Origin of the sequence: Leuconostoc gelidum subsp. gelidum KCTC 3527 (genome assembly GCF_000166715.1) — a bacterium.
Taxonomy (GTDB): Bacteria; Bacillota; Bacilli; order Lactobacillales; family Lactobacillaceae; genus Leuconostoc; species Leuconostoc gelidum.
Genome location: NZ_AEMI01000003.1, coordinates 1 through 57,671, shown reverse-complemented (window position 1 = coordinate 57,671; position 57,671 = coordinate 1). Strand labels below are relative to the sequence as shown.

62 protein-coding genes, 1 pseudogene and 1 other annotated feature are annotated in these 57,671 nt (G+C 36.5%); of the genes and pseudogenes, 37 read left to right on the top strand and 26 right to left on the bottom strand.

Translation table 11 applies throughout. The features are described 5' to 3' along the window. Positions 1 to 131: 131 nt before the first annotated feature. Complete coding sequence (locus tag EUI_RS0101230) at positions 132 to 575, top strand: CPBP family glutamic-type intramembrane protease (RefSeq protein ID WP_010015518.1); 444 nt, start codon at positions 132 to 134, stop codon at positions 573 to 575. A gap of 608 nt (positions 576 to 1,183) precedes the next feature. On the opposite strand, the gene EUI_RS10290 is transcribed toward EUI_RS0101230, so the two are convergent. From EUI_RS10290 to EUI_RS0101205, 5 genes are all read right to left on the bottom strand, one after another. After that, entirely contained in the window at positions 1,184 to 1,339 is a 156-nt protein-coding gene (locus EUI_RS10290) for a class IIb bacteriocin, lactobin A/cerein 7B family (RefSeq protein ID WP_010015517.1), read from the bottom strand. 18 nt (positions 1,340 to 1,357) lie between these two features. Further along, entirely contained in the window at positions 1,358 to 1,540 is a 183-nt protein-coding gene (locus tag EUI_RS0101220; protein ID WP_010015516.1) for a class IIb bacteriocin, lactobin A/cerein 7B family, read from the bottom strand. A gap of 67 nt (positions 1,541 to 1,607) precedes the next feature. Next, positions 1,608 to 1,871 (bottom strand): helix-turn-helix domain-containing protein, encoded by a 264-nt coding sequence (locus tag EUI_RS0101215; RefSeq protein ID WP_010015515.1) that lies wholly within the window; start codon positions 1,869 to 1,871, stop codon positions 1,608 to 1,610. Continuing rightward, a complete protein-coding gene (locus tag EUI_RS0101210; protein WP_010015513.1) occupies positions 1,864 to 3,240 on the bottom strand; it encodes a bacteriocin secretion accessory protein in 1,377 nt (458 codons plus the stop codon). The genes EUI_RS0101215 and EUI_RS0101210 overlap by 8 nt, the downstream gene beginning before the upstream one ends. Positions 3,241 to 3,254: 14 nt before the next feature. Then, a complete protein-coding gene (locus EUI_RS0101205) occupies positions 3,255 to 5,408 on the bottom strand; it encodes a peptide cleavage/export ABC transporter (protein WP_010015511.1) in 2,154 nt (717 codons plus the stop codon). 323 nt (positions 5,409 to 5,731) lie between these two features. On the opposite strand from EUI_RS0101205, the gene EUI_RS09965 reads away from it, so the two are divergent. Continuing rightward, complete coding sequence (locus tag EUI_RS09965; RefSeq protein WP_010015510.1) at positions 5,732 to 5,983, top strand: transposase; 252 nt, start codon at positions 5,732 to 5,734, stop codon at positions 5,981 to 5,983. A gap of 57 nt (positions 5,984 to 6,040) precedes the next feature. Next, the gene (locus EUI_RS0101195) at positions 6,041 to 6,418 is read left to right on the top strand and encodes an IS3 family transposase (protein ID WP_010015509.1); all 378 of its coding nucleotides are present in this window, start codon (positions 6,041 to 6,043) and stop codon (positions 6,416 to 6,418) included. 425 nt (positions 6,419 to 6,843) lie between these two features. On the opposite strand, the gene EUI_RS10535 is transcribed toward EUI_RS0101195, so the two are convergent. From EUI_RS10535 to EUI_RS0101175, 3 genes are all read right to left on the bottom strand, one after another. Beyond that, positions 6,844 to 7,008, bottom strand: coding sequence for a hypothetical protein (locus EUI_RS10535; protein WP_010015508.1), 165 nt, complete (start codon positions 7,006 to 7,008; stop codon positions 6,844 to 6,846). A gap of 161 nt (positions 7,009 to 7,169) precedes the next feature. Next, the gene (locus tag EUI_RS10285; RefSeq protein ID WP_010015506.1) at positions 7,170 to 7,316 is read right to left on the bottom strand and encodes a class IIb bacteriocin, lactobin A/cerein 7B family; all 147 of its coding nucleotides are present in this window, start codon (positions 7,314 to 7,316) and stop codon (positions 7,170 to 7,172) included. A gap of 159 nt (positions 7,317 to 7,475) precedes the next feature. Then, positions 7,476 to 7,736, bottom strand: coding sequence for a helix-turn-helix domain-containing protein (locus EUI_RS0101175; protein ID WP_010015505.1), 261 nt, complete (start codon positions 7,734 to 7,736; stop codon positions 7,476 to 7,478). A gap of 612 nt (positions 7,737 to 8,348) precedes the next feature. Between EUI_RS0101175 and EUI_RS09960 the strand changes: the two genes are divergently transcribed. From EUI_RS09960 to lepB, 4 genes and pseudogenes are all read left to right on the top strand, one after another. Beyond that, positions 8,349 to 8,846: a cyclase family protein gene (locus tag EUI_RS09960; RefSeq protein ID WP_238524879.1), complete on the top strand. Its 498-nt coding sequence runs from the start codon at positions 8,349 to 8,351 to the stop codon at positions 8,844 to 8,846. Beyond that, positions 8,788 to 9,108, top strand: a complete 321-nt coding sequence (locus EUI_RS10705; protein WP_224156800.1) for a cyclase family protein — start codon at positions 8,788 to 8,790, stop codon at positions 9,106 to 9,108. Before EUI_RS09960 ends, EUI_RS10705 begins: the two co-directional genes overlap by 59 nt. A 152-nt stretch (positions 9,109 to 9,260) precedes the next feature. Continuing rightward, positions 9,261 to 10,001 (top strand): helix-turn-helix domain-containing protein, encoded by a 741-nt coding sequence (locus EUI_RS0101160; protein WP_010015502.1) that lies wholly within the window; start codon positions 9,261 to 9,263, stop codon positions 9,999 to 10,001. 230 nt (positions 10,002 to 10,231) lie between these two features. Beyond that, positions 10,232 to 10,477, top strand: a pseudogene (gene lepB / locus EUI_RS10280) (signal peptidase I); the annotation flags it as partial. On the opposite strand, the gene EUI_RS0101155 reads toward lepB, so the two are convergent. The 5 genes from EUI_RS0101155 to rbsR form a co-directional block, all read right to left on the bottom strand. Further along, positions 10,478 to 11,338: a MetQ/NlpA family ABC transporter substrate-binding protein gene (locus tag EUI_RS0101155; protein WP_010015501.1), complete on the bottom strand. Its 861-nt coding sequence runs from the start codon at positions 11,336 to 11,338 to the stop codon at positions 10,478 to 10,480. 250 nt (positions 11,339 to 11,588) lie between these two features. Next, positions 11,589 to 11,840, bottom strand: a binding site (T-box leader). A gap of 106 nt (positions 11,841 to 11,946) precedes the next feature. After that, a complete protein-coding gene (locus EUI_RS0101145) occupies positions 11,947 to 12,870 on the bottom strand; it encodes a DMT family transporter (RefSeq protein WP_010015500.1) in 924 nt (307 codons plus the stop codon). Beyond that, positions 12,870 to 13,565 (bottom strand): ribose-5-phosphate isomerase RpiA, encoded by a 696-nt coding sequence (gene rpiA / locus EUI_RS0101140; RefSeq protein WP_010015498.1) that lies wholly within the window; start codon positions 13,563 to 13,565, stop codon positions 12,870 to 12,872. Before rpiA ends, EUI_RS0101145 begins: the two co-directional genes overlap by 1 nt. 8 nt (positions 13,566 to 13,573) lie before the next feature. Next, entirely contained in the window at positions 13,574 to 14,512 is a 939-nt protein-coding gene (gene rbsK / locus EUI_RS0101135; RefSeq protein ID WP_010015497.1) for a ribokinase, read from the bottom strand. A 122-nt stretch (positions 14,513 to 14,634) separates the two neighbouring features. Further along, complete coding sequence (gene rbsR / locus EUI_RS0101130; RefSeq protein WP_010015496.1) at positions 14,635 to 15,630, bottom strand: ribose utilization transcriptional repressor RbsR; 996 nt, start codon at positions 15,628 to 15,630, stop codon at positions 14,635 to 14,637. A gap of 155 nt (positions 15,631 to 15,785) precedes the next feature. On the opposite strand from rbsR, the gene EUI_RS0101125 reads away from it, so the two are divergent. From EUI_RS0101125 to EUI_RS0101115, 3 genes are read left to right on the top strand one after another with little or no spacing between them, the layout of a single operon-like run. Continuing rightward, a complete protein-coding gene (locus EUI_RS0101125; RefSeq protein WP_010015494.1) occupies positions 15,786 to 17,009 on the top strand; it encodes a NupC/NupG family nucleoside CNT transporter in 1,224 nt (407 codons plus the stop codon). Between the two features lie 29 nt (positions 17,010 to 17,038). Beyond that, positions 17,039 to 17,971, top strand: coding sequence for a ribonucleoside hydrolase RihC (gene rihC, locus EUI_RS0101120; protein ID WP_010015492.1), 933 nt, complete (start codon positions 17,039 to 17,041; stop codon positions 17,969 to 17,971). 1 nt (position 17,972) lies between these two features. Continuing rightward, positions 17,973 to 18,932 (top strand): nucleoside hydrolase, encoded by a 960-nt coding sequence (locus EUI_RS0101115; protein ID WP_010015491.1) that lies wholly within the window; start codon positions 17,973 to 17,975, stop codon positions 18,930 to 18,932. A gap of 375 nt (positions 18,933 to 19,307) precedes the next feature. On the opposite strand, the gene EUI_RS0101110 is transcribed toward EUI_RS0101115, so the two are convergent. After that, the gene (locus EUI_RS0101110; protein ID WP_010015490.1) at positions 19,308 to 20,552 is read right to left on the bottom strand and encodes an MFS transporter; all 1,245 of its coding nucleotides are present in this window, start codon (positions 20,550 to 20,552) and stop codon (positions 19,308 to 19,310) included. 138 nt (positions 20,553 to 20,690) lie between these two features. On the opposite strand from EUI_RS0101110, the gene EUI_RS0101105 reads away from it, so the two are divergent. The 4 genes from EUI_RS0101105 to EUI_RS0101095 all read left to right on the top strand — a co-directional run bounded on the left by EUI_RS0101105 (position 20,691) and on the right by EUI_RS0101095 (position 22,910). Further along, the gene (locus EUI_RS0101105) at positions 20,691 to 21,620 is read left to right on the top strand and encodes an Rgg/GadR/MutR family transcriptional regulator (RefSeq protein ID WP_010015489.1); all 930 of its coding nucleotides are present in this window, start codon (positions 20,691 to 20,693) and stop codon (positions 21,618 to 21,620) included. Between the two features lie 123 nt (positions 21,621 to 21,743). Further along, the gene (locus EUI_RS0101100; RefSeq protein ID WP_010015488.1) at positions 21,744 to 22,208 is read left to right on the top strand and encodes a GNAT family N-acetyltransferase; all 465 of its coding nucleotides are present in this window, start codon (positions 21,744 to 21,746) and stop codon (positions 22,206 to 22,208) included. Positions 22,209 to 22,239: 31 nt separating this feature from the next. Next, complete coding sequence (locus EUI_RS10500) at positions 22,240 to 22,497, top strand: hypothetical protein (protein ID WP_141557726.1); 258 nt, start codon at positions 22,240 to 22,242, stop codon at positions 22,495 to 22,497. A 14-nt stretch (positions 22,498 to 22,511) separates the two neighbouring features. Beyond that, a complete protein-coding gene (locus EUI_RS0101095) occupies positions 22,512 to 22,910 on the top strand; it encodes a hypothetical protein (protein ID WP_010015487.1) in 399 nt (132 codons plus the stop codon). Positions 22,911 to 23,076: 166 nt separating this feature from the next. On the opposite strand, the gene EUI_RS0101090 is transcribed toward EUI_RS0101095, so the two are convergent. The 4 genes from EUI_RS0101090 to EUI_RS0101075 are packed head-to-tail and all read right to left on the bottom strand — an operon-like array spanning position 23,077 to position 26,511. Next, positions 23,077 to 24,258, bottom strand: coding sequence for an ABC transporter permease (locus tag EUI_RS0101090; RefSeq protein WP_010015485.1), 1,182 nt, complete (start codon positions 24,256 to 24,258; stop codon positions 23,077 to 23,079). Beyond that, complete coding sequence (locus EUI_RS0101085; RefSeq protein ID WP_010015484.1) at positions 24,245 to 24,934, bottom strand: ABC transporter ATP-binding protein; 690 nt, start codon at positions 24,932 to 24,934, stop codon at positions 24,245 to 24,247. Before EUI_RS0101085 ends, EUI_RS0101090 begins: the two co-directional genes overlap by 14 nt. Beyond that, positions 24,927 to 25,970 (bottom strand): efflux RND transporter periplasmic adaptor subunit, encoded by a 1,044-nt coding sequence (locus tag EUI_RS0101080; RefSeq protein ID WP_010015483.1) that lies wholly within the window; start codon positions 25,968 to 25,970, stop codon positions 24,927 to 24,929. The genes EUI_RS0101085 and EUI_RS0101080 overlap by 8 nt, the downstream gene beginning before the upstream one ends. A 40-nt stretch (positions 25,971 to 26,010) precedes the next feature. Further along, the gene (locus tag EUI_RS0101075) at positions 26,011 to 26,511 is read right to left on the bottom strand and encodes an MFS transporter (RefSeq protein ID WP_010015481.1); all 501 of its coding nucleotides are present in this window, start codon (positions 26,509 to 26,511) and stop codon (positions 26,011 to 26,013) included. Between the two features lie 345 nt (positions 26,512 to 26,856). Between EUI_RS0101075 and EUI_RS0101070 the strand changes: the two genes are divergently transcribed. Genes EUI_RS0101070 through EUI_RS0101055 form a run of 4 tightly spaced genes read left to right on the top strand, consistent with a single transcriptional unit; the run spans position 26,857 to position 29,060 of the window. After that, positions 26,857 to 27,207, top strand: a complete 351-nt coding sequence (locus EUI_RS0101070) for a PadR family transcriptional regulator (RefSeq protein WP_010015480.1) — start codon at positions 26,857 to 26,859, stop codon at positions 27,205 to 27,207. Beyond that, positions 27,204 to 28,547, top strand: coding sequence for a DUF4097 family beta strand repeat-containing protein (locus EUI_RS0101065; protein ID WP_010015479.1), 1,344 nt, complete (start codon positions 27,204 to 27,206; stop codon positions 28,545 to 28,547). Before EUI_RS0101070 ends, EUI_RS0101065 begins: the two co-directional genes overlap by 4 nt. A gap of 42 nt (positions 28,548 to 28,589) precedes the next feature. Continuing rightward, positions 28,590 to 28,784, top strand: coding sequence for a hypothetical protein (locus EUI_RS0101060; RefSeq protein WP_010015478.1), 195 nt, complete (start codon positions 28,590 to 28,592; stop codon positions 28,782 to 28,784). A gap of 12 nt (positions 28,785 to 28,796) precedes the next feature. Then, positions 28,797 to 29,060: a PspC domain-containing protein gene (locus tag EUI_RS0101055; RefSeq protein ID WP_010015477.1), complete on the top strand. Its 264-nt coding sequence runs from the start codon at positions 28,797 to 28,799 to the stop codon at positions 29,058 to 29,060. 195 nt (positions 29,061 to 29,255) lie between these two features. On the opposite strand, the gene gyrA is transcribed toward EUI_RS0101055, so the two are convergent. The 6 genes from gyrA to dnaA form a co-directional block, all read right to left on the bottom strand. After that, the gene (gene gyrA / locus EUI_RS0101050) at positions 29,256 to 31,811 is read right to left on the bottom strand and encodes a DNA gyrase subunit A (protein ID WP_010015476.1); all 2,556 of its coding nucleotides are present in this window, start codon (positions 31,809 to 31,811) and stop codon (positions 29,256 to 29,258) included. A gap of 108 nt (positions 31,812 to 31,919) precedes the next feature. Further along, on the bottom strand, positions 31,920 to 33,929 hold the full coding sequence (gyrB, locus tag EUI_RS0101045; RefSeq protein WP_010015474.1) for a DNA topoisomerase (ATP-hydrolyzing) subunit B: 2,010 nt from the start codon (positions 33,927 to 33,929) through the stop codon (positions 31,920 to 31,922). Between the two features lie 25 nt (positions 33,930 to 33,954). Further along, positions 33,955 to 35,082: a DNA replication/repair protein RecF gene (gene recF / locus EUI_RS0101040; RefSeq protein WP_010015473.1), complete on the bottom strand. Its 1,128-nt coding sequence runs from the start codon at positions 35,080 to 35,082 to the stop codon at positions 33,955 to 33,957. Then, entirely contained in the window at positions 35,064 to 35,525 is a 462-nt protein-coding gene (yaaA, locus tag EUI_RS0101035; RefSeq protein WP_010015472.1) for a S4 domain-containing protein YaaA, read from the bottom strand. The genes recF and yaaA overlap by 19 nt, the downstream gene beginning before the upstream one ends. 140 nt (positions 35,526 to 35,665) lie before the next feature. Continuing rightward, the gene (gene dnaN / locus EUI_RS0101030; RefSeq protein ID WP_010015470.1) at positions 35,666 to 36,799 is read right to left on the bottom strand and encodes a DNA polymerase III subunit beta; all 1,134 of its coding nucleotides are present in this window, start codon (positions 36,797 to 36,799) and stop codon (positions 35,666 to 35,668) included. Between the two features lie 189 nt (positions 36,800 to 36,988). Then, complete coding sequence (gene dnaA, locus EUI_RS0101025) at positions 36,989 to 38,335, bottom strand: chromosomal replication initiator protein DnaA (RefSeq protein ID WP_010015468.1); 1,347 nt, start codon at positions 38,333 to 38,335, stop codon at positions 36,989 to 36,991. 491 nt (positions 38,336 to 38,826) lie between these two features. Between dnaA and EUI_RS0101020 the strand changes: the two genes are divergently transcribed. From EUI_RS0101020 to EUI_RS0100965, 12 genes are all read left to right on the top strand, one after another. After that, positions 38,827 to 39,360 carry an rRNA large subunit pseudouridine synthase E gene (locus tag EUI_RS0101020; RefSeq protein ID WP_010015467.1) on the top strand — a complete coding sequence of 178 codons (534 nt, stop codon included), beginning with the start codon at positions 38,827 to 38,829 and terminating at the stop codon, positions 39,358 to 39,360. A 75-nt stretch (positions 39,361 to 39,435) separates the two neighbouring features. Further along, a complete protein-coding gene (locus EUI_RS0101015) occupies positions 39,436 to 40,152 on the top strand; it encodes a YebC/PmpR family DNA-binding transcriptional regulator (RefSeq protein WP_010015466.1) in 717 nt (238 codons plus the stop codon). A gap of 94 nt (positions 40,153 to 40,246) precedes the next feature. Further along, positions 40,247 to 42,265 carry a DUF1430 domain-containing protein gene (locus tag EUI_RS0101010; protein WP_010015465.1) on the top strand — a complete coding sequence of 673 codons (2,019 nt, stop codon included), beginning with the start codon at positions 40,247 to 40,249 and terminating at the stop codon, positions 42,263 to 42,265. 1 nt (position 42,266) lies between these two features. Then, positions 42,267 to 42,890, top strand: a complete 624-nt coding sequence (locus EUI_RS0101005; protein WP_010015463.1) for a putative bacteriocin export ABC transporter — start codon at positions 42,267 to 42,269, stop codon at positions 42,888 to 42,890. Positions 42,891 to 42,901: 11 nt separating this feature from the next. Then, positions 42,902 to 43,084 (top strand): hypothetical protein, encoded by a 183-nt coding sequence (locus EUI_RS0101000; protein ID WP_224156799.1) that lies wholly within the window; start codon positions 42,902 to 42,904, stop codon positions 43,082 to 43,084. A 202-nt stretch (positions 43,085 to 43,286) separates the two neighbouring features. After that, positions 43,287 to 43,421 carry a 50S ribosomal protein L34 gene (rpmH, locus tag EUI_RS0100995; RefSeq protein WP_002816117.1) on the top strand — a complete coding sequence of 45 codons (135 nt, stop codon included), beginning with the start codon at positions 43,287 to 43,289 and terminating at the stop codon, positions 43,419 to 43,421. A 144-nt stretch (positions 43,422 to 43,565) separates the two neighbouring features. After that, complete coding sequence (gene rnpA, locus EUI_RS0100990) at positions 43,566 to 43,916, top strand: ribonuclease P protein component (protein WP_010015461.1); 351 nt, start codon at positions 43,566 to 43,568, stop codon at positions 43,914 to 43,916. After that, the gene (locus EUI_RS0100985; RefSeq protein WP_010015460.1) at positions 43,913 to 44,752 is read left to right on the top strand and encodes a YidC/Oxa1 family membrane protein insertase; all 840 of its coding nucleotides are present in this window, start codon (positions 43,913 to 43,915) and stop codon (positions 44,750 to 44,752) included. Before rnpA ends, EUI_RS0100985 begins: the two co-directional genes overlap by 4 nt. A gap of 172 nt (positions 44,753 to 44,924) precedes the next feature. Beyond that, a complete protein-coding gene (locus tag EUI_RS0100980; RefSeq protein WP_010015459.1) occupies positions 44,925 to 46,601 on the top strand; it encodes a glycerophosphodiester phosphodiesterase family protein in 1,677 nt (558 codons plus the stop codon). A gap of 134 nt (positions 46,602 to 46,735) precedes the next feature. Then, positions 46,736 to 47,194 (top strand): GNAT family N-acetyltransferase, encoded by a 459-nt coding sequence (locus tag EUI_RS0100975; protein ID WP_010015458.1) that lies wholly within the window; start codon positions 46,736 to 46,738, stop codon positions 47,192 to 47,194. Further along, positions 47,178 to 48,101, top strand: coding sequence for a magnesium transporter CorA family protein (locus EUI_RS0100970; RefSeq protein WP_010015456.1), 924 nt, complete (start codon positions 47,178 to 47,180; stop codon positions 48,099 to 48,101). Before EUI_RS0100975 ends, EUI_RS0100970 begins: the two co-directional genes overlap by 17 nt. 19 nt (positions 48,102 to 48,120) lie before the next feature. Continuing rightward, positions 48,121 to 48,693, top strand: coding sequence for a xanthine phosphoribosyltransferase (locus EUI_RS0100965; protein ID WP_010015455.1), 573 nt, complete (start codon positions 48,121 to 48,123; stop codon positions 48,691 to 48,693). A gap of 90 nt (positions 48,694 to 48,783) precedes the next feature. Here the strand turns inward: EUI_RS0100965 and EUI_RS0100960 are convergent, their stop codons facing one another. Then, the gene (locus tag EUI_RS0100960) at positions 48,784 to 49,329 is read right to left on the bottom strand and encodes a TetR/AcrR family transcriptional regulator (protein ID WP_010015453.1); all 546 of its coding nucleotides are present in this window, start codon (positions 49,327 to 49,329) and stop codon (positions 48,784 to 48,786) included. A gap of 137 nt (positions 49,330 to 49,466) precedes the next feature. Between EUI_RS0100960 and EUI_RS0100955 the strand changes: the two genes are divergently transcribed. From EUI_RS0100955 to asp3, 4 genes are all read left to right on the top strand, one after another. Next, positions 49,467 to 50,102: a GNAT family N-acetyltransferase gene (locus EUI_RS0100955; protein ID WP_010015452.1), complete on the top strand. Its 636-nt coding sequence runs from the start codon at positions 49,467 to 49,469 to the stop codon at positions 50,100 to 50,102. A gap of 157 nt (positions 50,103 to 50,259) precedes the next feature. Further along, entirely contained in the window at positions 50,260 to 51,738 is a 1,479-nt protein-coding gene (gene asp1, locus EUI_RS0100950) for an accessory Sec system protein Asp1 (protein ID WP_010015451.1), read from the top strand. After that, positions 51,739 to 53,265, top strand: coding sequence for an accessory Sec system protein Asp2 (gene asp2, locus EUI_RS0100945; RefSeq protein WP_010015449.1), 1,527 nt, complete (start codon positions 51,739 to 51,741; stop codon positions 53,263 to 53,265). It begins immediately after the preceding gene. 5 nt (positions 53,266 to 53,270) lie between these two features. Further along, on the top strand, positions 53,271 to 54,314 hold the full coding sequence (asp3, locus tag EUI_RS0100940) for an accessory Sec system protein Asp3 (RefSeq protein ID WP_010015448.1): 1,044 nt from the start codon (positions 53,271 to 53,273) through the stop codon (positions 54,312 to 54,314). A gap of 4 nt (positions 54,315 to 54,318) precedes the next feature. Here the strand turns inward: asp3 and EUI_RS0100935 are convergent, their stop codons facing one another. Continuing rightward, positions 54,319 to 54,693, bottom strand: coding sequence for a PaaI family thioesterase (locus tag EUI_RS0100935; RefSeq protein WP_010015447.1), 375 nt, complete (start codon positions 54,691 to 54,693; stop codon positions 54,319 to 54,321). A 36-nt stretch (positions 54,694 to 54,729) separates the two neighbouring features. On the opposite strand from EUI_RS0100935, the gene menB reads away from it, so the two are divergent. The 3 genes from menB to EUI_RS0100920 all read left to right on the top strand — a co-directional run bounded on the left by menB (position 54,730) and on the right by EUI_RS0100920 (position 57,661). Continuing rightward, positions 54,730 to 55,563, top strand: a complete 834-nt coding sequence (menB, locus tag EUI_RS0100930) for a 1,4-dihydroxy-2-naphthoyl-CoA synthase (RefSeq protein ID WP_010015446.1) — start codon at positions 54,730 to 54,732, stop codon at positions 55,561 to 55,563. Between the two features lie 104 nt (positions 55,564 to 55,667). Next, positions 55,668 to 56,468, top strand: coding sequence for a carbon-nitrogen family hydrolase (locus tag EUI_RS0100925; RefSeq protein ID WP_010015445.1), 801 nt, complete (start codon positions 55,668 to 55,670; stop codon positions 56,466 to 56,468). A gap of 8 nt (positions 56,469 to 56,476) precedes the next feature. Next, entirely contained in the window at positions 56,477 to 57,661 is a 1,185-nt protein-coding gene (locus EUI_RS0100920; protein WP_010015443.1) for a pyridoxal phosphate-dependent aminotransferase, read from the top strand. Positions 57,662 to 57,671: the final 10 nt, after the last annotated feature.

Below are 57,671 nucleotides of genomic sequence, written 5' to 3'. Positions count from 1 at the left end.
CACTATTGACTTTGAAAATATGTTATCCTATTGCAAAAATCTACCTGGTACTTCGATAATTATACTGAACCCTATATCGATTACTAGTATTTTATACTTAGTTAATCGCAAATACAAAGTAGTCCGAATTATTGACTTATGAGCATCCTGCTGATACTTGGTTAGATAAATTAGTCTATATTATGTCTATCATGTTCTATGTTATACGTGCACTGTTTCCTCTTATTTACGACCCTGACATTTTGAAAATAATTGTTAATCACTTGCCCAGTTCTCTTATGAGTTTACTAGCTATGGCTACAGGCGTATTTTTTGAGGAATATCTCAGCCGTGGGCTAATTTTTGGTGCATTACTTGTGTACTTTAAACATCATAAATGGCGTGTACAGCTCAGCATTTTATTATCTGCCTTACTGTTTTCATTATCGCACGTGATGAATTTGTTTAATCAAAGCGCTATGCAAACACTCAACCAGATGATTTATACTTTTGCTTTTGGCTGTTTAGCTTTAGCAAGTATACTGTATATCCGATCAGGTAGCTTATTAATGCCATTTTTAGCGTACTGTTTATGAGATTTGCCTCCATTCTTATATAGCTCATCACCTATTACCACAACGTCTATCACACTCGGAACATTTCTCGCGCAACTGCTCATGTTACTTATTTGCTTAACTTACACCTTTATTTTTATCAATCATGCTAAAACTCAACATTATCAATTCTAGTAACTATTTCTCTGCTTGTCATCATCATCCATTATTAAATTCCAGGAGACATTGTCTTTATGTTTACATTTTTAGTCAGCGTTCCATTTAAAGTCAAGGATTTAATCATGATAAAAGGTATTCAGCTTTAATCTTATTATTCTAAATATGAGGTAGCCTCCCGACACTTCTAAATTAAGATCAACCTACATCTATGTCGACTTAAATATACTTTCTTGAAAGAATATTTATTGGGCCAATTACTCCAAGAACCACACACCACAGCCAACTAACGTCAATAAATAAAACAATAAATAATTATCAATTCTATTTAATAATCCGACGTACATAAGTATTGTGACAACAGTCATTAATATGACTATCAAGATACTACTGAACTCTATTACTTTTTTCCCTGTTATAATCATAAATTTCCACCTAAATTAAAAAATATCGGCTTTCTTATCCAGAAAGTATTACCTTAACCCTTTTCCTACCATGTATCCCAACGTAAAGGCCCCTCCAACTACACCAGCGCCTTTAAGAACAAGGGCGCCACCTATAATAATAGGAACAACGCCACCGTTAATATCCGATAGTTCTTGTTCGTTTAAAACTTTAAAATTTGTCATATTTATCTTCTCCCCAATTTATCTTGACTTATATCCAGCGTAAACACCACCAGCAACCGCTCCACCAATGATTCCACCAGTAACAACTGCGCCCTTGGTAATGAGTACTCCACCAATAATAATTGGGAAAATCCCACCATCAATGTTAGCTAATTGTTGTTCATTAAGTTGCGTGAATTCTAAAAATTTGTTTTCTTGCATATTATTATCTCCTTTTCTTAAAATTATAATAACAAATATTTTTATTACAAGCGATACCACTTTGGTATCATTCATAAACAATATTTTCAATACTAGTTTTAAACAATTTGGATAGCTTAATGAGCGTATTAATATCTGGAATTCTAGTACCACTTTCATAACGTGTAATTGATACTGGATCAACATGTAATTCATCGGCTATTTCATATTTACTACGGCCGGAAGTAATTCGAAGAGTTAATAAATTTGGACCAATGTGTTCTGATTGTCCACCATATATGGCACTCAAATCTTCATTTTTCAATGCTATGCATTCTTTAAACTCAATCATTTTTGTCTCCCATCAAATTATCCTTATAGTAGTTAAACCAAGTCTTTTGTCCTTTAGTGATCGCTACTCGACCGTTCAGCCCATATTTCACATGTGCTTGAGCTCTCTCTGGTATATCAACCTTAGCCGTGCACTGATAATATGAGCCATCTTTATTACTAACTGGTGCCGTACTAATTTTAGTCACCCTCCCATTTAAAGCTAAGGGTTTAGTAACGTTCTGATTCGCGGTAAACTTTATCATTTGTCCTTGTTTTAAACCCACGCTTTGCTCAGTTGGTACATAATAAGTCACTTCTAAGTATGTTTGCTTAGTTAGTTTAGGATAAATGACCGCCAAATTTGTCCCTTTTGATACGTATTTATTTTTGAACTTATCGTTTTCTACATGCAAGATACCATCATCTGGTGCTTTAATAACTGTATCTTGATAATCTTCTATAGCTAGGTCTTTTTTGGCTTTTAGCGTGAGTAATTCTTGCTCCTGTGCGTTGCTTTCCTTTTGGACACTAGCCAACTGCTGTTGCTTTAAATCTATCAGCTTAGCTGTTGTGGCTGTTTGTGAGAGTGGCCCACTTTTTCGGATACTACTGATTTGATCATCATACGCTCTCGTGCCACTTTGTAACTGATCTATTTGTTGCTGAATATCAGTAATTGTCGCTGTCTTGAGTTGTTGTTTTTCGGCGTCTATGCTAACTTTTTTGAGTTGCTGTTGATAGCTATCGTAGACAGCTTGATAATGATTTTCTTTCACAGACTGTCCTGTTCGGATGCCATTCATGACCGTTTCATATTGCTGAACTTGCGTAGCCATTCGTCCCTGATTCTTTTTTAAACTAGCCAATTGTTGCTCTGCTTGACCATCGGCCGTATTTTTGTCACTAATTTGTTGCTGAAAATCACTAGTTAGTGTATCCACTTGTGCAAGATAACTTTGATATAAACTAGCATACCCAAACTTATCTGCTCCGTTGAATTGATTCTCGCCTTTGATCAAACTATCCTGATAAGTTTTAAGATTATCTAATCTCTCATTTACTTGATTAATCCGTTGCTCAACAACACTGGCAGATATCTTGGTTTCTTGCTGCTGGAATGTCATCAACACATCACCTTTTTTAACAACTTGATTATCGATGAGATTATTTTGGTCAATAGCTTGATTACTTGTGGATTGAACCGTTGCTAAAATTTTTTGAGGTACAATCTGTCCTGTCGTTTTCATAGTTATTTCGCGTTTAGCAAATAAACTAAAGACCAAAAAAAGCATAAGCACCACAGCTATGGGGATAATAATTAATGTCGAAAAATTTTTGTAACGCCGGTGATAAAACTCTCCACTCTCTAAATATCTATCATCAAACATCAGTACTATTCTCCTCAATCTTGATATAATGACGCGTAAAAACCATTTTGTGATAATAATGTGACATGACTACCATCTTCAATAACATGACCATTTTGCATAGTTATAATACGATCAACACGTTTAGAAATCGATAAGCGATGTGCCACAAAAATAATCGTTTTATCCGTTAACTTCATTAAATTATCAATAATTTTCTTTTCAGTTAACACATCTAAATTACTAGTCGATTCATCAAGAATTAAGACGGGTGAATCAACAAGCAGAGCCCGTGCTAAAGCAATCCGCTGCTTTTGACCACCTGAAATATTCCCACTCTCAGCTAATTCTGTACTAAATCCTTGTGACATGTTTTCAATATCAATTTTAATTTCAGCTAATTCAGTTGCGCGTATAATATCTGCTTGTGTTGTACTAGGCTTCGCACCTAACATCAAATTTTCAATAATTGAACCCGTAAAAATATATGGTTCTTGTGGGAGGTAATTAATATGCGCACGTAGTTCATGTTTATCAATATTTTCTAACGTACTGTTGCCTAGCATAATTGTGCCAGATTCTGGGTGAAAAAAATTAACTAACAACTTCACTAACGTCGATTTCCCCGAACCACTCACACCAACTAAAGCAATTTTTTCACCTTGCCCAATTTGAAGTGACACGTCATCAATCGCAGGTGCACCAAAGCCGTATTTATAAGTTACTTGTGTCATAATGATATCACTAGCATCTGCAATTCTTTCACTTAATGCTGACGATTCTTTATATTCTGACTCAACTAAATACACTTCGTTTAAACGATTATTAGCAACTGAAGCTTGTTGCAACTTAGTTTGTAAGTTGATAATGTTTTGTAGTGGATCTGTAAAAAATCCAAGCAAAGCATTATATGTGATCAACTGACCCATGCTTATTTTGTTAGCCATAACTAATTGTGCGCCAACCCAAAGTACTAAAACATTCAAAATCAAGTGCAATAAACTTTTGAGTGCATTTTGAACTGCTTCAGTTTTTGCATAGATAAATGATTTATCCAAATACGTGACAAATTCATGATCTACTTTTTTATACGCAACTTGTTCACTGTTCAACGCCTTAATTGTTTCGACACCATTAATGTCTTCGATGATTGAGGCGCTCAACATTGATCCGGCTTGCATTTGATCGTTGTTCATCTTAGAAAATGGCTTCATAAAGAGCCATATCACTAAAGAATAAGCTGGTACTGCTACTAATGAGATAAAAAACAACGTTGGATTTTGAATCACTAACACTGTTCCGACTATAACTAATATACCAACGTCTAAAAATAAGGACAGCATTGTACTGGCTAAAGCTTCGATAATAGAATTCGCATCAGTGAAACGGCTAATAATTTCGCCGGTCCGTCTTGTTGCAAAAAAAGACATTGGTAATTCAAAAATATGCCTAATATAGGACAGAATAATGTCAATTGATAATCGTTGACCCATGATAATTAATAAGTAATCTCTGGCATATGACAACATCTGCTGTATCACATAGGCTACAATTAAACCGACAGACACAATGCCCAGCGTGCTCTTCATATTATCTGGTATATAGGTATCAATAATTCCCTGCAAATAATATGATCCTAAAATACTGACCAAAGTCACCATAAGTGCTGCGATCACAATATTAATCACCAATCCACGTTGCTTACCGATAACCGGTATAAAAGAGCTTAACGAACGTTTCTTATCTTTGGTTGGTTTATAAGTTGGATTGGGAGCAATAAATATGGCTACACCAGTCCATTCATTAACAAAATAGGATTTTGCCATTTTAGTCCTACCAACGGTAATATCAGGATCAGCAATTAATAGATTTTTTCCTTTCATACCATAAACAACGTAATAATGTGGATACTTGCCATCTTTTTGAACATGTGCAATAAACGGATAAGGTAAGTCTTTCTTATCAAACATAGATAGATCTGCCTGAACTGGCATTGTATCGAAGTCAAGCGCTTGTGCTGCCTTAACAATTCCTAATGCTGTCGTTCCCTCCATGTCTGTCTTGGCCATTTCACGTAACTGTGCTAATGACATTCGTGTATTATAATGCGCCATGATCATGGCTAACGCTGCAACACCACAATCACGTTCATCAACTTGCGGAATATAATTAATTTTTTTGATAAACATTTATCAGCCCCCTAATTTATAGTTTACCAAATTGCAACCCCTAATTTTTCACATATTTACCCATTATTTGTGCTGAAATATGTTAGTGACTTTTGTTGTTTGTTGTGGTAGGTCCAGCTTTGATAACACGTTCATGAATACAAAAAAATATTTGTTAGCCTATTTCACACATCTACCTAATAATTCAATAATTATACTGAACTCTCTATTCATGATTAGCATACTATACTTAGTTATATAAATTAGTGCTCGTATACTGAAAATCCGGACTGTTTTATTTCTAGGGCATAATCCGAGATAATCAAGTATAGGAGTTTTTTATTATGAAAGCTAAGCGATACGCAACTGAATTTAAATCATTAATTGTTGCCCTGTATAACGAGGACCGTTCTGCTAATTCCCTAGCCAATGAATATCATTTGGCTGTACAAACTGTTACGGGTTGTATCAAAAAGGCCCAAATCGTTGGGACGGACGTTACTGGTGAGCCAGTGACTCGTGCCGAATTTAATGCAATGCAGAAAGCAGTCGCACGACTCAAAGAAGAAAACGACATTTTATCACGCACAGCCTGACAAGCAATTGCCGGCCGTTTTGCTGGGCGAACATCGCAAGTAACACGTAAGACCCATTTGCCAATTGTTCACTCATTACTGAAACAAAATTTTAAACTTGGTATCATGCTGAGTCTACTTAAAATACCAAAAAGTACTTATTTTGATTGGATCCACTATCGCGAGACAGCTCGGCAACGAGAAGATCACATTTTAAAAGTATTGTTACATGATATTTGGCAGAATAACTATCAAACTTATGGCGCACCACGTCTGCGATTAGCATTGGCTGATCTAAATTTATATCATGGGACAAATCGTATTCGGTGTTTAATGCAAGGAACCGGTGTCAGCTCTATCATGAGTCGTCGGTTTAACAAGCCAACAACGACGGTTGATTATAATCAACGACCAAACCGTATCAAACATTTACAAAAATTGCCCATCTTATTTTAGATATCGCCAAATATATTAATTAGTCCAACAACGAAAGAATCAGTATTGTCAATCGAAAAATGACAGTAGCCTAATCGATTTAACCCCAGATAAAAAATAGTCCGAACTATTGACTTACGAGCAACCAATAACATTTCAAAAAAATGCCTGATAATTTTCAAATATATAATGTATTCTACTATTTTAACTAACATTTAGCTCGATTCGTTCTACTAAGTTCATAGCAACTACATTTTTAGTAGTTTTTGATTAATATTTTTTAACGCATAACAGCTATTACAAAAGCTAATTATTACAATTAACATCAATATTTTTATAAATGAAAAAACACAACACCTAACATGACGTGAAGCCGACATAGTCAGATTTACGTCATGTTAGGTGTTATGTTTTTATAACCATTAATATTAAAATATATTTCTTGATTACCACTTATTCCCTGTAAATCTTGACTGGTGTCCTTTAATTGGTGAGTTCAAAAACCTATGTGCCGTATCACCAACTAGATAAAAAAAACCATCATTACTACCACCAATAATATTTTTTAATTGTTTTTCCTCAATAAGTTCAAGATTTTCTATTTTTAACATGTTCACTCCTCATTTCTACCATACTTACAAAAATTGCAAAAATAAATACTTTTTCAAAATTAGCGACCAACACATCCTTGGACAGTATATTCATCACTAATTGAATCATACCAATAACAATAAATATCTTTGAAAACTTTTTTATATACAACATTTTATTATCAAAGATGCTTTTTCCCAGCATGATTCCATCCAGCAACGATTTGATCACTATGTTCAAATGCTTGATAACCAAGATACCCTGCTACAACTAGTGGCCAAATTCCTCCGGATATCTGTGAAAGTTCTTGTTCTGACAATTTATTCATAATATATATTTCTCCTTCTGTATAAGATAATTGTATTGTACAATAAAATTCAATCAAAAATTCGGACAAATTGTCCCGAAATACATATATTAGGTTACAAAAATAAAAATCTATTTATTTTTCTTTAAAAAAATCTCTAATTTATATATCCAAATCTAATTAATAAATTAAACTATCAACATTTGTATTAAATATATCAGCTAATTGAATAATTGTATCAATATCTGGAATTCTAGAACCTGTTTCATATTTAGCAATTGTTGATAAACTAGTATTTAACATATCTGCCAGTTCAGCCCTCTGATATCCTAATTCCAGTCTCAAGACTTTTATATTTCTTGAAATACATTCTGAACCACCTCCATATATGGCTACCATAACTGTTTCATTCAATTCGCAAAACCCATAATTATCAATCATTCCTATCTCCCATCATCTTATCCAATATACTATGCAGCCCAATTTTTCTTGCCTTTTATAATTGTCACTCGCCAAATTAATGCCATACTTTATTTTTTCGTGCTGTGCCCTCGATCTAGTCAACTTTGCTACACACCTGTAAAACGATCCTTCTTTAGTATCAATAGGGGCAGTCCTTATTTTTTTGACCACACCATCTAATACCATTAGTTGTGTCACTTTTTGATTGTCCACAAAACAAAGTTTTTGATTCACTGTTAGCCCAATAATATTACTTATTGGCACATAATAGTCAATTTCTAGCTTTGTTGTAGTAGAAAACTCTGAATACAGTTTGTTTAGCACAAAAGACCTCAATATTAAGAATTTTAAATCAATCTTTACTATCCTCCAAATTATAGTTTATCAAATTGCAATCCCTAATTTTTCACATATTTACTCATTATTTGTGCTGAAATATGTTAGTGACTTTTGTTGTTTGTTGTGATAAAGACGAAACAAAGTAGTGGAAAAACTGAGTATACCCTTCAAAATATTATGATATAATCATTAACACATTCAAGTTATGGAGACATCGTAAATTGTAGAATAAAATTTGAAGAGGATATGCTTATGAAAATTATTGATTTATCTGTGAGTCTTAAAGCAGGTATTCCGTCTGATCCCAAGGAAGCCAAACCAGAAATTGAATATAGTGACCACACAGCAGGTGCCAGACAAATGGCAAGTGTATTTAAAGGCCTTAACACAAAAAATTTGAAAAATGAAGAGGGCTGGGCTTCAGAAAATCTCAAACTGACTAGCCATTCCGGAACTCATATGGATGCGCCTTATCACTTTAATTCAACACAGGACAATGGCTCGCCCATGCCAACAATTGATGAGATCCCATTAGAAAACTTTATAGGTAAAGGGGTAAAATTTGACTTTCGTCATTTTGAAAATGGACATGTGATTACGGCTAGTGAAGTAGCGCAGGAGCTTAATCGCATTAATCATATTTTAAAACCTGACGATATTGTTGTTGTCAATACTGCTGCAGGTGCCCGTTATGGAACAGATGACTACTTATCTTCAGGCGTTGGTATGGGACACATTATACTTAACTGAACGTGGTGTCAAAGTAGTTGGTACTGATGCTTGGAGTTGGGATGCCCCTTTTAATTTCACAGCAGAAAAATTTGCTAAAACAAAAGACCCCTCTATTATTTGGGAAGGTCATTATTCAGGCACAACAATCCCGTATTATCAAATGGAAAAAATGGGCAACCTAGATCTATTACCCGATGACGGTTTCACAATTATTTGCCAACCAATTAATATTTATAAGGCCTCTGCTGGTTGGGTCAGACCAATGGCTATTTTAAAATGAAGCCATTTTTATTTTGTCTCGTAATTACATAGATTCACCTTATAATGCGTACAATATTATATATTGTGCATAATATCACTATTTTATATTTAATCCTATTATATTTAATGTATAATATAATTATTAAACTAATTTTTACGGGGAAAAACATTATGACTATTGGGGATCAAATTAAACACTTACGTACAGCGCATAATCTAACACAACAAGAATTTGCCACAAAGATCTATATTTCCTATCAATCTGTATCTAACTGGGAAAATCATCGTGGCTATCCATCCACTGAAATCATGTTACTCATCATTGATACATTTGATTTACCATTAAATTATTTTATTGCCAAAGACATTGACGCAACGACAGGCCACGAGGAAACACTCATTTTGTCATCTTTCTTAAAGTGCATGGCAACTAGTCGAGACGAGGCGCCAAACTTGAAAACTATTCAGCAATTATCTGGTGTATCAGCAGAACGTGTACAACATCACTTCCCGTCATATGATGACCTGGTCTATACACTCATCAACAAAGTTGATCAAGATATTAAAATCAGAGTAGAAAAGCGTTTATCTGATCATGAGGGTGTGCTCTCGATATTTATAAATGATATGGCACCGCTGCTTTATCATAAAAAAGAAACCTTACATATTCTGTACACACGTCCTTACATTAAAGGCGTGTGGATGCACTTTATTAATACCAAATACCAATCACTTCTCATAAAGTACAACCCTGATATCAAAAAGAACGATCTAGACACAGCCTATTTAATCGAAATATTAACCGCTTTTATTTCAATTTGGCTAAGTCAACCAGAAATTGAACCACTGGAACAATTTCAAGCACGCATCACTTACTTAGTTAATCATAATATAGCATCTTGGCATGCTTAATGCAGCAATTAATACATTAGATAATGATGCTTTATATTTATGCTGCGCTAAGTATAAAGCATTCGAAACTGAACACATTCTTAAGTTCAAGGAGTTTATTGTGAAACGCACACTTAAATCAGTTTTATCGTGAATATTACCAATACTTATTGGTTTTTCTGTGTATCTATGGTGGTTAGAAAATATTTCTATCAAACCATAAGAGTTGATGGTCCCTCAATGTCTCACCTACCTTAAAAAGGAATCAGCATCCCCTCTCCTTAAAAAATCAAAAAATTAAAAGAGGCAACGTCATTGTCTTTAATGCATATCCCGAAGACCCTAAATTAACTGCTAAAAAACTATATATTAAACGTGTAATTGGACTGCCGGGTGATACAATCTCATCAAATAACGGAAAAATATATGTTAATAAACATCAAATCAATCAAAACATGTCCTCTGAACTACTCTGCCAATTGCCAACGCAACGCTAATTAATTGGCTAAATAACTGATTGGTTTGTTGACTTCAATTTTTGTGTTATCAAACTTGCGACTAATATATTTTTGAGCAGCTTGACTATGATACAGCTGAACTAGTTGCTTGAATTTTTTATTATTTTTTTCCTTTGCCGTAGTTGCTAAAATGTTGATGTTGTCTTTTGTTGACTGATTAATTCTTTCGTAAAAAATAGTATCCTTTAAAACATTGAGCTTACCTTCCAAGGCAATCGTGTTGCCAATTAAAGCAGCAGCAATATTGGGATCCTTGAATACACGTGGTCCAGTAGTATCATCTATTTCCTTAAATTTGAGATGATGTGGATTATTTTTAATCGCATTTACGCCAGATAAACTACCAAAATCAGACTGCAACGTAATCAAGCCAGATTTTTCTAATAAACGTAAGCCCCGTGACATGTTGGCCGCATTATTAGCAATTGCAATTGTCGCACCATTTGGTATATCTCTTATGTCTTTATATTTATTCGAATAGATACCCATTGGTTCCAGGTATGTCGTCCCTAATGCTGCCAACTGATTATTTTTGTTACTTTTATTATAAGCATTATAATAAGCATACGATTGGAAAGCATTGACGTCTATCTTACCTTCAGCTGTGGCGGTGTTTAAAGATACACCATCAGTGAAGTTTTTAACGACAATTTTAATATTTTTTTCCTTTGTTTCTGATAGTTTAGCAATGTATTGCCAAGTTTGCGCGTCAGATCCAATAGCACCAACCGTTATTTCAGATTTTGCGTTCGTATCTGTTGGACGTTGGTACACAAATATGGCAGTACTGGCCACCGCTATAACAATTATCACTGCAATGATTATTTTTTTCCTAAGCATAATAGTCCTTAAAATTATTTACTAGATAACCATTTTCAATGAAAAACGCTTACTACCGTCTATTAAAATTGATTATCTATAGTTTACATCTGACAATACTAAAAAAGCGCAACTACATCAGCCCTCTCTTTAGTCAACCGCTTTGCAATAGCTTGGTCACTCACCACTTTATTTCCCATGTCTATCTCCCACTTCTATTTTTAAAAACTGCATTACGACAACAAAAAACCGCAACTTTGTTTTATCAAAGTTGCGGGACGAATTAAATCGTGATACCACCCGGTTTCCGCATCAAATCACTATGATACGCTTACTAAGTACGGCATAAAAATACGATACTCTGACACTTTAACGGGTGTAACCGAACGACATTAACAAACTCTATGCTCACATCATTTTAACTCCAAGACCATTTTCCAAATTCCCATGATACTAATTTTCACCAATCATTAGCTCTCTATGCAATCAATCTAATAAGTACTTATCTTTTCGACGTTATATAATAAATAGATTATATAATTATTAATTTAAAATGTCAACTAAATAATAAAATGTACTGATAGTCAATTTAACCCACAAAAAAAGATTATCAGAGATAATCTTTTTTGTTATAACATTTTAATTATAATAATACCAAATAACATGGTTATGATGCCTATAATTTGATAACGTGAAATATTTTCGCGAACTGATTGAAATAAACCAAATTGTTGCACTAGAACTGCACCAACCATGACACCTAATGTTGATATACTAACTGTCAATCCTGGACCAAGTGGTAAAATGAGCATTGACATGAACGTTACAAACAATGCTCCAGTAGTACCAGCTAACCAAGCAGGCACTAACTTAATACCTATCAATAGCTTATGCAAACTGTTTTGTCTCAGAGAAATTAACACCACAAAACAGATGAAAAATACCCAAAAGGCACTCACTGTTGAACTACCAACATCGTTAGCCAGCTGACCATTCAAAATAGATTGCACTGTACACAAAACGCCAGCGACAAATGCCCAGATACGATTTAATAGTTGCGCTGATTTTTTAATTGGTATAGGTGTCATCGATACCTGTTTAGAGACCTTAGCAGGCATCACTATGGCAACATAAATGCCAACCAAAAGAATAAATAAGCCACCCACACGTGAAATTGATAGATTAATTACTGGCAAACTGAACCAGCCAACTGTTTCAAAAAGCATCCCTGATAAAATTTGTCCCAACGTTGGCAACATAACTGTCTCCACCGCACCAATCTTTGGAAAAAGTATAATGCAACTCATAACGAAAATAAGACCGAACAAGCCACCTGTCAACGGCAAAATTGGGGCTGAAAAAAGGTTTTGAATTTTCTGGAAATCGCCAATCATGATTGTCATACAAAATAAAATGATGGTACCAACAGTATAAGCTACAAAGCAAGCAATAATTGGTGATTTAAGCAACGCACTCAGTTGCGCATTGAGTGCGGTTTCAGCTGCAAGTGTTAAACCCGTAACTACCGCAAGACCAATATATATCAGGTACATTACTTTATTCCCATCTGATTTTGTTGACGTTCTTGTATTTGAATTGTTTCGCCACCTATAATCACCCGATCACAAATATTTAAAAATAAACCATGCTCAACAACACCAACTTGACTTTCAAAATAGTCAGCCAACGCGTATGGATTATTGATTGTAGTCATATGACAATCAATAATATAATGACCTGCATCAGTAATAATAGGTTCATTATTCACTTGACTACGACGTAACTTAGGAAATAAGCCCTTATCAGCAAATTGTCGTAGTAATTGACCACTACCATAAGGAATCACCTCTACGGGTAAGGGGAATGAACCTAATGTGTCATGTACTTTACTGTTATCAACAATCCAAATATTTTCTTTTGAGTTTTTTGCAACAATTTTTTCCATCAACAGTGCTGCACCACCACCTTTGATACCATTAAGATATGTATCTACTTCATCTGCCCCATCAATAGTTACATCAATGTGGTCAACTTCATCTATATCAATTATCGGAATTTTTAACGCTGCACAATGTTCACTTGTAACTTTAGACGTTGTCACACCAACAATACGACGATCAGATTTTGCTAGTGCATCAAGGAAATAAGCAACAGTTGAACCAGTACCTAATCCCACAACCATATCTGATTTAATGTATTCAATTGCTGCTTCTGCCGCTTGTTTTTTTTGCAAATCTTTTATGTTCATATTAGGCCTCATTTCACTATACTGGAATTTTGTAGGCCAGCATCAACTTCTGCTTTTGTTGGAATTGACACAATTGCACCCGAACGACTAACCGTTAAAGAACTAGCAAAGCTACTTCGAGTAATAATTGCTGGTAAATCGTTCATACTCTGAGAAATATTTGCAGCGATTGTACCAATAAACGTATCACCAGCTGCAGTCGTATCAACCGCTTTAACTTTGAAAATAGGTAACTGTCCAGTCTTGCCTTTGACATTGTAATAAACACCATCGCCACCGAGAGTCACAATTGTATTCACCATACCCAATTTTTTTAATTGGCCGGTCAACTCACCTAATGCTTCTATATTAGTCGTTGGTGTAACATGCGCTAAGGCAGCCGCCTCAGTCTCATTTGGAATCACTAAATCTGTGTTAATCATGATTTCAGCACTCAAATGTGAAGTGATAGGTGCTGGATTGAGAATTGTAAGTGCGCCAAATGCACGAGCAATCTCAAATCCTTTAGCCACCGCATCAATTGGTACCTCTAGCTGGGCAACAACAACATCGGCTGCAGCAATCACATCATGAGCCTGCACAATATCTGATGCATTTAAACTCATATTGGCGCCACCAAAAACCATGATCGTATTATGACCGTCGGCCTCTAGCATAATCGTAGCCGATCCAGTCGGCTGTTTTTTAGTAAAAATGTAATCTGTGGTAATACCTTCATCTGTTAATAATTGCTTAAATGCACGACCACGATCATCATTGCCAACCGCACCAATGAAAGTCACATCCGCACCTTGACGGGCAGCAGCAACAGCTTGATTTGCACCTTTACCACCAAAATTACTTGCTTGGTTGCTAATGCTAATCGTTTCCCCTTGTTTAGGCAAGCGATCAACCATTTGAATAGTATCTATATTGAGGCTGCCAATAATCACAACTTTATTTTTCATATCAAAAAACTCCTTATATAAAATGAGGTTAAACGTTTTACTAATAAGGGTTAATATTTATTTTACGTCGTCAAGAAAAAAAAGTCAAGAAAAAACAGCTTCACTTTATAGCGAAACTGTCTTCATCGTTTAATCGGCCCCGTGGATTCTCTAACAACCAATTTAACATCAAAAAAAGCTGTTTGAAAAGGTAAATTCGGGTGATCTAGGCGTCGTAATATCATGTTCAAAGCCGCTTTGCCAATCTCTAAAACTGGTTGCATCACTGTGGTAAGCGTGGGAATCATAAATTCAGCATAGTCTGTATCATCATACCCAACAATAGACATGTCAGCTGGTACATTAATATTTTGATAAGCTAATCCGCGTAATACGCCGATTGCCATTTCATCATTTAAGACAAAAGCTGCTGTTGATTCGCTTTGAATTAATTGATGAACTGCAGCTAAACCACCATGTTTAGACAGTGTTGTGGTTATAATAGTAGTAGGTGATAAATTCGACGTCGACAACGTATCCAAAAAGCCAGCACGGCGTTGTCTCATATTATCAGTTAATTTATTTGGTAAAATCAATGCAATTTTTCGATGACCTAATGATAATAGATGACTAGCGACCAAGCTCCCACCAGTAAATTCATTCGTTTGAACCATATCTTGCGCATTAATATCAGCATTTTGATCAAGCACAAGGTATGGAATGTGTCTTTTTTTCAAAAACTCATTCACTTCTGCACGATTTGGTATCGGTTTACCAAAAATAAGCGCCTGTGCACCACGTTCAACTAATGAATAAATCGTACTTTGTAAATTGTCATCTGTTGAGCCCAGAAAAACAAGATTCACATCAGCAGGTGCGTTATCTTGCATACTTTGTATAATATCTGCGAAAAAAGGCATACGGAAGGATGGTACAATAATACCAATTAAACGATTGGATGTACCCTTTAAATTTCGCGCAGCACTATTTGGCACATATCCCAAATCATCGCGTGCCTGCAATACTTTTTCTATTGTATGCTTTGAGAATCGTTGCCCTTTATTGTTTAAAATTTGAGAAACTGCTGCAATAGATACATCTGCTTTTTTAGCAACATCTTTAATTGAAGTTTTGCGCATAAACTCTATCCCTTATCGTAATGGTATACTTTAATATATCTATTGTACCTTAAAAATTAATCTGGAAGCGCTTCCATTTTCAAATAAAGTGTGTTACACTATTTTTGGTTAAACGTTTTACTCATTATATTTTCTGTTCAAGAGAGGAATTAATTATGTTTTTATTTGCTAACGTACTTGGTATTTTTGTTTTCATTGCCATCGCTGTTTTGTTTTCCCGAGATAAGAAGAGTATTCAATGGCGATCTGTCGGTATCGTCCTAGCCATTGAATTGGCATTAGCTTGGTTCTTCACGCAGTTCAAGGCCGGCCAAGTTGCTGTCCAAGGTGCTGCTGATGGCTTTAACTGGCTAGTTTCTGTCGCATCCCAAGGTATTGCCTTTGCATTACCTGAGTGGTTAACATCAAATAATGGTGGCCCTAATTTCGTAACATCAGCTTTGTTACCCATTTTACTAGTCGTACCACTATTTGATATTTTAACCTATGTCGGTATCTTACCTTGGCTAATCAAGTGGATTGGTAAAGCACTGACATTTGTTACTGGACAACCAAAATTTGAAGCATTTTTCTCTATTGAAATGATGTTTCTTGGCAACACTGAAGTTTTAGCTGTTTCTAAATCACAACTAGATCACATGTCGGCAAGCCGTAACTTCACATTAGCTATGATGTCAATGAGCTGTGTCACCTCTGCCATTATCGGTGCGTATACACAAATGGTTCCCGGCAAATATGTTTTAACAGCTATCCCACTTAACATCTTGGGTGCCATTATCGTTACTTCAATTTTAAATCCTAACAAAGTGGCTCCCGAAGATGATATTATTGTTAATATTAATGAAAAAGGGGCTAAAAAAGAACCCTTCTTCTCATTCTTAGGCGATTCAATTCTGGGTGCTGGTAAGTTGATTTTAATCATCACTGCAACCGTTATTGCCTTTGTCTCATTAGCAGCCCTCATCAACCAACTATTTAGCTTAACTGGCTTACACTGGTTAACACTTGAAAATATCTTTGGTGTTATTATGTTCCCATTTGCTTGGTTGCTTGGTTTCAACGTACACGATGCTTTCCAACTCGCACAATTCATGGGTACAAAGTTAGTAACCAATGAATTCGTCGTTATGGGTGAAGTATCAAAGTCAATCATGGCTGGTAAAGGTCTCTTTGCAAATGAACATGCACGTATTGTCTTAACTGTCTTCTTAACAAGTTTTGCCAAATTTGGTACAATTGGTATGATTATTGGTGCCTTCAAGGGATTGGTTAATAAAGAAAAGAATGATTACATTAGCTCACGCGTACCATACATGTTATTGTCAGGTATTCTCGTTTCATTATTGTCAGCAGCAACTGCCGGATTATTCGTGTGGTAAGCAATATTACAATTTAGAAAGGTATGAACATGACACCTATTATTTTAGATATGGACCCAGGTATTGATGACGCAGTGGCGTTATCAATTGCACTGACTAACCCAGAAATTGATATTAAATTACTGACAAGTGTTGCTGGTAATGTTTCCGTTGATAAAACAACAATTAATCTCTTAAAACTCACCACATTTTTTAAACAGACACAAGTACCTGTAGCACGTGGTGCTGCTGCACCATTAAAAAAAGCATTTGTTGATGCCTCATATATTCATGGTGCATCAGGTATGCCTGGCTATGAATTCCCAACCGTTACAACACAAGCTTTACCCACTGATGCTGTCAGCGCCATGGCAAAAGTATTGTCAGAAGCGCCTGAACCAATGACAATTGTCGCTACTGGTTCTTATACAAATATCGCCTTATTAATTCAAAATCATCCAGAATTAATCAGTCAAATCAAAGAATTTGTTTTGATGGGCGGTTCATTATCTGGTGGTAATGTCTCATCAGTGGCAGAATTCAATATTTTTACCGATCCTGATGCTGCTGCTATTGTCTTTAAAAGTGGTATTCCAATTGTCATGATCGGTCTTGATGTCACATTAAAAGCATTATTATCTCTAGACACTATTGATGCCGTTGCTAATATTGGGGAGGCAGGCAATATGCTTCACAAATTGATGACAGCATATGGTGATAGCGAACCAGGTGGCAAACCAATGCACGATGTCAACACTATTTGCTACTTACTCAACCCAGAATTTTACACCACAAAAGATTACTGGGTTGACGTCATCACTGACGGTCCAGCAGCTGGTGCAACAGTTGCAGATACACAAAATCGCTGGTCTAATGGCAAAATAAATGCCAAAGTTGCCATTAACATTGATACGCAAGCATTTGAAAAATGGTTCATTGAACAAATACCAGTGATGAACCAGTATTGTGAAGGAGCAATTTAAGATGGCATCCACAAAAATGATTTTAGATTTAGATACTGGTGTTGATGATGCATTAGCATTAGCATTAGCGATATGTGACCCACGGGTTGATCTCATTGGTGTGATTGCCTCATATGGTAACACTTTAGTTGAAACATCAGCACAAAATACCCTCAATTTATTACATTTACTGGGTGAAAATGATGTGCCGGTCTATTTAGGAGAATCACATTCATCTACGACTGATCATTTTGATGTGATGCCTATATCAAAAGCCATCCATGGTGAACATGGCGTGGGAAATCTCTCATTAGCAACAGCAACACGCAAAATCGAACAAACAAGCGGCATTCAATTTTTAATCGACATGGCGCATAAATATCAAGATGAATTGATTTATGTCCCAACTGGTCCTTTGACAAACATGGCAAAAGCCTTGAAAATAGATCCTGAAATATCTCATTTGATTGGTAATACCACATTAATGGGCGGTGCATTAACAGTGCCTGGTAATGTGACGCCCTTCACTGAAGCAAACATTAATCAAGATCCCGAGGCCGCAGACCGTGTTTTCACAACACAAGACAACTTAACAATGGTTGGCTTAGATGTCACTCTGCGTACATTGTTAACCAAAAAAGATACGCAACAATGGCGTGAATTAGGGACACAAGCTGGTACTGCTTATGCTGATCTCATGGACTTCTATATTGAAGCCTATGATCGGTTAGACATCGATCATCGTGGTGCCGCCTTGCATGATCCATTGGCAGTTGCTGTAGCAATTGACCCGAGCTATGTCGTGACAATTCCCCTGAATATGCGCGTCACTTACGATAAAGATACAAAGGATTATGGCCGCACAATAGGCGATCGCGAACGGTTGCTTGAACCAACAACAACAAATGTTGCTGTTAGCGTCAACGCTAAACGATTTGTCCGTGATTTTATGGACTTTATGATTGCTGTGTTAAAAGCTTAAATAAAAAAAGGATTGCAGATTTATTTCTTGCAATCCTTTTTATGTTGAATTATTGACCGGAATAACGCTTGATATCACTGCTGAAATTTAAAATCTTGATTTCAAACTGCTTAAAACATTATAGTCGCCAAAATACGACTGAAAATAAGTGTTGTTAAAATTATAGTGGCCACTTTTGCGTAACTATAGCGTTGATTAATCAGAAATACCAGTAGTATCACCCAAGTAATAATAGATATTCCTATCCATACTAAAACTGACATACCTCTTTCAGTAGAAAGAACAAATGCTTTGATTAAAACATAGGGTACAACCATACTTGTATTATCACTATACTAACAACTAAACTTATATGGCATGATAGCGCTTCATGTTTTATCCCACTTTATATGACAGTGTATAAAGTATTAATAACACTTCAAGTACAATCATACTAATCCATGCGTTACTGAGAGACATCGAAGTTGCAATTGATAGAAAAATCAGTTGCCCAATAGGTACACTAAGCGTTACCAATGTATTCATAAATCCTGCAATCTGTCCTAATTGTTTTTCCGCAACGCTAGTCATGACATATGTACTAACACGTGGACTAATTTTACCAAGTGTATAACCAATACCAAAAAAACTAATGATTATCGCATAAATGTTTGGAGAAACAACAATGTTTAAACCAAGTGCCGTTAAAAATAGGAGTAAAATAATAGTCAACATATTCAAGTGGATTTTTTTTAAAAAATCGTTAGTGAAAAAAGATCCTGAAACAAGTCCAAGCGCTAATACAGTATTAACAATTGATAATGAAAAACCGTAGTTTTTGATATAAATTCCAGGGTATTGTAGTAATGTTAAGCTGATGAGACCGTCAATAGATCCTACCAATAAGTTCAGCAAAGTAAATAAAAATAAAATATGCAACAATTTTTTATTGGCTTGAATAATACGCCTATTGATCTGCATAGATGCCCAAAAGCGAACTTCCGGTACCTGAGAAGACCGATTAATATGACTAGTAGCCTGCAGTTTTTGATTGAATTGCCGTTTAGAGATAATTAAAACTAGACCACTCATTAAAAACAATACCGCATTGAATAACGAGAAGTAAAAAAAATTATTATTTAAAAAGGTTAAAAAAGTGACGCCAATGACCTGACCAATAACATTGACCAAAGACATAACAGAAACTTGCACAGATCGCGCAGCGAGTAAATCTTGTGACGGCACAATATGCTTTATAATAGGCAGCGCCGCCAATGACGTCATACCACTTAGTAAATCACTGGAGACATTGATAAAAATAATAAACGAAAATAGTAACCAGTCATTCATTGTTAACTCAAATAATATCGTCAAAGTACCATACAGTATGGTTTGAACAAGTCGAGTTAAAATCATTAACCGCAACTTGTCATGTGATTTATCAGCAATATACCCTAATCCGATCTGTAAAATAGTCGGTAACGTATTAGCGATGACAACAACTGTTGTCGCCAGCTTGGCGTTACTTGTTTGTGACGCATAAACAAGTAACGCAATATTAAAAAATGCCGCCCCAAGTAATTCGATAAATTGAGAAAGTGTTAAGTTGCGTAATAGCTTGTTAGTTCGCAATAGTAGCATCACTATTCTCCTTTTTTTCATCTAATATATCGTCAATCATTTGCGTTACCTCTTTTTTAGTCTATAAAGATAGTTTAAGTGATATAATTATGAAACACTCAAAAACAGGCATATATGACGAATTGAAAAGAGTATTCTATGACACTTGAGAAAACCTTCTATCAATTACGAAAATCTAAAAATTTAACTTTGACATCATTGGCTGATCAAAACGCGTCAGCTTCATTTATTGGAAAATTTGAAAAGAGTCAAACTGATATGTCGGTTTCACGTTTTTTTAACCTGCTTGAAAAAATGCATGTCAGCCAAGCTGAATTTGAATTCATGCTACAGGAGAATCAAGCGCCCTATTTAATTCGTCGCATTCACTTAATCGATAACCAAGCAATTACTAAAGAATTAGTACAAGAATTCCATGACATAATCAAACAAGATCAAAGCAATCGTCCAAACGATAACACCCCCGCATTTTTAATGATTTTAGCTGAGGGACTGACTTTACTCTTGAGCAAAGAGGTTAAACAATGGCCAAATGATCAGTTATATGTGATAGTTAAGCCTGTACAGACTTATTTGCTTGGTGTTGAGGTTTGGGGAATTTACGAATTACAAATATTTACTTTAATATCGTTTATGTTACCTGCTGATATTTTATATTTGTTAACAAAAGTTGCAATTAAGCGTGTCGGATTATATGACCAGTCCTTATTAAATGTTCAATCACAATTGATGCATGTCATTTGGACATCCTTTTCGACGCTTGTATATGAAGATCTTTCAGCTGCTCAGCAATTATTAAGCATTGCGGAAAAATACTTAATAGATCATATAGATGTAACTGAAAAAATAACATTAATGTTTAATAAAGGTTGGTATGACATTGAAGCAGGCCACATTGAAAAAGGCGAACAGCGCGTTCGCACAGCAATAAATATATATACCACATTAGGCTATAAGGAAAAGGCATCTGATTTAACTAGACAATTAGTACACCACATCAAAAGACAGGAAGAAAAAAAACAAGGATACAAACCAGATGGTTCCCGTGTTATTTCGATCTATGTTTAATTTTGATTGATACCAATTACAATGAAGCATACTATCGATGACTATTGGTCACATGACATGTCATAATATTTCAAATCAGTATGCTATACTTAGTGAAAAACTTGTTTTCAGAGGAACAAACTCATGTTAAAAATTATGCCAATGTCTCCTAATCATTTTCAAAAATACATAGATTTTGCAGTCAATGAATACGCCACAGAAAAGATCGCAGCTGGCACTTGGACAGCAGAAACTGCCCAAAAAAATTCACAATTAACTTATGATCGGTTATTACCAAATGGGCTTGCAACGCCAGACAATTTTTTCTACTCAATTATTTTCAAAAATTCAGAAATAATCGGCTATATCTGGTTCGGTACTGATAATGAGAATGCATCAACTGCGTTTATCTTTGACTTCGAAATTTATAAAACTTATCAAAATAGCGGTTTTGGTTCAAAAACGCTCGAACTTGTTTCAAATGAAGCAAAAAATATGGGATTTACTTCACTAGGACTTCATGTTTTTGGTAGCAACAGTAGAGCTATTCACGTTTATCAAAAAAGCGGATTCAACATAACAGACATAAAAATGCAAAAACAACTCTAATGTATAACGTGTGCGTATAAAAATATGAAAAATGATAAGAATTAACCGCACAACAGACGGTGCTGAGAAAATAAAAGGCATAGGCTGGCGGTTTGCAAGATACGTTTTCTATTCAGATTTCAACACTAGTATTGTCGGTAACGTATCAGAAGCAAGCCAAACTTGGATATACAATTCTGCCAAGGCAATCCACCTGTCTGCTGGTTCATCACAATATTTTAATAGTGGTTACGACTACAATTCCATGAAAACATTTTACTCATATAATCCTGCTGCTAACTTATATTAGGAGGCTATTAATCGATGATTAAGGCGAAAAAACTTATTTATTTTCTTGTTCTACTAATTGTGTGTGCTTTGGTCGTTGTTCTGCTAATCGAAAGTCAGAGAAATAAAAAACCTGTTACTACAACTATGTTGCCTTCTCAAAGATCTTCATCCGCAGATACCTCAAAAAATAACGAATCGCACTTATCTTCCGCTGACATTGCTTCTGAAGGAAACAATAATGTCAGTGGTGGCGGGGATTTCACTTCCTACTATGGTAAAGAACGGATCGTTAAAATATATCATTCGGATACCAAAACAGTTACACTTTTAAACGAAAATGATCCTATGACAGCTGACCAAAAAGAACATTTAAAACAAGCAATTGCTCTTTATCAACAAAATCAAGCCGCGATTAGTGCAACCAAAAAATAACTGCAATAAATAAGAAAAGCTTACAGAAAATCCATACCATTAATCAATCATAAATACGATGTTTTTGTTTCGCAATTAATTTAATAGTATCAATAAAAAACGCATAACTAGCATCTGCTAGTTATGCGTTTTTAAAATTAAGAAAGCATCTTGTGCCAACCTGCCGTTATCTCAAAATATCAATCAAATTCTTATTACTTGCTGTTTTAGCTGGTAATATACCAAACACTAAGCCAACAATGGTTGATGTGCCAAATGCTAATAAGAATGTGGATATGGACACGCTAGCTTTAAATGGTAAGAAAGCAGAAACGCCCATGGCAATTCCTAAACCAGCAAGATAACCAATCATACCACCACTCAAAGTTAACATCACGGCCTCTATCAAAAATTGCCATAAAATTTGTTGCTGAGAAGCACCCACTGCCATACGAATACCAATTTCTTGAGTACGCTCACTCACAGCAATATACATCATGTTCATCACACCAATACCAGCAATAAACAACGAAATTCCTGCCACAGCAACAATGAAGTACGTGATGCCCTTAATCACGGCACTAACACCCTTCAACATGGCAGCCATATCATAAAATTGATAATTCCCAGCGTTATGTTGTGAACCCGTACTATTCAATTGATCCGTAATTTTCTGGGTTTCTTTAGAGACATTCACCCCAGCAGCAAATGTTAATTTCAATGTGTTGGCCGAAATATTGGCATTGTTCGCCTCAAACACTTGGCGTGGTACAACGACATCATAGTTATTATAACTCCCACGCATGGCATCATTACTAATGATACCAACAATTGTATATGTCGTGCCATTTAATTCAATACCAGCATTCAACGCATTATTTGCACTTTGATACCCTCTTTTGGCCATGGATTGACTCACTAAGGCTACTGGATTGCTAACCAGGCTATCTCTTTTACTAATACCATGACCTGAAATTAAATGATCATTATTAGCACTTTGACTTAAATAAACAACTGGCGATATTGTTTTACCATTGACTAACCCTTCAGTTGATAAAATGCCATGATCATCTGATTGTACACTAACATGACTGACTTTATTATTTTCACGTATGCGATTCAAATCATCATCGCTGAAACCAGCCACTTTGCTCTCATCTTTTGGCGCAAAAGTAATTTCAGTCGACTGTTGACCACTGCTACTAGCCTGCAAATTTTTCATCATCGCCACACGAGCGCCATCTCCCAGTGCTAAAATAGTGATCACGGAAGCAATGCCAATAATAATGCCAATCATAGTCAATATACTACGACGTTTGTTAGATAATAGTGATCGAAAAGCACTCACAAATAGTTCACGTATTTGCATGTTGCACCTCCTCATCACTTTGTATTTGGCCATCTAATATTTTAATCAATCGATTTGTTTCACGTGCAACATGTTCATCATGGGTAACCATAATAACCGTTGTGCCATTATCATTCAAATCTTTAAACAACGCAATAATTTCTGCAGAAGTAACTGAATCCAACGCACCAGTTGGTTCATCTGCCACTAAAAATTTTGGTTTTGTCACAATCGACCGAGCAATCGCCACACGTTGCTGTTGCCCACCAGAAAGATTTTTTGGCAATTTATGATAACTACCAGGTAAGCCCACTTGTGATAAGACCTCATTCACACGCGCTACAATATCTCGGCGCTTCATACCGGCATACAATAAAGGTAAGCCAACATTTTCACCAACACTTTGATTTGTAATGAGCTTGAAATTTTGAAATATAAACCCGACGGATTGATTACGCAATTGCGCATGTTGCTTACGGTTTAGTTCACTCACAACCACATCATTAAATGTATAACCACCATCAAAATGTTGATCCAAAAACCCAATAATATTAATTAAAGTTGATTTACCTGACCCAGACGGCCCCATAATCGCCACAAATTCACCAGCTTGAATGCGCAAATTAATGTCATGTAACACTTGATAATCATCATTACCTTGACGATAACTTTTACTAATCGCTGATAAATTAATCATTGATTGCTTCACCATTTTTTAAATGACTATCTGGATTAAGGACAACCTTCTCATCCTTAGCGACGCCTGACTTAACGATATAACTTGTCCCTGTCTTAGTAACATCAGCGTTAATCCGACTAGCTTTACCATCGATTATTTTATAGATATTGCCTTTATAAACTGCAGTACTTGGCACCTTGAGATCGTTTTGTGGTACTTTCACTTTCACACTTTGTCCGTATAAAAAGTTTTCGTTCACATGAGCAGAAAATGGATAATAGGTGGTTCCTTTACTTTTCTCTGCTGGTATTTGTTCAATTTTATCAATGGCTGTTGTTTGATTTGGTGTGCCATCAATGCCACTGACAGTAACTTTATCCCCACTGTGAACCTTATTATAATCGTACTCTGATACTGTTGCCTGCAACATCTTTTCAGTAGTGTTCATTGTTAAAGCAGGCAAACCATCTTTTGTATTATTATCTACTGAAACAATACCATCAAAAGGTGCCGTTAAATTGACATTCAGTTTATTTTGTAAATCAACAAGCTTATTTTGTGCATCTTGCACATCTGTATTTGCATCAGTAACAGCTTGTTGTGCTTGCGTTACACCATCTTTTAGTGCAGATTTAGCTTCTGGATCTGCTTGATTGTAGCTCTGTTGTGCATTTTTTAGTGCACTTGCAGCACTGTTAACCGCACGATTCGACTTAGCAATCATATCGTTTTGATTGTCAATTGCTTCCTGCATATCCGTGTTCGTTACAGTTAACAAAATGTCACCACTTTTAACAGTTTGACCATTATTAACATTAATTTGTTGTAGCTTACCAGTTGGTGTATTCAGCATTTGTGTTTTGCTAGCAGCTACTTTTCCTGACATTGATAAAGCAGGTGAAGTGGTCACCGTATAGGATTGATAACCTGTTTTGACGGTTGCACCAGATTTGTGTGTCATTTTATGATACGTTGTCACCCCAGTAACTGCTAGTAGACCAACAGCTACAACGCAACTCGTGACAATTAAGGTTACTTTAGTTCGTCGTTTCATACTACTCCCCTCAATACTTCTGAATTCAGTGTGCGGTTATTTATTTCATCAACATAGGTACTGCACTGATTGCAATGATCAATACGACCATAATCACAAGATAAATAATTTGTGTGCGCTTTGTGATAACCTTTTCTTGACGTAAAATGAATGTGTAAATCAGTGCATTAACAACACCACTAATAATTGCAGCAACTGTATTTCCTGACTTATATAAGCTCAGTACGGTCACTAAAAAGATATTTATAATAGCAAATGGTATCTGACTAATTGCTGTCGCATACCACGATGTTAAAAATGAAACGGATTGCTTTTCTTCTTGTCCCAGTTGTGACAACCAGATAAATAATTTATTAAACAGTGCGCCAACAATCACTCCGACAATACCAGATACAGTCACTGTAATCAACATCATCTGTGACGTTTGTCCATCAATCTTAACACCGTTAACATCTGTTATACTAAGGGCTGTCATGACCCCAATACCCATGATAATCAATGTTGCTACAATAGCAATCATTACTTTGTTCTTTTTACTCATTTCCTTTTCTCCTTTGTAATGCGTTCATCAAAACACCAATAGTAATAGTATAGCAATGATTGTTATGAATTTATACCTATTTTGTCATGAAAAATTGTATATTGTGATTTTATATGCAAAATTTAAATATTTTACTTTCCGTTAAGAATGTAATCACGAATTTTAGCTATGTGCAATTCATAAAGTGATCCAAGACACCACGTGTCAATTGCTTCAAAATATGTTAATCAAATTCTAACGTAAAGACCATATTTTCGGATGTTTTTTATATCATAAACCAAATTACTTTGACAACCACAGTAATTTGGTTTATGATATAGTTGAAACTTATAGAAAGGTGATAAAATGGCTATTTCAAAAGATCTTATTCGTGGGCATACTGACACGATTATATTAAATATTCTTAACCAAGGTGATTCCTATGGCTATCAAGTGGCCAAGTCGATTCGCCTATTGAGCGACCAGCAATATGATCTCAACGAGGCAACATTGTACACTGCTTTTCGGCGTTTAGAAAAGGGTGATGATATCACAAGCTATTGGGGCGACGAAACACAAGGCGCACGTCGAAAATATTATAAAATCACGACGTCTGGTCAACAACATCTTGTAAGTGCCTTACAGGAATGGGAATTTGCTAAGGACATTATTAGCAGCTTGATTACTGGCAATATTAATGAAGGAGCATCACTATGACATCAATCGAAATGGAAATACGGACACGTTTGGACGTTATTTTCTCAAAATATACACCAAACACACAACTCACTGAATTTAAAGAAGAACTTGTTGCCGATTTAATGGAAGCCTATCAGGATTTTGCTAAACAAGACAAATCCCACGACGAGGCACTTGATGATGCATTTGCACAATTGGGTGACATTGATATTGTCCTCCGTGATTTAAGTCAGACAGCCAAAACAAATGGTGCAAACCATGATGACGAACCAAAAAAAGAACCCTTTATTGATATTTCAGATGATGGTTTCCATGTTGGTAACTTACATATTGATGGTCATGGTGTTCGTTTAGGCGATGATATTGTGATTGATGGCAAACATGATAAAGTACAATTTGGTGATTGGTTACATGTCGATCATGATGGCGCGCGGGTTGGAAAAAAATATTACAAGTTCGATGATGACAGCAATATGAATCAATCGCACTTTGATGAAAACGAAGAAAATGATTCTGCGCCAACCTGGGCTGCTGCTCATCATAATGCCCAAATTCCTATCAGTGATAAACAATTTGTGTTCGATTATAGAGATGCCACTGTTAATTTTTATACCAATGATAAGACAGATCTCATAACCGTCGACGAATACTTTAATCGCGATAATGCGCGATATTTTGCCCATATTGAAGAAAATGATGATCGTGTCTTAGTATCACAAGGTGATCATCCCCTATTATTTCACGTACGAACTTTAATTAATGTTGGTTTTCCAAAAAACTTTGATACCGGCTATATAACAAGTATTAACCACAGTGGCCGTGTCACTGCACAAAATTTGACACTCGGTACGTTTAATCTAGTCATTCACTCTGGTAGCTTTAACGGGCAACAAATTAAAGCTACTACCGCCGCTTGGGAAGTACATTCAGGCGCAGTAAAAGCAGACGGACTCACCTTTGAAAAAGCCGAAATATTTGATCAATCTGGTAGCGTCAAGCTTCTAAACGCCGCAATATCTCACGCCAAAATCAGCGCGACATCTGGATCTGTTCAAGTCGACAATTTTGTTGGCGGTGGCCAATTTAGCGCCAATTCTGGTTCATTACGTTTGCGTATAACTGAATTAACTGATGATCTGAAATTACATGCTCACTCTAGTTCAATTCGTGTCACCGCACCGGCAACACAGCATTTTAATTTTGATCTATCTTCTAACAGCGGTATGGTTACAATTGAACGTGATGAAAATATTCATTTTGACAAAAATACGACGAACTATAAACGCGGATTTTATGGCACTAATCCTAAATTCACGATTGATGCTAACGTCAATTCTGGTACAATTAAGGTGTATTAAGGTACACATGTTATTCACTTCACGTAACCGAAAGGAACTCATATGTCCATAAAAGAATATTATCATCATAGCCATCCATCACATGGCATACAAGCATATGGCGTTGGTCTTATGCTTGCTGCTGGTATTGAATTTGCAACATCTCATGACTGGTTTTCAACGCTTTGGCATGCACTTCTCAGCTGGATTTCAGTTGGTTACTACATTGCCGACACACTACAACACATTATTAAATAAGGAGTATTAATCATGACAAAAAAGAAAGCATTTACACGCTCACGTAACAATCGCATGATTGCTGGTGTTATGGGAGGCGTGGCTGATTATTTTGGTTGGAATGCAACTTGGTTACGTATTATATTTGTACTGATTTCATTTTTCTCAGTAGCATTTCCTGGCATTTTAGTTTATATTTTAGCTTGGATTATCATACCTGATGCACCAAAAAAAACAAATTACTATTCAGCAGATTCGCGTAAAGATGTCACACCAGACAATGACGACCGACCTTAATAACTCATAAGCAACATTACACGCCTTCTCGTATCATATAGCATCATAGAAATTAAGGAGGTACGCTATGTTTGGTTACCTTGCATCCCTGTTTACTAATAAAAAGGGTCTATCATAATAAAAAACTCGATGACTAATATAGCCATCGAGTTTTTATTATAAATTAACAAGTAAATATTAACTTAATAACGCATATTAATCTTCATTTGTTTCATCAGATTTCGCGCGGTTTAATAATTCTGTTACTTGTTCCATCTGCTGATTATCCAAGGGTGTTTCACGTGAAACATCTTCTTTTGTATCATCAACAAGACTCTCTTCGTGCTCGACTTTTGCTAGTGTTGCTACTTTAGCACCATCTTCCAGACGAATCAAACGGACACCTAATGTTGCACGCCCAGTTTGACTGACAGATTCTGTAGTAAATCGAATCATTACACCTTGCGTTGTGGTAACCATGATATCTTCATCACCATGAACGATTATCATACCAGCCAAAGTGCCATTTTTTTCAGTGATATTGGCTGTTTTAATTCCTTTACCACCACGACCTTTAATTGGGTATTCACTGACTGGTGTTTGTTTCCCGTAACCTTTTTCTGTAATTACCAAAACATTATCGTTCAAACTCACAACATCTGATCCAATAACCAAATCACCATCACGTAATCGAATACCACGAACACCAGCTGCAGCACGACCCATGATACGAACATCTTCTTCCGTAAATCTAACAGAATAGCCATCTTTGGTAGCAATCATAATACTTTGCGTACCATCAGTAATTTGAACAGATAACACTTCATCATCATCACGTAATGTTAATGCTTTCAAACCATTCGTACGAATATTTGAAAATTCACTTACAGCTGTTCGCTTAACAACACCGAGACGTGTGACAAAGAATAAATAATCCTTGCTTTCGCCAGCTTCACCACGAACATTAATAACTGTTTGTATTTTTTCATCACCTTCAAATTTAAGTAAGTTAACAACTGGAATACCCTTAGCCTGACGGCCATATTCAGGTACTTCATAACCTTTCATTCGGTAAACTTTACCTTTGTTGGTAAAGAATAGTAAGGTGTCATGCGTTGATGTGGCAATCATTTGATCAACAAAGTCCTCATCATTGACATTGATACCTTGCACACCACGTCCGCCACGATTTTGCGCTTTAAATTCAGCCTGTGGTACGCGCTTAATATAACCATTACGCGTCAAAGTAACAATAACATCTTCTTCTTCGATTAAATCTTCATCTTCCAAATTAGTCACATCGCCGACTTGTAATTCTGTACGACGTGCATCCCCAAATTTTGTTTGAATTTCTAAGAGTTCATCATAAATGATTTGGTCAACACGTTCTTCATGTGCCAAAATATCTTTCAAATCAGTAATTAAAGCAACCAACTTTTGATATTCATCTTCAATTTTATCACGTTCCAAACCAGTTAAACGTACTAATCGCATGTCTAAAATGGCTTGTGCTTGCTTATCAGACAGTGAATAACCATCAATCAATCGTGTTTTAGCTTCTTCTGAAGTTGCTGATGAACGAATGATGCTGATAATTTCATCAATATGATCCAAGGCAATGCGTAATCCTTCAAGGATATGCGCGCGCGCCTGTGCTTTTTGTAAATCAAAAGCTGTACGACGACGAATAACTTCACGTTGGTGAATCAGATAAGCGACTAAGATTTCTTTGAGGCTCATTGTCTGAGGTTTGCCACCATTAATTGCCAACATATTAAAACTAAAGTTTGTTTGTAATAGTGTCTCTTTGTATAGATTGTTTAAAATAACACTAGCAGATGCATCACGTCGCACATCGATTGAAACACGTAAACCATCACGATCGGACTCATCACGAATTCCTGTGATACCTTCAATACGCTTATCACGAGCTAATTCTGAGATACGCTCTATCAAACGAGCTTTATTGACAGCGTAAGGTAATTCTGTGACAATAATTTGTTCTTTACCTGTTTTTGTTTGCTCAATATCTACTTTTGCGCGAACAGTAACTCGTCCACGACCAGTTTCATAAGCGCGTCGAATACCCGATTTGCCCATCACAATCCCACCTGTTGGAAAGTCTGGTCCAGGAAGTGCTTCCATTAAGTCCATGGTTGTCGCTTCCGGGTTGTTCATCAGAATATGCAGCGCCGAAATAACTTCAGCCAAGTTATGCGTTGGAATGTTTGTTGCCATTCCAACCGCAATTCCAGTCGCACCGTTAACTAACAAGTTAGGGAAACGTGCTGGTAGGACTTCAGGCTCACGTTCTTCACCATCATAGTTGGGTATAAAATTAACTGTATCCTTGTTTAAATCACGTACCATTTCCATGGCAACCTTTGACAAACGGGCCTCAGTATAACGCATAGCAGCAGCACTATCACCATCGACAGAACCAAAGTTACCATGGCCATCAACAAGCATATGTCGATATGAAAAAGGTTGGGCCATGCGGACCATTGATTCATAAATTGCTGAATCACCATGCGGATGATACTTTCCCATGACATCACCAACAATACGTGCGGATTTCTTATGTGGCTTATCAGGTGTATTTCCTTGCTCAATCATTGAGTACAAAATACGACGATGAACAGGCTTCATGCCATCGCGAACATCAGGTAATGCACGCGCCACAATAACAGACATAGCGTATGACAAAAATGATGTTTTCATTTGTTCTGACAAATTCGCATTACGAATGCGCGAATCATTTTGTTCAGACATTTTTTACTCCTTATAACGTTATTCTGAAGTTATGTACTGCCAATTGGCAGTTTCGAGTGCTTTTTTACAACACCATCATGCCTTATAACAGGCCAAACGTACACTCTTTTAAATATCTAAGTTTTCTACGAACACAGCGTTTTCTTCGATGAATTCGCGACGTGGTGCGACATCATCACCCATTAACATATCAAAAATACTATCAGCTGCCTCCGCATCAGAAGGATCAACACGCAATAAGCGACGATTTATTGGATCCATTGTTGTATCAGCAAGCTGATCGAAATCCATTTCACCTAATCCCTTATAACGTTGCACTTTTGGTTTAATATTTGATGGTAACTGCGTTAAGTATGCTTCAAGTTCTTCATCAGTATCCAAGTATTCACGCGTCTTTGAATTACCTAATGCTACCCCATACAAAGGTGGTTGTGCAATATAGATATACCCGGCATCAACCAGTGGCCGCATATAACGATAAAAGAGTGTCAGCAACAGTGTACGAATATGTGCACCATCGACATCGGCATCAGTCATGATAATAACTTTGTGATAATTCGCCTTTTCAACGTTAAAATCATCACCAAATCCTGTTCCCATTGCGGTAAACAATGATCGAATTTCTTCATTTCCTAATACTCTGTCTAAAGTTGCCTTTTCAACGTTCAAAATTTTACCACGAATTGGTAAAATAGCTTGTGTGACACGATTGCGCCCCTGCTTAGCTGATCCACCGGCCGAATCACCCTCCACAATAAACAACTCGGAAAGTGCTGGATCATTTGACGTGTTATCTGCCAATTTACCAGGCAAATTACCGATTTCTAGACCAGACTGCTTACGCGTCATTTCACGTGCACGTTTAGCAGCTAAACGTGCTTTTTGCGCCAAAATACCTTTGTCAACAATCTGCTTAGCAACTATTGGGTTTTCCATCATAAAACGACTAAAGGTCTCTGAAAACATGCGATCTGTTGCCTGCCGAGCATCCGAGTTCCCTAACTTTGTTTTAGTTTGACCTTCAAACTGCGGATCCGGATGTTTGATTGATACAATTGCAGTTACCCCTTCACGAACATCTTCTCCGGTTAAACTTTCAGCATTGTCTTTTAATTGGCCATTTTTACGACCATAATCGTTAATCACACGTGTCAAGGCTGTTTTAAATCCTGTTTCATGTGTACCACCTTCATAGGTGTTGATGTTATTTGCAAATGTACGCAAACTATCCTTAATATCCGTTGTGTACTGTAATGCTGCTTCCACGACAATTCCATTTTCTTCACCTTCAACATAAACAGGTTCAGGAAAAATAACTGTCTTTTCCGAATTTAAGTATCCAACATACTCTTTTATGCCACCTTCAAAATGAAAGCTCTCTGTTACAGGCGTTTCTAGGCGATTATCTGTAATAGAAATGCGCAAACCCTTATTTAAAAATGCCAACTCTCGTACACGTGTTAACAAAGTATTATAATTAAAAGTTGTTGTTTCACGGAATATATCGCTATCAGGGTTAAAATGCACAATTGTGCCACGATTAATCGTTGGTTCCTCATCCAGCTTAACAATACTTGTATTTACACGACCTATTTTAAAGTCCATATAATATACTTGATTATCACGGATAACTCTAACATCTAGATTAGTTGATAACGCATTAACGACTGACGCACCAACACCATGTAATCCGCCAGAAACTTTATAACCGCCACCACCAAATTTACCACCAGCATGTAATACGGTAAAGACTGTTTCAAGTGCAGATTTCCCCGTTTTAGTTTGGATATCTACTGGAATACCACGCCCATCATCAGTTACAGTAATCGAGTTATCTTTTTCAATTGTTACTGTAATATGTGAGGCAAAACCGGCTAAGGCTTCATCAATTCCATTGTCAACAATTTCCCATACCAAATGGTGCAAACCTTGTGCAGTAGTTGTGCCAATATACATACCTGGACGTTTACGGACAGCTTCTAATCCTTCTAAAACTTGGATTTGATCTGCATTATAATCTCCGGCACTGGCGTTTACAGTACTTGCTTGACGGATTTCAACGTCATCAGTTACAATACCATCTATATTTTCTAATTCATTATTTATTTCTTCAGACATATTAAATCCTTTATGTACTTGCTAGTCACTCAACTTGTTCTTCTAACACAATCTCACCTTGTTGCACGTGAAACACTTTAGGCGCATGAATTAATTGCCGTGCGACATCACTTAACGTTGGTGCTGTAATGAACGTTTGAACCTTATCTTGAATTGCTAACAAAAGATGCGTTTGCCGATTAGCATCAAGCTCGCTTAAAACATCATCGAGTAACAAGATTGGGTATTCACCCGTTTCTTGTTGCATGAGATCTATCTCAGCTAACTTAATTGCAAGCGCAGTTGTCCTTTGTTGACCTTGTGAGCCAAAAACAGCCACATCATTATCATTAACAATGAACTGGATATCATCGCGATGTGGACCAACTAATGTTGATCCTTGCATAATTTCACGTGTTTGTTGTTTTTTTAAGGTTTGTTCAAAAACGGCTTTAATCGTTGCTAAATCAGTCCCTTTTTCAAAATCAATACTTGTTTGATACCTCAAAGTTAAGGTTTCACGTTTATTTGAAATTTCAGCATGAATGGGCTGCGCAGCAACTTCCAGTCTTTCTAAAAATGTTTGACGTGCCAAAAGTACTTGCGACCCAATGTCAACTAATTGTTCTGTCAAGACATCTAAAAAAATTGTGTCCGTGGTTTGTTTCATTTGCAAACGCTTTAAGTACGCGTTACGTTCTTTTAATATGCGACGGTATTGCGTTGTATTGTACAAATATAAGGGGTTCATCTGCCCAAATTCCATGTCAATGAACCGCCGTCGCACACTTGGTGCACCCTTAACTAATTCTAAGTCCTCAGGTGCAAATAAAATAACATTTAATTGGCCAATATATTGTGATAATTTAGATTGTTCCAAATGATTCACACGCGCTTTTTTGCCTTTATTCGAAAAGTGCAAAGATAACGGCGTATCACTAATGTTTTTCTTAACTCGACCACTAATTGTGGCTTCTTTTTCCTGCCAACGAATTAAATCTTTATCACTACTTGTTCGATGCGAGCGTGCCAAAGCTAAAACGTAAATACTTTCTAGTAAATTTGTCTTACCTTGTGCATTTTCACCCAAAAAAACATTCACACCATCACTAAAATTTAGCGTTAGGTCAGTATAATTACGGTAATTAACAAGTCTTAGCGATTGGAGTTCCAAGAACCAGGTCCTTTTGGTCCTGCACCACGACCACCTTGATTAGATCGACCAAAACCACCTGCACGTGTCCCGTTTTTCTTACGTAATTCAGCAAATCGTGCCTCTTTACGTTCTTTAGCGACAGCAGCTTTTTGTGCTTTAATTCGGTCATTACGCACGGTTTTTTTTGCAGCAGCAGCACGTTCAGCCTTTTCTTCTTGTGCTGCTGCAATCATTTCATCAGCATTATCTGCTAATGAAATGACATAGTTCTCGCCGTCCACAGTAATCTCATCGTGGTTATATAATTTTTTGCCACGTCGATTTTCAGTCTCGCCATTTAACAAGACTGGAAAATCCATTAGATAGTACTTTGCCTGACCACCAGAAGAAATAATATTCTCTTCTTTGAGTAATTGTGTGAGTGTGATGTATTCAGTTGTGATTTTTATATTTTTCGTCATATTAGTTACTCTTGTATTGTACCATTTTTTTGCAGCTTATTCTTAAAAAAACGGTCTAAAATCGTTTTTAAGCGATTTTAGACCGTTTTAGGCATAAATGTTTGTTTGTTATCAAATTTATTCAAAACGCCCGTCAGGAATTAAAACGTGCGGACTGGTGTAATCAGCTGTAATTGCTTATCATCTGTTTCACCAGCTGGTGTCAATGTGAATGGGCGCAAATTACTTGTAAACTTGATATCCACAGCTTTACCATTAAACACGCGTAGCGCATCACGAACATAATCTGGATTAAATGAAATCTCCAAATTTTCCCCTTCTACGGATTTGGTCACCAATTCTTCTTGTACACGACCTACTTCTTGTGATGTTCCAATTAGTGTTACCACGCCATTTTCAAGTGTGAGTTGCACAACGTTATTTCGGCTTTCATGACTCAATAAACTGGCACGATTAATTGCACCTAATAAAGCACTCGCTTCAATCGTGAGCTGTGTTGTGCTTTCTGTAGGAATCAAGCGATCAGTTTCTGGATAGTTTCCTTCTAACAACCTTGAATAAAACGTAGTATTGCCTAAATCAAATACCGCTTGATTTGCTGCTAACTTGATTTCAACTCGATCTTGTCCTTCTAGCAAACTTTGTAATTCGTTAAACGATTTAGCTGGCATAATCACATCAGCTTTAACATGCGCATCAGTTCCCGTCAAAGTGACAATTCGTTGCGATAAGCGATGTGAATCAGTTGTCACAGCTTTGACATCGTTACCATTCAAAGCTAAGTGGATACCAGTTAAAATAGGACGACTCTCTTGTGTTGAAGCAGAGATTTTTGTTTGTGAAATAATATCAACAAGTTGTGCTGCCGAAACACTCAAACTTTGAACATCATCCATTTCTGGTAATTGTGGATAGTTATGAACATCCTGACCATTAATTGTAAAATCAGATGCACCAGATGTGATACTAGCACGAACCCCGTCAACAGATAAGGTCATATCATCAGCAGGTAAATTTTTAACGATATTTGAAAAGAATGTCGCTAGTAATGTGATTCCACCTGGTTGTTTGATAATTAATTGGGCACCAGTATCTGATTGTTCAATACGCGTTTCAATTGAAATATCACTATTTGACCCTGTTAAAATTAACTCTTCTTGTGTTAAGACAATTTTGATGTTTGTCAAAATTGGAATTGTTGTCCGAGATGAAATTGCACGAGAGACATCATTTAATGCCTTGATAAAAGCTTGACGATTAATTGAGAATTGCATAATTATGCTCCTTTAATTTTAGCAATATGCGTAGCCATGTTTTTAAATATTTTAAATAAAAGATCTAGTAGTAATAATAAGGGGTGTTCAAGTTGGGGATAACTGGCTGGTCATAACGTAGAGAACGATTAAACTTGTTCACAATGTTGTGGGAAAAACAGCTAGTTTATTATGTCTTATCCACAAGTCCTATTTACCATTTTTTATCTCATCTGTTAGTGCTTCAAGCATTTCTTTTGTTCGCGCATCAGACTCAGCTTTTTCTGTAATTTTATTGGTCGCATGTAGAACAGATGAATGATCACGCCCACCAAACGATCGGCCAATGTCTGGTAGACTCTCGTTTGTTAGCGTTCTAGTTAGGTACATAGCAACATGTCGTGCGGTTACAAGGTCTTTTTTGCGACTCGTACTTTTGAGATCATCAATTGTTTGCATGTAGTAGTCAGCTACAACCTGTTGAATGCGTTCAACAGTGATTTTAAAGCCTTGATTGATATTTAGATCGCCCAATATTTTTTGGGCGGTTTCTTTAGTGGCCGGTTTATTACGATAGCGTAACATTGCTTCAAAACGATGAAATGTGCCTTCAAGTGTACGAATATTGGAATCAATTTTATCAGCAATTAACTCAAGAACGTCATTAGGAATCTCTAAGTTGTCAGTTTCTGCTAAATTTTTGAGGATAGCCACACGAGTTGGTAAATCTGGCTTTTGAATATCCATTGAAATACCAGCCTCAAAACGTGATGTCAGACGAGATTGAAGATCAACAATTTCTGTTGGTAATTTGTCTGATGTCATGATGATTTGTTTACCTGTTTTGGTTAGAACATTAAAGGTGTTGAAGAATTCTTCTTGAACTTTTTCTTTACCAGACCAGAATTGGATATCATCAATCAACAACAGGTCTACTGTACGATATTCCTTTTTAAATGCCGCTGTTGCGCCTTCTCCAGCACGCAAAGATTCAGTAAAATCATTTAAAAAATCTTCTGCTGTTGCGTATTTAATGCGAGCTGATGGTGTTGTCTTTGAGTACGCATTACCAATGGCTTGCATTAAATGGGTTTTACCAAGTCCAACACCACCGTAAATTAAATATGGATTATAGACACGACCAGGATCTTCAGCTACAGCACGTGCAATCGCGTAAGCATTTTCGTTACCAGTACCAACAACAAATTTATCAAACGTAAAATTTTCATTTAAATCTGATTCACGTGTAAACGTTAGATTTTCCGTTTGAATAAGCGTGGATTTTTGTATGGCTTCGGCAATACGAAGTTCAGGCTTGATGAACCCCTCAGCAATTTCCATGGCATACTGTACAAAGCTCATTGCATAGGATTTGTTCCAGTTGTCAATGATATCGCTGCTTTCATCAACGGGAACTTCTAGAATAATGCTTGATTCCGTTAAAGTAACTGGTACAAGGGGCTCTATATAGGTATCAAAGGAAACAGGGCCAATTTCTTGATAGAATTTAGCTTTTACCTGATTCCATAATTCTTCTTTTGTTATGGGTTTTGTCACAAAAATCTCTCCTATAAATTCGGTGTACTCTAAAAATAACGGCAAATTAAAAAAATGACGTCTTGAACCGATCAACTTTTCTATATAAAGAAGAAGTAGCAAGGATTATTATAACAGTAAGAAATAGAGTTTTCCACAGGAGAGTGATAATTTTAGAGAATATCAACAGTTGTGGACAAAATAAAAAAAGGTTTGTGGATATAAGAACGAACATCTGTGCGAGTTATCCACAAACGAACAAGTTTATGAACATTCAAAAGTGGGTAAGGACAATATTTGAGGTTTGTTATAAACATTATCCACAATTTAGCAATAACAAGCTGTGGATATGTGGATAACTTGTGAACAGGCCTGTGCTTAATGTTTCTATAAACGCAGTTACTGCACAGCCTTGTGTCTTGTTTTGGATAAGATTGTGAATAGTAAAGAAAAGGTTAAGGGCTTTAATACTTACCAGCTTTTATAGGCTTATCTTTGTTATACTTAAGGTTATGATTATACTATTTAACAAACCTTATAATGTTTTAACTAAATTCACGGATCCTGATGGTAGATCAACCTTGGCTGACTATATTGATATCCCGCGTGTCTATGCTGCTGGTCGATTAGACATGGACAGTGAAGGCTTATTGCTTTTAACAGATAGCGGTAAACTTAATCATGATTTAACTGATCCTGAAAATAAAGCCTATAAAACCTATGTTGTTCAAGTTGAGGGTATACCAACTAAAGCACAGTTGAAAGCACTAGAACAGGGTATTGAATTAAAAGATGGGATGACATTGCCAGCAAAAGTTAAACGTATCCCGTATCCAAAATGGTTGTGGGAAAGAGAAAAGCCAATTCGCGTACGTCAAAATCAACCTACCAGTTTTCTGCAAATTAAGATTAAAGAGGGGCGAAATCGTCAAGTTCGTCGTATGACTGCAGCAGTTGGTATACCCACGTTACGATTAATTCGAACACACATTGATGCCTACAATATTGGTGATCTAAAACCTGGTATGTATCGTGTCATAAAATAAACTTATTTTTTGGTGCAAAGTGTTTTGAAACCGTTATAATGATAAAAGAAATAAAATATTAAATGAGGTGAGAGCATGGGACGTAAGTGGGAAAACATTAAAATGAAAAAGGCGCAGACAGACGGTGCTGCAGCCAAAGTTAATAGTAAGTATGGGATAGAAATTTATGTTGCTGCCAAGCAGGGGGGTAGTATTGACCCAGAAGCAAATTCAAATTTAAAGTTTGTCATTGATCGTGCCAAGCAAGCGCAAGTACCAAAACATGTCATTGAACGCGCACTTGAGAAGGTAAGTGGTTCTGGTGATGAGACATTTATTGAAGGTCGTTATGAAGGATTTGGTCCTAATGGTTCATTAATTATCGTTGATACATTAACATCAAACGTTAACCGTACAGCGACAAACGTACGGACTGAATTTAATAAAAACGGTGGTACATATGGCGCAGCTGGATCAGTGAGTTATTTGTTTGATGAAACAGGCGTCATTGTTTTTGAAGGAAATGATGCAGATGGCATTTTAGAAACACTATTAGATGCTGACGTGAATGTTCGTGATGCAGAACAACAAGATGACCAAATTGTTGTGTATACTGAACCAAGTGACTTACATAAAGCCATTGAAGTGCTGCGTCAAAGTGGCGTGTCAGAATTTTCAACGACAGAGATATCAATGTTACCACAAGCAGAAATGGCGCTTGAAGGGGATGACTTAGCAACATTTGAAAAATTGATTGATGTCCTTGAATCAGATGAAGATGTCCAAACAGTCCATCATAACGTTGCATTGTAATAAATAGACAAACAAAATACGTGAGCACCTAATTTTTTAGATGCTCACGTATTTCTGTCTGTCAATGAAAAACCTGATTGGGGAAGGTTAAGTTATGTACAAAAAGCTTAAACAAGTATTTATATTTATTGCAATTATTTTGATTACAATCATTAGTGTACGTTTTGTCAAAACTTACCAGAGTGAGATGTTCGGTGGGAACCGAGAAGTCATTGCAGTTAATCAAGCCACATTGAATTTACAAGATGAATTGCAAAAAATTGCTAAAGCAAAACAGGTACTCATTGCCAAGCAAATTGTGGTGACGCCTAAAAACAAAACTGGTCAACTAATTAATACATATCAAAAAATTGGCACTGGTCAATTACCTAAAAATTTACCAGAGCAAACCCATACGGCGTTGATAAAAAAAAGTCCGGATACAGTGGTTTATGTCATTATCGGAAAAAATTTGTCAGCAGAACAATTAGTTAATTTACTCAACAAAACAGGTAATAATACCCAAGTTTTTAAAACAAATCAACAGCTGATTGTTTTAAAACAATTGGTACTTGTACCACAAACACTACTAGCCATTATTGTGCTGATATTTAGCTTTATTGCTTTGTTACTGGCTGATTATATTGCTGCCTTTAAAAAAATTGGTATTTTAAGATTAGCAGGGGAGCGTACAAGCCACTTTGTGTGGAAAAATACATATCATGATCTTGTCACTGTATTAATGACTGTAGGCGTTACAATGGTTGGCGCGATGGCATATTTGAGTTGGCAATCATTAGTTATGCCTATTTTTATTGAAATTTTATTAGTGAGCGTAGGATTCTTTATTGCTTTAATTGTTCTAGCGATTGCTTTCGTGGCAAGTACCTTCTCGGTATTAATGACAAGGCAACCAATTAATTTACTGATTAAAGGAAAAATGCCAATTCGTGGGTTCACAGCTGTCATTGTGACGCTACAACTACTGACAATCTTAGCGGCTATCTATGCGGTTTCTACAGTCGCTACTGCACAGCAAAGTGTGACACAGGTGAAGCAAGGGCAACAAGAATGGCGAAAGAATAGTCAATATTATGGTCTGACTGCCATTCAAGGTGAAGCAAGCGGGAAAGATTGGCAAGGTTTTTATCAAGCGTTACTTCGGGATCCAAATAATCTATTGATTGCGAATAATTTTGATTCTATATATGCATCAGAATACGGGACGAATGGGAAAGCGGCCATAAAAAATACCAATGGTTATTTACCAACTGCGTTTGCTGATGAAAATATGCTCTTTGTATCGCAAAGCTTTTTGAAAAAAGCGCATATTCAGATTTCGTCAACTTTGAATCAGCGACTAGCAGATTTGAAACAAGGTCAATATGGCTTGTTGATACCAGAAAGTCAAAAACAGAAACAAAATCAGCTAACTAGCATTTGGGGGAACTATTTTCAGCCGTCAAAAGTAGATATTAAGGCGGGCAATGGTATTAAAATGCAACAATTATCTGGTCTTTATCATCCCACTAACACTAATATCTTTGCTTATCCGGTCTATAGTGCTGGGGGTGTCCAATCTTCTAATCAAATCTATGCACAGAACCCAATCATCGTGGTATTTGGCAGTCAGACATTTGATGAAAAGCATATTGGTCGATTGAATCAATACATTTATCAGACTTTAATCACTAATGTTAGTCGGACAAAACAGTTAGTGAAAAAATATCATCTCGAATTAAGCATTGGTGCGTTTGCAAATGGTTACGAAGAGGCTAATCAGCGACTACATACGATGCAAACAAAGCAAACATTTTTGATTGGTAGCACAATTGTTGCTATTATCAGTTTAATTCTGTTAACTTATGTTTTGAATGTGATTTATTTTTATCAAAATCGTCGTAAATTTGTGATTGAACGTCTTGCGGGGATGAAGGCACAACAAATTCATGCGACTTACTTAAAAGTCATTGTTGCTAGCTCAGGATTATTGGTACTTTTAGTTTGGCTCATGCATTTGCCATTGGTTAGCTTTTTGGTACCTGTTATTTATCTATTACTTAGTGGTTTGATTTTTGTATGGCAGGCTAATCAAGCTAAAGAACAACAAGTTCAGTATTTGAAAGGGGAGTAAGATGATTGAATTAAAAAATATCCATAAACAATTCGATGAGAAAGTGATCTTAGATGATTTTTCATACCAGTTTGAAAATGGCCAGTCGTATGCATTGACAGGCATGTCAGGCAGTGGCAAAACAACATTACTTAATATGATTGGCAAGATAGAGAAGCCAGACACTGGTGACGTGCTGATCGATCAGAAGCAGTTGCGCAAGATTCCAGAACAAGTTTATTTTCAAAACTATGCTGGTTATCTGTTTCAAAATTATGGTCTCATTGATAATGAAACGATTGAACAAAATTTAACTTTGGCATTTGTAGGTAAACGTATCAAAAAGGCTGAGCAAAAGTCGCAGATGCTGGCCGCACTCAAACAAGTAAATTTGACCTTAGATCTGTCTCGGAAAGTGTATTCACTATCAGGTGGTGAAGCGCAACGTGTGGCGATTGCTAAAATTATTTTAAAAAAACCGATGATTATCTTGGCCGACGAACCAACAGCGGCATTGGATGAAAAGAATGGGCAAGAAGTTGTTGACTTGATGAAACAGTTAGTTACAGATGATACAATTTTAATTGTGGCAACACATAACCCAATGGTTTGGGAACAATTAAATCAACGCGTGAAACTTGATTGAGTAGGGAGAAAATGATGAAATTTGGATTATTTAGTATTGGATTGCAAGTTTTCGTAGCCTTGGTATCTATTTTTACTATGATGACACAAACGTATTTGCGGCAACCAGTAAAATTATTTTTGTGGCTGTTTCTATTTATCGCAGTGATTTCAATTATCATTGATGTGATTAATTTGAAAAAAAAGAATGTGTGAGCGGATCGCACCGCGACATTTATTGACTAACTATTGTCCTTCATCATGATAAGGGGTACAATGTTAGTATTGCATTTACTAAAAAAATTTTTAGACATAAAAACAGATGAATTTCCTTGCTTACGTAGTTGATTCATGTTATGATTAAAATCGAATTGCAAAGTTTTTGCAGGTAAAAAATCGCGAATGGAGGTGAACACACATGAAGCGTACATACCAACCAAAGAAGCGTCATCGTGAACGCGTACACGGATTCCGTAAGCGCATGAGCACAAGCAACGGTCGTAAAGTTTTGGCTCGCCGTCGTGCAAAGGGCCGCAAGGTTCTATCAGCCTAACAAGGTCGCTGCTATGCAGTGGCTTTTTTATTTAATAAAAGACGATATAATAGACAAGGTTACTATAAAGTATCAAGGTATTATGTGACTGAATAACAGGTGACCAACACCAACATATCAAATCCTCAAGAGAGACTAAATCAAATGAGAAAAACTTTTCGAATTAAAAAACCAACCGACTTTCAACTTGTTTTTAATAAACATCGGTCGGTTGCCAATAAATATTTTATTGTGTATCAGTTAGGTAAAAGCGATCAGAAGCATTTTCGACTAGGAATTTCTGTTAGTAAAAAAGTTGGTAAAGCGCATGATCGTGTTTGGGTAAAGCGTCGTATTCGCCAAAGTATTTTGGAATTAAAACCACAATTGCCTAACGAACTTGATATATTGGTGATTGCACGACCAGCAGTGGCAAAGCAAAGTCAAAAATTCATCAAAGAACAAATCGTGCATGTGCTGAAATTAGCTAATATCCTGAAAGTGGAAGAAGAATGAAACGTTTTACAAATATTTTAAAAAAAATCGGTCCGTTACCGCTTATTCTGGCTGTCATCGCGTTAATTATTATCATTATTGCTGGTACGAGCTTTAGCGGTCATGTGGCCTCACATAGCTTATGGAGTGCCGTGGTTGCGGCGTTCACCTCTGCTATATTAGGGGCTTCGGCATGGTTTGGTAATAACTATGGGATGGGAATCATTGTTTTTACAATTTTAATTCGTTTTTTGATCTTGCCATTAATGGTTTATCAAATTCAATCAATGATGAAGATGCAAATTGTACAACCAGCGCTTAAGGCATTGCAGTCTAAGTACCCAGGGAAAGACACTGAAAGTCGTCAATTGATGATGGCTGAACAGCAAGCCCTGTATAAGGATGCTGGCGTAAATCCGTTTGCATCAATGTTACCTCTAGTTGTGCAAATGCCAGTATTGATTGCGTTGTACCAATCAATTTATAACTCACAAGTTTTGAGATCAGGTAAATTTTTATGGCTTCAATTAGGAAATAATGATCCTTACTATATTTTGCCAATATTAGCAGCACTTTTCACATTTGCTTCATCGTGGTTATCAACGCAAGCCACACCAGAGCAAAACGGGATGACCAAGGCAATGCCGTATATTTTCCCAGTCGTGATTTTTTTCTCTGCAATTGCTGTACCAAGTGCGTTATCATTGTACTGGGTAGTAGGAAACTTGTTTCAAACCATTCAAACATTTTTCTTACAAAATCCCTTTAAAATACGACGTCAACGTGAATTAGAATCGCAAAAAGAGCGTGATATGAAGCGTAAAATTAAAAAAGCAAAGCGTAGTACCAAACGTTAATGTATTATTAAAAAAGCAAAGCGTAGTACCAAACGTTAATGTATTCTTGCTGTGTTGCCGGTCAGGCAACACAGCTTTTTTATTGTTTAAAAGTACCAAACAAAAAAGATTGAAAAACGGCGGTATAATGTTATTCTGAAATAAGAAATATAAAGATAATGGAGATTTTAAGATGGGGAAGCAGAGAGTAAGTAAATATCAGTTTTCAGTTATTTTGGTTGTGGTATTATTTTTATTTAATTACTTGTCATCACAGATTATTGACACAATTCAATCTTATCAGCCAAGTGCATATAGCATTGCAACTGGAAGTGTAGGAAAATTATTAACCTATCTGAGTAATAATTGGCTGACCTACGGGCTGACGTTAATTGGTTATTTTTTTGTTTGGATGATGCTAATAGTAATTGTTGTTACAAGCATGTTGTTGACATGGGGACTAGCAAGTAAGCAACATTTTTTGATTGGCTTAAAATCGTTACAAATTCATCTCGCTGTTTTTGTTATGGTGCTGTTATTTATACCTTTAAATCAAGTTGGTTTTAAATTTCCAATTGCTTATTACCTCACAATTCCAAAGACATTTATTGATCCCATTATGACGCCGATTATGTGGGTCATAATTGGTTTTGTTAATATTGGGTTATTATTGCTGGCGTATCGATTAAGATTGGTACCTTATTTTGCGATAACAACACGTAAAAGTTTGAAAATTAATTTGACACATAGTTGGCAACAAACAAAGTTTCAAACCGGACAGTTTTTTTTAACAATTGGGAAGTATGCGTTATTAACAATTATTGTTGTCGGTGGTTTTTTTTGGTTACAACGATTGTTTGATCAAGTCCTAAATACTGGCTTTAATCGTAGCGTGGTAAATATTTTGATTGCGATTGCGATTGGTTATTTTTACTTTGTTACAAGCCAAGTATTGTTACTTTTCATCACTAAAGATCAACAAATTGCTCATACGCGATTACAAGATAGAAAATTATATTTGAGAATAACGCAAGTTATTGTCATTGTCTTAGTTGGTGCAGTCAGTAGTTTACTTTCAGGTAAATTTGTTAGTCAACCCATTAAAAACTATGTTGTGATTGCACACAAAGGCGTGTCATCAGAAAGTGATGCTTCGAATACGATTATCAGTCTAAATAAGGTTTCTAAAACAAAACCGGACTATGTAGAAATAGATATTCAAGCAACAAGTGATGGCGTTTATGTTTTAAGTCATGATGCTAAAATTAAAGCTGAAAATGGTAAAACTTATCAAATTAATGAGACACCTTGGCATATTTTAAAAAAATTACATTACGAAGAGAATGGAAAAATCATCACTGCAACACCATTTGTTACGTATATTAAACGCGCAAATCAATTAAATCAGAAATTGCTTGTTGAATTAAAAATCAATACAACCATTACGACAACACAGCTCGTTCATTTTCAAAAAAAGTATGGGAAGTACCTAACAGAAAATCGTGCACAATTGCAGTCAATGAATCAAAATGCAATTAAGCGGTTGGCAAAATACTCTGATAGACCAATAGGCTTACTGTCGCCAGTTGTTAATAGTATTAATGATGCAAAGTTTAATACGTTTTATGCTATGGAATATTCCAATGTGAATACTAATATTGCACGTCAAGTGATTAAAAAACATAAAACATTGTACGTGTGGACCTTAAATAAGGAAGCAGATATCAATAGTAATTACGCGTTAGGTGTTCAAGGATATATTACAGATTACCCAAAAGAAACACGTGAATTTTTGCAGAAATTATCACGACACGCAGTCTATGCTGATGCAATGTGGTATATTGTGATGCTACAAAAGACGGCTGTTTAGTACTGGTTTTTAGTCATACGGTAAAACTGGTATAATATAGTCTGATATGTTGAAATGATGGCGATGCCACCGTATTAAAAAAGCAAGATTTGATAATTTGTGACGTTAAGAGAGCGAGGGGAAAGAAAACATTAATGACTAAGCAGAAAAATGCTTCGCGAAATAACAACTTAATTCTGCGTGCAATGCAATCAGAAGACTCTGATGCACTTGCGCGCATTTATTTGGATACGCGTGTCACTAATTTTCCTTGGGTTAAGTCACCAAAACTATCTGATTTTGATTTAGCTATCTTGGGTGAAAAAATAACAGTTGCTGTATTTGATCATGAGGTTGTCGGCTTCTCATCGTTATCAGAATGGGATAGCTTTTTACATTTATTATTTATCAAAGAAGGTTGGCAACGACAAGGCATTGGTGCTGTGTTATTAAAAAAGGCACGTGAGATGGTCAAAGAACCACTTGAATTAAAAGTAGTAACTGCTAATATCAGCGCGCAACGCTTCTACGAACGTGAAGGGTTTAAAGTGGTTGCGCATTCAATTTTATCAAATCCAATGAATGTGACGTATAGAGATGATCGAAACAGTTAGAAAATTTAATAACTTTACTTGGTACCACGTGTCCAATTTAACGACAGAGGACAATCAAATATTAGTGAGCGAACATCAACTCACAAATGAAATTATTGGGTATGCTGTTGATCACAACGAGGCGGTACGCATGGAGTATGACAATGCAGCTGATGAATCCTTGATGGTAATTGATGTTATTTCATATCACGAAAGTGCTGTTGAAACACGGCCCATCGGTATTTTGTTTGCGCATGGCGATTTATATACGTTTTCGCATTCAGTGACAGATTATATCCAAGCTGTTTTATTAGATCCTAAAAATCGACAAAAACGTGGGAATGATAATGAAATTAGTGCGATAGATTTTGTAATGACAGGATTGTATTCACTAATGACACGGTATGTGACTCAACTAACAGAAGTCAATCGTAATCGTCGTGTGATTCAAGCACAATTGGGACACCATAAACGCACCACAAAGCAAATGAATGATTTATTACGATTACAAACGCAAACAATCTATATTCAAAATTCGCTGGCGAACAATCATGTGATGCTTGATGCGTTTAAACAAGATTTTAAAACAAAAATTGCACATTTTGAAGTGGAGCATATTGATGATGTACGTGTTGAAGTTGGGCAAGCCGAACACATGGCAGATTTAGCTATGGCTGTCATTACTTCAGTCTCAGATGCCTACGGTAACTTAAGTAATCGTGATTTGAACTGGACAATGAAAGTGCTAACAGTTTATTCAATTGTATTAACAGTGCCTACAATTGTCAGTGGTTTTTATGGGGAAAATGTCAAGTGGTTACCATTTGCAGCATCACAAGATGGTTGGTGGATATCGATTGTTATAACACTGATTTTAATGGCGGCGGTTAGCTTAGTACTAGCATTGAGTGGCTTTTTCAGAAGATAAAATAACAAAAAGGAATATTATGAAATTATTAGAGGATCGTATCCGTCGAGATGGGCGTATCTTGGGGACAGAAGTATTAAAAGTTGATAGCTTTTTAAATCATCAAATTGATCCTGAATTGATGGCGGCTATTGGTAAAGAATTTGCACGATTGTTTGCGGATAAAAAGATTGATAAAATATTAACCGTGGAGTCCTCAGGTATTGCACCTGCTGTTTTTACTGGACTGTCATTACATGTGCCAGTGGTATTTGCACGGAAAAATAAATCATTGACGCTGCCAGATGATGTTTGGACAGCAGATGTCTATTCTTTTACAAAAGAGATAACTAACCATATTATGATTGATCATCGTTTTTTGGCGGCGGGTGAAAGCATTCTATTGATTGATGATTTTTTGGCTAATGGACAAGCAATTGAAGGATTACTATCGATTACACAACAAGCTGAAGCAGAGGTTGTTGGTGTTGGCATTGTTATTGAAAAAACATTTCAAAAAGGTCGACAACTGCTAGATGGACTTGGCGTAGAAGTTGAAAGTTTAGCGCGTATTACATCATTTGATGAGGGCAAAGTATCTTTTTTATCCTAAAGTTGATGTTCCACGTGGAACAGCGTAAAAAAAAAGAGGTGTCATTCTAGCAGTAAAACATATTGCTAAAATGATGCCTCTTTTAATTGTTTAGAATTTAAGTAGTAAGTTATAAATATTTTGATACAGTTCTTCAGCGGTAATAGGCAACTCATGTGAAATGAAGTCAATAATCAAACCCATGATGCCTGAAACAATAAAATTAATTTCAATTTTATCAGGAATATTATCAGATAGATCTGTTTCAAGAGTTAGTGCTTTTTGGATAAATGTTTTTTTAATTTTTTTAAAGACAATTGTGCCAACCTGTTGCTGATTTAGCAACGCATCAACAGTTGTCTGATGCGTTGCAATATAAGTAACGAGTTGATAGCTCAATGTTTTAAAACTACTATAATTTTCTGTTGTTGTCGGGTAGGTTGTGTTAAAAATGGCGGTCATGTCTGCTATTAATTCAGTAACAATTTGATCATGTAGGTCGTACACGTCGTGATAATGTAAATAAAAAGTGCCACGATTAATGTCAGCGAGTTTAGAAATACGAGACACGGTAATTTTGTCAATTGGGTTTTCTGAGAGTAAGTGAATGAAAACTTCTTTAATACCTAATTGTGTTTTATTTTGTCTACGATCCATGGTGTTATTTCCTCAATAAAAGCTAATCTGTTGCTTAATCAACAGATATGGAATATGTGTTTATTGTAACATCTTCTTTCAGTCGATAGACTATATAGTAAGCTTGTAATTAAATATGAATATTAAAAGGAGCTCTTATGAATTTTAGACACGCAGTTATGCCAGAAATAAAACAGTTATCAGAACTCACTGCTACAGCATTTAATGATTATGCATTGTACCAAAAAACAATTAGACAGACTTTTCGTCATGAAGCTGCCTATCAGCAATTTATTCAAAGACTGCATGATGTTCATATAGCGACAAACGTGCATCAACAAAAGGTATTCATAGTGGAAGAGAAAAATAAAATTTTGTCAATTGTTATTTTAGAGGCCGACACATTACCAAAAACTACCCTTTGGCAATATATAAAAAATGGTGGTTTAAAAATGTTGCCTTATTTCTTTCATAATAATTTAGCACAATTTTTGGCAGTGCTTGATGAAGCAGAAAAATTGCCACAAAAGCAGTCACAAGCCAATTGGCACGTGAACTTATTAGCAGTTAACCCTGACAATCAAGGACAACACATTGGGTCACGCACATTAACAGATTTTGTTATACCTTATGTTAAGTCAAAAGGGGCACAGAGCTTATCACTTATTACTAATACACAACACAACGTCACTTTTTATCAAAAAAATAATTTTAAAATAACGGATGAACGTACACTTAATTTTAAAGGGCAGCAAGTTAAAAATTGGTCTCTTGTGCAAATGTTGGCAGATTAAAAAAGGGTATAAGCTTTTCTGAGTTAATACCTGCAAAAATGACGCTCGAAATTGGTATAATGGAATTAATGATTATAATAAACTAGGATATGCATTGATACTATGCTATTAATCCAATAATACATGCATGAGAGTGCCAGTACATAAGAGGTAAAATATGAATTTGCACATTATTCCAGATTGGCACGCACACAGTTTGACTTTACCAGAGTTTAACGATTCAGTTCATCAAACACAGCTTTTTTTGTCACAAGGTCAGACTGTTGAACTTATATTAGTGGATTACTTACCTAAATTACGCCAAATTTTATCAGACAAAGAAATTGAAGGTGCTGAAACTTGGTCAGTCTATGACTTATTGCAACAAATTTCATTAAAAGATGCCAAACCATTAGCCTTATCTGATTTTTCTTGGCCTGAAAATAGCCAATTTGTTTACATGACTGATTGTATTAATATTCAAGTTTCAGGGAAACATTTTGCTACAATAGGCCTTGAATATCCGACATGGACACGCTTTGAAAAAGTTGATTTGTGGACAGATGACGTACGGACACAAGAGCTTTTGATTGATGATCGTGGTTTTATATCTCGCGTGACGACATTTGATGATAACAAAACTGTTTTACGTCGAGACTATTTGACACCCGGCGGAAACGTTGCGGTCCAAGAAGACTGTACAACAGGACTTGTAACGACACAACAAACATGGACCACACAGACAACATTTACGAATATGGCTGAACTCGTTGCAGCAGCGTTAACGTATCATTTGCAAACGGTACCAGAAAACGAGTATCTTATTTTTGCACAAAGTCAGAGGATTAATTTTTTCATTGACAAAGTGGCACCGAAGCAACCAACCATTCTAAGTTATCAAGCTAAGCGCACAAATGAACAGCTTGCCAAAAATCTTTTGTTACAAATTTCTGATACGACAAATTTTTCTGTGACGGATACAGGAGAACAATACGGCAAGATGCTAACACAGCTGGAGAATGCAGAAACGCTGGCCATTATTCCACCATACATTGCGACTCAGCAAGTTAATCGTTCCGCAATGCAGCCTTTTTCGACTATTTATTGGCAAGCAGCAACAATAACGCCAACTGCCTTTGATGCAGTGAGTGCAGTTCTAGCAAACCATCCCAATATTTTGGTCTTGATTGAAACGGCGCAATCGCATGCGACGTTTGATGCACTGATTGAAAAAAATAGCCAGACAGCAGCTAACGCACACGGTATCGTGGATAGTGATAGCCAAATGGCCTATCAAACACGTTTCCAATTTTTGACACCTCAAAGTGAAGTGCAGCGCACACGTTACATGGCTAATACACGTGTCTTGTTGGATCTCAATAAGATGCCAGATCAATTTTTACAAACTCAAGCAATTAGTTTTGGCGTACCACAAATCAATATCATACCAACTGATTATGTGATACCAAATAAAAATGGTCAAGTATTATTAGATGATTCAAAACTCATTGACGCTCTGAATTTTTATCTTGATGATAAGCATCATTTGGCAGAGACGCAAGAAACGACTCATCAAATGGTTGCAGATTTTAATGACGACATGGTTTGGATTAAATGGCAACAAATTTTTAATAAAATTAAGCAAAGGAATGTATAAATGGCAGATATTTCAGTGCTTCAAATTGGGGCCGATGATTGGACAACGAATATCGATGCAACAGCTATCGACTGGCAGTATACGACAATTCTTGATTTACCCACACGGCTAGCGTTGCAAAAAGATCCATATGTTTTAGAACAAACTTACGTTGTGTTGACTGATGATACGTTGTCAAGTACATTGCTCTCAAGCCAAATCAGTGCGTGGCCTGCACTACGAACAATATACTTTGCAAAAAACATCACACCGGCATTCCAAGAAGCTTTGGATGAACGGCGCGCTTTTTGTATACAAAATACGACGCCGGAGGCAGTTCAGAAACGTATTCAAGAGGATTTTCATTTTGATCAAATAGGATTTTCAACACGTTTTAGTGAACAACAATTTATACCAATGCCACCTACAGGCATACATTTTAAACGAGAAGGACGTTTTTCGGCACAATTTAGTGGTGATTTTGGTACAACGTGGCAACAAATTGGGACGTTGAATACATTTGTTGGGGACTTGATGCCAAATGTGGAAAACATGATTTGGTTGGATTATGAGCAGACAGAAACTGTGGCTGTCCAGTTACAATTTGTTTTTTACAAAGATAATCACATACAAACAGTTCAGACGATCACTGGTGATGAGTTGCGACAGCAACATCCAGTTGGCGGGATAGATGATTATCAAGATTATCAAGTCTTAATTTTTGCCAAAGGGACAGGGAAGTTAGATCTTCATGTGTTACATCAACGGCGCTCGCGACACGGATTGGGAACCTTGTTACCAGGGGATGAGTGGCAAATGACCGATGAGCATGAAGAAGTGTTGAGTTATTTTAACCCTGGGGACCGTCAGTCACCACTAATTGTTAATTTTTCTGGTATTCGGTTACATGTAGATGGCTTCGAAATGCGGGGGCCATTTAATGAACTTGGGACCCCGTACCTACTTTTTTCAGATGTTAGAATGCAAGGCGGGGCTTTTCATATTGGATCAGAAATGTATGAACAAAAAGTCGTTGAAATCATTAAAAAAGCCATGAAGACGCTTCATTTAGAACCCAAAGATGTCATTTTAACAGGCTATTCAATGGGCAGCTTTCCAGCAATGTACTATGCAGCTGATATTAAGCCACACGCCATCGTTGTTGCTAAACCACTGATTAGTTTAGGCACATTGACAGGAAAGGCTGAGTTTCCTAGAGAAGTGAACCAAGATTGGACGTTAGATGTGCGGCGCTTTTTAGCAGGACGGATGCATCCAGATGATACGGACATGTTAGATAACATTTTGTGGCGGCATATTGAAAATGTCGATTGGTCCAAAATAGCGGTTGCGTTATTTACACTCAAACAAGATGAGTATGATGGCCAAAGTTTGCCACAATTACTATCATTTTTTGAAGAGAACAAGACACAATTAATACAGACACAAGAAGAGGGGACACATACGGCCAAAATTTCCGAAATGATAGCATTTATGAAAACACATCTGGCGAAATTAAAAGATAGTATGCGCAAGGAGGATCGGTAATCGTTATGCAATATCAGATATATTGGACACCACAAACACAATTATTTGAATTACAAGGGGCGACAATCGATTTTCGATCATTAAATGATGTGTATTATGAACATTATTTTTTGCCAAGTGGGCGTGTGATCGCTACTTGGCGCTCTAACCATCATTTTCAACGCGAAAAAAAGGTCTCAGATTTACCGCAACTGTTACGTGGTGTCACCTATACAATTGAACGAAGCATTGATAATAGTGAGCGTATGTTTGCCTATTTGGTTGTCACGTTCTATGATGAACAATATCAAAAATTAGCAACGAATAGTCAAAATGCCGATAAAATAACAGTGACAGTGCCAGAACATTATGCCTTTTATACCATTGATTTGGTGTCTGCTGGTAATGGACATTTTGTCTTTCATGACTTTGTTATTCGCCAACAAAAAAACGGTGTGCTGCGAGATAATGACTTGACGGTAGCGCCTAAATTATACGCTTATCTTCAAGTACCAGAAAAAATAACGACGAAGACCTTGCGCGTTGTTTTTTCGGAACCTGAAACAATGATGACTGATTACATGACAGACTGGATAAATGAAACGCAACAAGCTGTACAGTACCTAACGAGTAGTGATATTGATGCTGGCTTTTATCGTAATCACGAGCCGGCTTTGATAGCGACTGTTAAGGATGCACGTAAACAGGTGCATGCAAACAAGATTGAATTTGTAGGGTATGGTCCGATATCAAGTTATGCAGCATTGTATTATCAGCAACAAATTAAAGGGAGTTTGGCAATTATTAGTGAGGATGTTAATCTTTCACCAAGTTCTGAATTGAAAATTGTACGTACAGTTGATAACGTACAATATCTGGGGAATCCTATTGTGGCAAATCATCAGGTTGCGCTAGTTATCCCACATCCTACATACGAACGTTTGGGTATGTTGAGTTATGAGACGCCAACACCAAAAGAGTTACAGCGGCAACAGGCATATGATGCTGCCCATCCTAAAAAGAGTACGTTATCAAAGTTTTTTACAAAAAATAAAAATAACACGCATTAACGTGTTATTTTTTTAAAATTTGGTTTTTAATTGTAACTGTACTCGTACTTGTGAGCATATCTGTACTTTTTTCATGGATAGACACAGACCAAACTTGTAATGAATGACCGATGTTTACAGGTGTGGCAGTTGCGACTAAAATACCTTGCGTAACTGCTTTTAAATGACTGGTGTGGATAGACACACCAACTGGCACAAGATTGTCAGGGAGGCATTCGTTGGCACCAAGTGATGCAGCGGTTTCAGCAAGTAACGCGTTAATACCACCGTGAACAATACCATATGGCTGCATGAGCTTTTCACTGACGCGCACTTCAACAATTGTTTTTTCTGCCGATAATAAAGTGGTTTTTAACCCTAAAAGTTCTATAATATTCATAAGAACAAAATCCCCTTTCTGAATGGAGTATAACATATGACAACTTGGAACACCGTAAAAGTCTATAAAGAAATTTTATTTGAAACAAATACTGATGGTAAAAATCCCGGTAAGATTGTTAAGATCACGATGAATGATATTGCAACACATAATGCCTTTACACCTGGCATGGTGTCTGAAATGATTGATGCGTTCACCATTGCACGTGATGATGCCAAAATTGGTGTCATTATTATGACGGGTGCCGGGGATCAAGCCTTTTCATCAGGGGGCAATCAGAAAGTTCGTGGTAATGGTGGTTATGTTGGTATTGATGGCATACCACGATTAAATGTGTTAGATTTACAACGGTTAATGAGAATTATACCCAAACCAATTATTGCAATGGTAAAAGGTTGGTCTGTTGGTGGGGGGAATGTTTTACAATTGGTAGCCGATTTGACTATAGCTGCTGACAATGCCAAATTTGGTCAAACTGGACCTATGGTTGGCTCCTTTGATGCAGGCTATGGATCCGGATATCTTGCCCGGGTTATTGGACACAAGCGTGCTAAGGAAGTGTGGTTTTTAAACCACTTCTATACTGCTGATGAAGCCTATCAAATGAACTGGATTAATAAAGTTGTACCATTGGCTGACGTAGAAGCTGCCACAATTGAATGGTCGGATGAATTATTAACGAAGTCTCCAACGGCGTTAAGATTTATCAAAGCAGCTATGAATGCAGACACAGATGGTTTGGCCGGTTTGCAACAGTTTGCTGGGGATGCAACGATGCTTTATTACACATCAGATGAGGCTAAAGAAGGTCGTGATTCATTCAAAGAAAAGCGAGATCCTAATTTTGATCAATTTCCTAAATTCCCTTAAAACACCAGTTAGGTGTTTTTTTATTATCAAATAATGAGCTTAAAATGATATAAATTTGACAAAAACAATAAAAAAATGCACAATAACAGATAAGAGGATTGGCTATGGAACTTAAAATTGCGATAGCACAAATTGATATTGCATTAGGAAATTCTAAACATAATAAACATAATCAGCAAACAGTAGCCTATTATGCCGAAAAAGCCGCTGAGGTTAATGCTGATGTATTAGTGTACCCAGAAATGTGGAATACAGGGTACGCATTGACTGAGCTAACTAATTTGGCCGATATTAATGGCCAAGACAGTCAGGCGTTACTTAGCAAATTAGCGAAGAAATATCATCTTAATATCGTCGGTGGTTCTGTAGCAACACAACAGAACCATAAATTTTATAACACGATGTTTGTTTTTGATGCATCAGGCCAAAAGGTTTCTGAATATAATAAATTACATCTTTTTGGCTTAATGAATGAGGGAAAATATATGTCTGCTGGCAGCACGGTAAATACTTTTGACTTAGCAGGTATTAAATCGGCGGCGGCAATTTGCTATGATATTCGTTTTCCAGAATGGTTGCGTACTATGATGTCGATTGGACCCCAAGAAATTTTGTATGTGGTTGCTGAATGGCCTATTCAGCGCATTGAACAATGGCAAATCATGTTACAGGCACGTGCAATTGAAAATCAGACTTTTGTCGTTGCAGCCAATCGCGTTGGTCGAGATAAAAATAATGTGTTTGGTGGTCGCTCGCTGATCATTGACCCTTTGGGTCGCGTTGTGCAGCAGGCAGGGGATACACAAGAAACATTGTTAATTAGTACTATTGATACTGATGATGAGAAAATGGTTCGCGGTCAAATACCGGTTTTTGATGATCGACGACCGGAGTTATATTATTAGGAGAGATTATGCAATTTGAAGAGTCAAATTTACTAAAAACACTGCCTAAGCAGTTTTTTGCATCACTTGTTGCCAAAGTAAATGCTAAAATTGCAGCAGGTGCAGATGTTATTAATTTAGGACAAGGGAATCCAGACTTGCCAACACCTGATTATATTGTTAAGGCTATGCAAGACGCGACAGCTAAAGCTGCTGATCATAAATATTCATTATTTCGTGGCGAATTACGATTTAAAGAAGCTATTGCTCAGTTTTACTTAACTGAATATGGTGTGACCATTGATCCTAAAACAGAAGTGGCTATTTTGGCGGGTAGTAAAATTGGCTTAGTTGAGCTGCCGTGGGCACTTATGAATCCTGGAGATACGCTCTTGTTACCCGATCCAGGTTATCCAGATTATTTGTCTGGTGCCGCTTTAGGTCGTGTTAATTACGAAACAGTGCCACTTAAACGTGAAAATGATTTTCTAATAGACTATTCAGCAATTCCAGTGGCTACAGCAAAAGAAGCTAAGTTTCTTTACATGAATTATCCTAATAATCCAACAGGTGCTATTGCCACATCTAAGTTTTATGAACAAACAGTTGCATTTGCGAACCATAATACTGTTGGCATTGTTTCAGATTTTGCCTATGGCGCAATTGGTTTTGATGGTCACAAGCCACTTTCATTTTTGCAAACGCCAGGGTCTAAAGATGTTGGTATTGAAACCTATACGCTTTCGAAAACATTTAACATGGCAGGCTGGCGTGTTGGTTTTGCAGTTGGAAATGCAGATATGATCGAAGCGATTAATCTCATTCAAGACCATCTTTTTGTCTCAATATTTCCAGCAATACAAGATGCAGCAGTTGAAGCATTAAGTAATACAGATGCACGTCAAAATGCTGTTAAGTCATTACAGGAAACGTACGAAAGTCGACGAAATGCTTTTATTTCGGCTGTGCGCAAATTCAATTGGGAACCTTATGTGTCTAAGGGTGCTTTTTATGTACTAATGCCGGTCCCAAAGGGCTATACTTCAGCTTCATTTGCTGATTTGTTGTTAACAGAGGCTAATGTGGCTGTAGCAGATGCGTCTGGGTTTGGAAATGAAGGTGAAGGTTATATCCGTGTGGGATTAACAATTGAAGAAGAGCGCTTAGTGGAAGCCGCAAAAAGAATTGGTCAGTTAGCAGTTTTCAAGGCATAAAAAGAATATT

What these genes read in the sequence shown, in the direction of transcription:
- EUI_RS0101070 (WP_010015480.1), top strand. Translation starts at nt 26,857, where the DNA reads ATGGCTATTTCAAAAGATCTTATTCGTGGGCATACTGACACGATTATA.
- EUI_RS10285 (WP_010015506.1), bottom strand. Translation starts at nt 7,316, where the DNA reads ATGAATAAATTGTCAGAACAAGAACTTTCACAGATATCCGGAGGAATT.
- EUI_RS0100925 (WP_010015445.1), top strand. Translation starts at nt 55,668, where the DNA reads ATGGAACTTAAAATTGCGATAGCACAAATTGATATTGCATTAGGAAAT.
- EUI_RS0100965 (WP_010015455.1), top strand. Translation starts at nt 48,121, where the DNA reads ATGAAATTATTAGAGGATCGTATCCGTCGAGATGGGCGTATCTTGGGG.
- asp3 (WP_010015448.1), top strand. Translation starts at nt 53,271, where the DNA reads ATGCAATATCAGATATATTGGACACCACAAACACAATTATTTGAATTA.
- EUI_RS0101100 (WP_010015488.1), top strand. Translation starts at nt 21,744, where the DNA reads ATGTTAAAAATTATGCCAATGTCTCCTAATCATTTTCAAAAATACATA.
- EUI_RS0101090 (WP_010015485.1), bottom strand. Translation starts at nt 24,258, where the DNA reads ATGCAAATACGTGAACTATTTGTGAGTGCTTTTCGATCACTATTATCT.
- EUI_RS0101155 (WP_010015501.1), bottom strand. Translation starts at nt 11,338, where the DNA reads ATGCTTAGGAAAAAAATAATCATTGCAGTGATAATTGTTATAGCGGTG.
- EUI_RS0101080 (WP_010015483.1), bottom strand. Translation starts at nt 25,970, where the DNA reads ATGAAACGACGAACTAAAGTAACCTTAATTGTCACGAGTTGCGTTGTA.
- EUI_RS0101055 (WP_010015477.1), top strand. Translation starts at nt 28,797, where the DNA reads ATGACAAAAAAGAAAGCATTTACACGCTCACGTAACAATCGCATGATT.
- gyrA (WP_010015476.1), bottom strand. Translation starts at nt 31,811, where the DNA reads ATGTCTGAACAAAATGATTCGCGCATTCGTAATGCGAATTTGTCAGAA.
- EUI_RS0101015 (WP_010015466.1), top strand. Translation starts at nt 39,436, where the DNA reads ATGGGACGTAAGTGGGAAAACATTAAAATGAAAAAGGCGCAGACAGAC.
- EUI_RS0100970 (WP_010015456.1), top strand. Translation starts at nt 47,178, where the DNA reads ATGATCGAAACAGTTAGAAAATTTAATAACTTTACTTGGTACCACGTG.
- EUI_RS0101160 (WP_010015502.1), top strand. Translation starts at nt 9,261, where the DNA reads ATGACTATTGGGGATCAAATTAAACACTTACGTACAGCGCATAATCTA.
- EUI_RS0101085 (WP_010015484.1), bottom strand. Translation starts at nt 24,934, where the DNA reads ATGATTAATTTATCAGCGATTAGTAAAAGTTATCGTCAAGGTAATGAT.
- EUI_RS0101005 (WP_010015463.1), top strand. Translation starts at nt 42,267, where the DNA reads ATGATTGAATTAAAAAATATCCATAAACAATTCGATGAGAAAGTGATC.
- EUI_RS0101205 (WP_010015511.1), bottom strand. Translation starts at nt 5,408, where the DNA reads ATGTTTATCAAAAAAATTAATTATATTCCGCAAGTTGATGAACGTGAT.
- rbsR (WP_010015496.1), bottom strand. Translation starts at nt 15,630, where the DNA reads ATGCGCAAAACTTCAATTAAAGATGTTGCTAAAAAAGCAGATGTATCT.
- asp1 (WP_010015451.1), top strand. Translation starts at nt 50,260, where the DNA reads ATGAATTTGCACATTATTCCAGATTGGCACGCACACAGTTTGACTTTA.
- EUI_RS0101000 (WP_224156799.1), top strand. Translation starts at nt 42,902, where the DNA reads ATGATGAAATTTGGATTATTTAGTATTGGATTGCAAGTTTTCGTAGCC.
- EUI_RS0100920 (WP_010015443.1), top strand. Translation starts at nt 56,477, where the DNA reads ATGCAATTTGAAGAGTCAAATTTACTAAAAACACTGCCTAAGCAGTTT.
- EUI_RS0101010 (WP_010015465.1), top strand. Translation starts at nt 40,247, where the DNA reads ATGTACAAAAAGCTTAAACAAGTATTTATATTTATTGCAATTATTTTG.
- EUI_RS0101215 (WP_010015515.1), bottom strand. Translation starts at nt 1,871, where the DNA reads ATGATTGAGTTTAAAGAATGCATAGCATTGAAAAATGAAGATTTGAGT.
- rpmH (WP_002816117.1), top strand. Translation starts at nt 43,287, where the DNA reads ATGAAGCGTACATACCAACCAAAGAAGCGTCATCGTGAACGCGTACAC.
- EUI_RS0101110 (WP_010015490.1), bottom strand. Translation starts at nt 20,552, where the DNA reads ATGCTACTATTGCGAACTAACAAGCTATTACGCAACTTAACACTTTCT.
- EUI_RS0101145 (WP_010015500.1), bottom strand. Translation starts at nt 12,870, where the DNA reads ATGTACCTGATATATATTGGTCTTGCGGTAGTTACGGGTTTAACACTT.
- EUI_RS10290 (WP_010015517.1), bottom strand. Translation starts at nt 1,339, where the DNA reads ATGACAAATTTTAAAGTTTTAAACGAACAAGAACTATCGGATATTAAC.
- EUI_RS0101095 (WP_010015487.1), top strand. Translation starts at nt 22,512, where the DNA reads ATGATTAAGGCGAAAAAACTTATTTATTTTCTTGTTCTACTAATTGTG.
- rpiA (WP_010015498.1), bottom strand. Translation starts at nt 13,565, where the DNA reads ATGAACATAAAAGATTTGCAAAAAAAACAAGCGGCAGAAGCAGCAATT.
- EUI_RS10705 (WP_224156800.1), top strand. Translation starts at nt 8,788, where the DNA reads ATGGAACAGATGACTACTTATCTTCAGGCGTTGGTATGGGACACATTA.
- EUI_RS10500 (WP_141557726.1), top strand. Translation starts at nt 22,240, where the DNA reads ATGATAAGAATTAACCGCACAACAGACGGTGCTGAGAAAATAAAAGGC.
- menB (WP_010015446.1), top strand. Translation starts at nt 54,730, where the DNA reads ATGACAACTTGGAACACCGTAAAAGTCTATAAAGAAATTTTATTTGAA.
- EUI_RS0100960 (WP_010015453.1), bottom strand. Translation starts at nt 49,329, where the DNA reads ATGGATCGTAGACAAAATAAAACACAATTAGGTATTAAAGAAGTTTTC.
- asp2 (WP_010015449.1), top strand. Translation starts at nt 51,739, where the DNA reads ATGGCAGATATTTCAGTGCTTCAAATTGGGGCCGATGATTGGACAACG.
- dnaN (WP_010015470.1), bottom strand. Translation starts at nt 36,799, where the DNA reads ATGCAATTCTCAATTAATCGTCAAGCTTTTATCAAGGCATTAAATGAT.
- EUI_RS0100935 (WP_010015447.1), bottom strand. Translation starts at nt 54,693, where the DNA reads ATGAATATTATAGAACTTTTAGGGTTAAAAACCACTTTATTATCGGCA.
- EUI_RS0100980 (WP_010015459.1), top strand. Translation starts at nt 44,925, where the DNA reads ATGGGGAAGCAGAGAGTAAGTAAATATCAGTTTTCAGTTATTTTGGTT.
- EUI_RS0101060 (WP_010015478.1), top strand. Translation starts at nt 28,590, where the DNA reads ATGTCCATAAAAGAATATTATCATCATAGCCATCCATCACATGGCATA.
- EUI_RS09960 (WP_238524879.1), top strand. Translation starts at nt 8,349, where the DNA reads ATGAAAATTATTGATTTATCTGTGAGTCTTAAAGCAGGTATTCCGTCT.
- EUI_RS09965 (WP_010015510.1), top strand. Translation starts at nt 5,732, where the DNA reads ATGAAAGCTAAGCGATACGCAACTGAATTTAAATCATTAATTGTTGCC.
- EUI_RS0101220 (WP_010015516.1), bottom strand. Translation starts at nt 1,540, where the DNA reads ATGCAAGAAAACAAATTTTTAGAATTCACGCAACTTAATGAACAACAA.
- rihC (WP_010015492.1), top strand. Translation starts at nt 17,039, where the DNA reads ATGACACCTATTATTTTAGATATGGACCCAGGTATTGATGACGCAGTG.
- EUI_RS0101175 (WP_010015505.1), bottom strand. Translation starts at nt 7,736, where the DNA reads ATGATTGATAATTATGGGTTTTGCGAATTGAATGAAACAGTTATGGTA.
- EUI_RS10535 (WP_010015508.1), bottom strand. Translation starts at nt 7,008, where the DNA reads ATGTTAAAAATAGAAAATCTTGAACTTATTGAGGAAAAACAATTAAAA.
- EUI_RS0101115 (WP_010015491.1), top strand. Translation starts at nt 17,973, where the DNA reads ATGGCATCCACAAAAATGATTTTAGATTTAGATACTGGTGTTGATGAT.
- rbsK (WP_010015497.1), bottom strand. Translation starts at nt 14,512, where the DNA reads ATGAAAAATAAAGTTGTGATTATTGGCAGCCTCAATATAGATACTATT.
- EUI_RS0101065 (WP_010015479.1), top strand. Translation starts at nt 27,204, where the DNA reads ATGACATCAATCGAAATGGAAATACGGACACGTTTGGACGTTATTTTC.
- EUI_RS0101020 (WP_010015467.1), top strand. Translation starts at nt 38,827, where the DNA reads ATGATTATACTATTTAACAAACCTTATAATGTTTTAACTAAATTCACG.
- gyrB (WP_010015474.1), bottom strand. Translation starts at nt 33,929, where the DNA reads ATGTCTGAAGAAATAAATAATGAATTAGAAAATATAGATGGTATTGTA.
- EUI_RS0100955 (WP_010015452.1), top strand. Translation starts at nt 49,467, where the DNA reads ATGAATTTTAGACACGCAGTTATGCCAGAAATAAAACAGTTATCAGAA.
- EUI_RS0101210 (WP_010015513.1), bottom strand. Translation starts at nt 3,240, where the DNA reads ATGTTTGATGATAGATATTTAGAGAGTGGAGAGTTTTATCACCGGCGT.
- EUI_RS0101125 (WP_010015494.1), top strand. Translation starts at nt 15,786, where the DNA reads ATGTTTTTATTTGCTAACGTACTTGGTATTTTTGTTTTCATTGCCATC.
- EUI_RS0100985 (WP_010015460.1), top strand. Translation starts at nt 43,913, where the DNA reads ATGAAACGTTTTACAAATATTTTAAAAAAAATCGGTCCGTTACCGCTT.
- rnpA (WP_010015461.1), top strand. Translation starts at nt 43,566, where the DNA reads ATGAGAAAAACTTTTCGAATTAAAAAACCAACCGACTTTCAACTTGTT.
- EUI_RS0101105 (WP_010015489.1), top strand. Translation starts at nt 20,691, where the DNA reads ATGACACTTGAGAAAACCTTCTATCAATTACGAAAATCTAAAAATTTA.
- yaaA (WP_010015472.1), bottom strand. Translation starts at nt 35,525, where the DNA reads ATGACGAAAAATATAAAAATCACAACTGAATACATCACACTCACACAA.
- EUI_RS0101075 (WP_010015481.1), bottom strand. Translation starts at nt 26,511, where the DNA reads ATGAGTAAAAAGAACAAAGTAATGATTGCTATTGTAGCAACATTGATT.
- EUI_RS0100975 (WP_010015458.1), top strand. Translation starts at nt 46,736, where the DNA reads ATGACTAAGCAGAAAAATGCTTCGCGAAATAACAACTTAATTCTGCGT.